The sequence below is a fragment of the Variovorax sp. GW821-FHT09B05 genome, from assembly GCF_059418265.1.
In genome coordinates this window covers 1-55,600 of the sequence record NZ_JBWKPN010000029.1, presented here as the reverse complement: position 1 = coordinate 55,600, position 55,600 = coordinate 1, and the positions used below count along the sequence as shown (strand labels likewise).

Here is a 55,600-nt window from a genome sequence, read left to right as displayed (position 1 = left end):
CAGCCCCTTGATCACCTGCTGGTAGTCGATGCCGATGCCGAGGATCGACATGCCGTTGTTCATCACGCCCATGATGAAGGCACCGATGACGGCACCCATCACCTTGCCCACGCCGCCCGAGGCCGAGGCACCGCCGATGAAGCAGGCCGCGATCACATCGAGCTCGAAGCCCAGGCCGGCCTTGGGCGTGGCCGTGTTGAGCCGGGCCGCGAACACCAGGCCCGCGAGCGCGGCCAGCGCGCCCATGTTCACGAAGGTCAGGAAGGCCAGGCGCTGCGTCTTCACGCCCGACAGCCGCGCCGCCTTCTCGTTGCCGCCCAGCGCATAGATGCGCCGGCCGATGGTGGTGCGGTTGGTGACGAAGTCGTAGGCCACGATCAGCACCGCCATCACGATCAGCACATTGGGCAGGCCCTTGTAGGTGGCCAGCAGGTAGCTGAAGAACAGGATGATGGCCGCGAAGAACAAGTTCTTCACGAGGAAGAAGGCATAGGGCTCCTGCGCCATGCCGTGCGCCGCGAGCTTCGCGCGGCCGCGCAGCTTGAAGAACACCAGCGCCGCGGCGGCCAGCGCGCCGACGACCAGCGAGGTGGTGCGCAGCGCCGTGCCGCCGAGCGGGTCGGGGATGAAGCCCGAACTCAGGCGCTGGAAGGCCTCGGGAAACGGCCCCACCGACTGGCCCGCGAGCAGCGCCAGCGTGAGCCCCTTGAACACCAGCATGCCCGCGAGCGTGACGATGAACGAGGGGATCTTGCGGAAGGCCACGAACCAGCCCTGCGCCGCGCCGATGAGCGCACCCGCGAGGATGCTCACGATCGCGGTCGGCACGAAATGCCATTCGTACTCCACCATCAGCACCGCCGCCAGCGCGCCAATGAAGCCGCAGACCGAGCCCACCGACAGGTCGATGTGGCCGGCCACGATCACCAGCAGCATGCCCAGCGCCATGATCACCACGTAGCTGTTCTGCAGCAGCAGGTTCGTGAGGTTCAGCGGCCGCAGCAGGGTGCCGTCGGTCAGCACCTGGAACAGCACCATGATCGCGACCAGCGAGATCAGCATGCCGTACTCACGCAGGTTGTTCTTGAGGAAGCCCGCGTGCAGGCCCCTGGGCTCGGCGGCCACGGCGGCGGTCGCCGCCTGCGCTTCAGGCTGCGACATGGACCGTGCTCCCCGCGCGCACGATGGCGTGCATGATGCGTTCCTGCGTGGCCTCGGCGGCCGTGAATTCGGCGACGAAGCGCCCCTCGTTCATCACGTGGATGCGGTCGCACATGCCGAGCAGCTCCGGCAGTTCGGAAGAGATCATGAGAATGCCTTTGCCCTCGCGCGCGAGCCGGTCGATGATGGTGTAGATCTCGTACTTGGCGCCCACGTCGATGCCGCGCGTGGGCTCGTCGAGGATCAGCAGCTCGGGCTGCGTGAACAGCCACTTGCTCAGCACCACCTTCTGCTGGTTGCCGCCCGAGAGGTTGACCACCGGTTGCTCGATGCCCGCGCAGCGAATGTTGAGCGCCTTGCGGTACTCGTTCGCCACCTGGAACTCGCGGCCCGGGTCGATCACCAGGCCGTCGGCCACGGCGTCGAGGTTCGCGAGGCTCACGTTCTTGCGGATCTCCTCCTCGAGCACCAGGCCCAGGCCCTTGCGGTCCTCGGTCACGTAGGCGATGCCGTGGTCGATGGCCTTGCGCACCGTGCTCACGTCCACCGTCTTGCCGTGCATCAGCACCTCGCCGCTGATGCGCTGGCCGTAGGAGCGGCCGAACACGCTCATCGCGAGCTCGGTGCGGCCCGCGCCCATCAGGCCCGCGATGCCGACGATCTCGCCCTGGCGCACGCGCAGGCTCACGCCGTGGATCTGCTCGCGGTCGGCATGCTGCGCGTGGTGCACGCGCCAGTCGCGCAGCTCGAACACCGTCTCGCCGATCCTCGGCTCGCGCGGCGGATAGCGGTGCGCCATGTCGCGCCCCACCATGCCGCGCACGATGCGGTCCTCGCTGATGGCCTGGGCGCGGCAGTCCATGGTCTCGACCGTGGCGCCGTCGCGCAGCACGGTGATCGCATCGGCCACCTTGGCGATCTCGTTGAGCTTGTGCGAGATCAGGATCGAGGCGATGCCCTGGCGCTTGAGTTCGAGCAGCAGGCGCAGCAGCGCGTCGCTGTCGGTCTCGTTGAGGCTCGCGGTGGGCTCGTCGAGGATCAGCAGGCGCACCTCCTTCGCGAGCGCCTTGGCGATTTCCACCAGCTGCTGCTTGCCCACGCCGAGGTCGGTCACCAGCGTGGTCGGGGCCTCCTTCAGGCCCACCTTGGCGAGCAGCTCGCGCGTCCTCGCATAGGCCGCGAACCAGTCGATCACGCCGCCGCGCGCGATCTCGTTGCCGAGGAAGATGTTCTCGGCGATCGACAGCAGCGGCACCAGCGCGAGCTCCTGGTGGATGATGATGATGCCGAGCTTCTCGCTGTCGGCGATGCCCCTGAAGCGGCGCGGCTCGCCCTCGAACAGGATCTCGCCGTCGTACGAGTCGCAGGGGTAGACGCCGCTGAGCACCTTCATCAGCGTGGACTTGCCGGCGCCGTTCTCGCCCACCACCGCGTGGATCTCGCCCGCGCGCACCGCGAGGTTGACGTTGCTCAGCGCCTTCACGCCCGGGAAGGTCTTGGTGATCCCGCGCATCTCGAGGATCGTGCCGCCGCCGGGGGCGTCGCGCTCGTTCACTTGACCTGGCTTTCCTTGTAGTAGCCGCTGTCGACCAGCACCTGCTTCCAGTTGCTGCCGTCGACGCTGACCGGCTTGAGCAGGTACGAGGGCACGACCTTGACGCCGTTGTTGTAGGTCTTGGTGTCGTTGACCTCGGGCGTCTTGCCCGAGAGCATGGCGTCGACCATCGCCACCGTGACCTTGGCGAGTTCGCGCGTGTCCTTGAACACGGTCGAGCTCTGCTCCTTGCGCAGGATCGACTTCACCGAGGGGATCTCGGCGTCCTGGCCCGACACCACCGGCATGGCCTGCGAGCCCGAGCCGTAGCCCACGCCCTTGAGCGAGGACAGGATGCCGATCGACAGCCCGTCGTAGGGCGAGAGCACCGCGTCGAGGCGCTCCTTGGTGTAGAAGGCCGACAGCAGGTTGTCCATGCGCGCCTGCGCCACCGCGCCGTCCCAGCGCAGGGTGCCGACCTTGTCCATGCCCATCTGCTTGCTGCGCACCACCAGCTTGCCGCTCTTGATGTAAGGCTCGAGCACCGACATCGCACCGTTGTAGAAGAAGAAGGCGTTGTTGTCGTCGGGCGAGCCGCCGAACAGCTCGATGTTGAACGGTCCCTTGCCGGCCTTGAGGTCGAGCGCCTTCTCGATCGACTGCGCCTGCAGCACGCCGACCTGGAAGTTGTCGAAGGTGGCGTAGTAGTCGACGTTCTTCGAGCCCTTGATGAGCCGGTCGTAGGCGATCACCTTCACGCCCTTGTCAGCCGCCTTTTGCAGCACGTCGGACAGCGTGGTGCCGTCGATGGCCGCGATCACCAGCACCTTCGATCCCTTGGTCACCATGTTCTCCACTTGGGCGAGCTGGTTCGGGATGTCGTCGTCCGCATATTGCAGATCGGTCTTGTAGCCCTTCTCCTTGAAGTACTTGACCATGTTGGCGCCGTCGGCGATCCAGCGCGCCGAGGACTTGGTGGGCATCGAGATCGCGATCAGGCCCTTGTCCTGCGCCCGGGCCAGCGGCGCGATGCCGGCGGCGGCGAGCGCGAGGCCCGCCACGGCGGCCTTGAGGAAGTTGCGCTTCATGGTCGTCCTCAGTACTTGCGGCTCGGGAATTCCTTGGCGGCCACTTCCATCGGGAAGATGCCCTCCTCGGTCACGATGCGCTTGGGCAGCGTCTTGCCGGCCTTGATGTCCTTCACCGCCTGCATCAGCTGCGGGCCCAGCAGCGGGCTGCACTCGACCGAGACGTTGAGCTTGCCGGCGATCATGGCCTCGAAGGCGCCCTTCACGCCGTCGATGGAGATGATCACGATGTCCTTCGCGGGCTTGAGGCCGGCCTCCTCGATGGCCTGGATGGCACCGATCGCCATGTCGTCGTTGTGCGCGTAGAGCACGTTGATCTTCTTGCCCTCGGCCTTGAGGAAGGCTTCCATCACCTCCTTGCCCTTGGCGCGCGTGAAGTCGCCGGTCTGCGAGCGCACGATCTTGAACTTCGGGTCGGCCTTGATGATTTCCTCGAAGCCCTTCTTGCGGTCGATGGCCGGCGCCGAGCCCACCGTGCCCTGCAGCTCGACGATGTTGACCTCGCCCTTCTGGTCCTTCATCTTCTCGACCAGCCAGCGGCCGGCCTTGCGGCCCTCCTCGACGAAGTCCGAGCCCATGAAGGTCACGTAGAGCGTGTCGTCCTTGCTGTTGACGGAGCGGTCGGTCAGCACCACCGGGATCTTGGCGGCCTTGGCCTCGCGCAGCACCGTGTCCCAGCCCGACTCGACCACGGGCGAGAAGGCGATCACGTCGACCTTCTGCGCGATGTACGAGCGGATCGCCTTGATCTGGTTCTCCTGCTTCTGCTGCGCGTCGGAGAACTTGAGCTCGATGCCGGCCTCCTTGGCCGAGGCCTTGATCGACTCGGTGTTGGCGGTGCGCCATTCGCTCTCGGCGCCGACCTGCGCGAAGCCCAGCACGAGCTTCTTCTGCGCGAGGACGGAAGCCGGCAGCAGACCGCCGAGGGCGGCGGCGGCGAGCGCGGCGTTGAGGGTGCGGCGGTTCATGGTCATGGGTCGTCTCCTGTTGTGGATGGGGGCTGCTGGTCGGAAACCGGGGGACCTGGGTGCGGGTCAGGCCAGCATGTAGCCGGTCTTGACCTGCGTGTAGAACTCGGCGGCATGGCGTCCCTGCTCGCGCGGGCCGTAGCCCGAGCCCTTGCGGCCGCCGAAGGGCACGTGGAAGTCCACGCCCGCGGTCGGCAGGTTGACCATGGTCATGCCGACCTCGGCATGGCGCCTGAAATGCATCGCGTGCTTCAGCGAGTTGGTGCAGATGCCGGCGCACAGGCCGAAGGGCGTGTCGTTGCACAGCGCGAGCGCATGCTCGTAGTCGGTGGCGCGCAGCACGCAGGCCAGCGGGCCGAAGATCTCCTCGCGCGCGATGCGGTGGCCGGGCTCGGCCAGGAACAGCGCCGGGCTCATGTAGTGGCCGGTGGTGGCGCGCTCCAGCGCTTCGCCGCCCCAGACGTGCTCGGCGCCCTCGGCGCGCGCGATGTCGACCCAGGCGAGATGCCCCGCGAGCCGTTCGGCGTCGGCCACCGGGCCGATCTCCACGCCGCGCTCGAGCGCATGGCCCACGCGCAGCGCCTTGAGCCGCTCGCGCAGCCGCGCCACGAAGGCGTCGTGCACCGCGGCCTCGACGATCAGCCGGCTCGAGGCCGTGCAGCGCTGGCCGGCCGAGAAGTAGGCCCCCTGCACCGCGCAGTCGACCGCGCGCTCGAGGTCGGCATCGGCCAGCACCACCAGCGCGTTCTTGCCGCCCATCTCGAGCTGCACCCGGGCCCGGCGCGCGGTGGCGCCGCGCAGCACGCGCTCGCCGACGGCGGCCGAGCCGGTGAAGCTCAGCGCGTCGACGTGCGGGCTGTCGACCAGCGCCTGGCCGACCTCGCGGCCGCTGCCCATCACGAGGTTGAACACGCCCGCGGGCAGCGCGGCGCGGCTGATGATCTCGGCCAGCGCCCAGCCGCAGGCCGGCACCCGCTCGGCCGGCTTGAACACCACGCTGTTGCCGTGCGCGAGCGCGGGCGCGATCTTCCAGGCCGGCACCGCGAAGGGCGTGTTCCAGGGCGCGATCAGGCCGACCACGCCGAGCGGCTCGCGCGTGACGTCGACCTGCACCCCCGCGCGCGCCGAGGCGAGGCTCTCGCCGCCGCCGGCGCCCGCGCCGCCACGGAAGGCCTCGCCCGCGAAGAACTTGAACACCTGCCCCGCGCGCGCCACCTCGGCCACGGCCTCGGGCAGCACCTTGCCCTCCTCACGCGCCAGCAGCAGGCCCAGCTCGTCCTTGCGCGCCAGCAGCTCGGCGCCGATGCGGTCGAGCACGTCGGCACGGCGCTGCGGCGTGCTGTGGCTCCAGTGGGGGAAGGCGTCGGAGGCGGCGCGGATCGCCGCGTCGGTCTGGCGGCGGTCGGCCCGTGCGTACTCGGCCACCACTTCGCTGGTGTCCGAGGGATTGGTGCTCACACCGGTGGTCGCGCTGGTTTCCCAGCGGCCGTTGATGTACTGCCGCACGTTCTGATGGATCTCGCCGTGGAACACCGTGGCGCCGACCTTGTCTCTGTTGTTGTAGGGGGTGGGCGGCAGTCTAGGAATGAAACGGATATCGATCCAATCATTTTTTCGACAAAATGAATATCGATCGAGACATTCTGGAAAACCCGGGCGAACCGAGGTTCTCACCCTTCATGACGAACTACACCCATTGGTTTATCCGCGCGCGGCTCAAGACGCGCCAGCTGCTGCTGCTGGTGGCGCTGGCCGAGGAAGGCAACATCCACCGCGCCGCGCAGGTGCTCAACATGACGCAGCCGGCAGCCTCCAAGCTGCTCAAGGACCTGGAGGACGTGCTCGAGGTGCCGCTGTTCGAACGGCTGCCGCGCGGCATGCGGCCCACCTGGTACGGCGAGACCATGATCCGCCACGCGCGGGTGGCGCTCGCGAGCCTGAACCAGGCGCATGACGAGCTCACCGCGCTCAAGGCCGGCCGCTTCGGCCAGGTGAGCGTGGGCGCGATCACCGCGCCGGGCCTCACGCTGCTGCCGCCCGCGGTGGCGATGGTCAAGCGCGAGCAGCCCCACCTGCGGATCTCGCTCGAGATCGAGACCAGCCCGGTGCTGATCGAGCGGCTCGAGCAGGGCAAGCTCGACATCCTGGTGGCGCGGCTGTTCGCCGAGCACGACAAGTCGCAGCTGCGCTACGAGGCGCTGACCGAGGAGCCGGTGTGCGCGCTGGTGCGTCCCGGCCATCCGCTGCTGGGCGTGAGCGGCCTCACGCTGCGCGACGTGGTCGGCGAAGGCTGGATCGTGCCGCCGGCCGGCAGCGTGCTGCGGCACCGCTTCGAGCTGATGTTCCAGGAGGAGGGGCTGCAGCCGCCGATCAACACCATCGAGAGCTCGGCGCTGCTGTTCATCACGCGCATGCTGCAGCAGAGCGACATGGTGGCGGTGCTGGCGACCGACGTGGCGCGCTACTACGCCTCGCACGGCATCGTGTCGCTGCTGCCGCTGGACATGCCCTGCCACATGGACGCCTTCGGCATCATCACGCGCACCGACCGGCTGCTGTCGCCGGCGGCCAAGGTGATGATGAAGGCGCTGAAGACGGCGAGCCTGAGCGTCTACGGGCGCAAGCTCGAGATCGACTGACGGGCCGCCGGCCCGGCTTCAGGTCCAGCCGGCGTCAACGGTGAACTCCTGCGCCGTGCACATCCGCGCATCGTCCGAAGCCAGGAACAGCACCATGCGCGCGATGTCCTCGGGCATCAGCTTGTCGGGCAGGCACTGGTTGCGCTTCAGGGCCTGCTCGCCCTCGGCGTCGAGCCACAGCGCGACCTGGCGCTCGGTCATCACCCAGCCGGGCGAGACGGTGTTGATGCGGATGCGGTCGCGGCCCAGCTCCACCGCGAGCCCGCGCGTGAGGCCGTTGACCGAGGACTTGGCGATCGCGTAGCAGGGATAGCCCGAACCCTTGGTCTGCCAGCCGGTGGAGCCGAGGTTGACGATCGAGCCCGCGCCCAGGCGCTTCATGCCCGGCACCACCGACTGGATCGCGAACAGCGCGGGGCGCTCGTTGATCGCCATGCGGTTGTCGTAGTAGTCGGGCGTGACCGACTCGAGCGTGTGGCGGTCGTCGCTCGCGACGTTGTTGACCAGCACGGCGAAGTCGCCGAGCTCGGTGGCCGCGTCGGCGATGGCGGCCTGCAGCGCGCCGATGTCGCGCACGTCGCAGGCACGCCACCAGGGCGCCGCGTGGCCGGCCTGCGCGATGCGTTGCGCGAGTTCGGCGCTGGCGGCTTCGGCGATGTCGACGAAGGCCACCCTGGCGCCCTGCGCGGCGAAGGCCGACACGATGGCCGCGCCGATGCCGCTGCCGCCGCCCGTGACGAACACGGTGCGGCCCGAGAGGCTGGGGTGGATGGCGAGGGAGGAGGAAGCGGTCAAGGAGGTCTCCGGACGGGGTGGTCTTGATGCATTGCAAATTGCATATCAATGCATACAGTTATTTTTGATTTCCGTTATCAATATGCCTTGATACGATCCGCGGCGTCAAGAAGACCTCGCCATCCGGCACACAAGAAAGAAGGCACGCGCCATGACCGCCGCAGAGACAAGCCCCCTCCCCGCGCCGACGATCCTCGGCACGCCCGAATGCATCTGGGATGCCGGCGCCAACCTCGGCGAAGGCACGCTGTGGTCGCCGCGCGAGCAGGCGATCTACTGGATCGACATCCTCACGCCACGGCTGTTCCGCTTCCACCCCGCGAGCGGCGAGCGCCGGACCTGGCGCTTCGCCGAGGAGATCACGGCCATCGCCGAGCGCGCCGCCGCCCCGGGCCTGGTGATCACGCTGCGCCGCGGCTTCGCCTTCTTCGATCCCGCGACGGCGCCCGAGGGCGAGACCGCCGCGCCCGCCTACCTGCACCAGCCCGAGCCCGAGCGCGCGGGCAACCGCTTCAACGACGGCAAGTGCGACGCGCGCGGCCGCTTCTGGGGCGGCAGCATGGACTTCGACTGCCAGGCACCCACCGGCGCGCTCTACCGCTACGACGGCGATGGCCGCTGCAGCCGGCACGACGACGGCTTCGAGGTCACGAACGGCCCGACCTGGTCGGCCGATGGCCACACCCTGTACCTCAACAACACGGTGCTCAACCACCTCTACGCCTACGACTTCGACATGGAGGCCGGCACGGTGGCGAACCGCCGCCTCTGGCACCGCTTCCCCGCCACCGACGGCCTGCCCGACGGCATGACCACCGACGCGGCCGGCCGGCTGTGGATCGCGCACTGGGACGGCGCCTGCGTGAGCTGCCACGACCCGGTGAGCGCGCGGGAACTCGCGCGCATCGCGCTGCCCGCGGGCAATGTCACCGACTGCGCCTTCGGCGGGCCCGACCTGCGCACGCTCTACATCTCGACCGCGCGCAACGGCCGCACCGAAGCGCAGCTCGCGTCGGAACCGCTGGCCGGCGGCCTGTTCGCGGTGCGCATCGACGGCCCGGGTGTACCGGCGAGCCTGTTCGCAGGCTGACCCGACCCTGCTGGCCCCACGGGCACGGGGGATTGCGATGCCGGCGCCGCCGAGTCGCCGGACAATCCCCCGCTTCGCTCCGACGGCCATGCTGCACTTCACGACCGACGACCTCCGCCCGCAGGACCGCTTCGACCACTGGTGCGAGGTGCGCGGCCGGCACCTGTTCGGCGTCACGATCGAGCTGCCGCGCGAGCGGCGCACGGCCTTCGAAGGGCACTTCCTCTCCACGCCGGTCGGCGACGCGAACGCCTGCGCCAGCGTCTCCGAGCTGCGCGCCTCCTCCTACCGCGTGAGCCGCACGCGAGCCGACATCGCGCGCGTCGCGGGCCAGAGCCTGTGCATCGGCCTGCAGGTGCGCGGCCCGGGCTGGGTCAGCAGCGGCCGCGACGAAGGCCGGCTGGTGCGCGAGGGCGACCTCGTGGTCCACCATGCCGACCTGCCGTTCGAGGCCACGCCGATGCGCGGCGATGGCTTCGATTTCCGCTCGCTGCGCATACCGCTCGCGCCCGGCATGCTGCTGGGCGCGCGCGCCGACGACCTGTTCGCGGCGCCGCTCACGCGCACGGCCGCCTTCGCGCGGCCGCTGATGGCGCTGTTCCGCGCGCTGACCACGCGGCCGGGCGAACTCGCGAACGCCGGGGCCGAGGTGGTGCATGCCGTGCGGCTGACGCTGCTGGCGCGCGGCCGCCTCGCGCCGGGCCTGCCCGAGAGCCGCGCCGCGCTGCGCTCGGGCCTGCTGCACGCGGCGCGCGAGATCCTGCAGCGCGACCTGCGGCTGCCCGAGCTCTCGCCCTCGAGCGTCGCGCGCGAGCTGGGCATCTCGCTGCGCCAGGTGCACGTGCTGTTCGAGCCCACCGGCCGTTCGTTCGCGCGCACGCTCACGGCGCTGCGGCTCGCCGATGCCTCGCGGCTGCTGGGCGCGGCGCCGGGCCGCTCGATCACCGACATCGCCTACCTCTGCGGCTTCGACAGCCTCGCGACCTTCTACCGCGCCTTCCGCGCCGCCTATGCCATGACGCCGCGCGACGCGCGGGCGCTGGCCGACGGCCCCTGATCATTTCGCCGCGGGGCGCCTGCGCGCAATGAGAAGACGCGGCGGCCGCGCGCGCCAATCATCGCGGCCATGTACCTGCATCCCCTCACGGCCGGCCTTCCGATGGCGGAACGGGAATGGCTGACCCGCCACAGCGAGCTGCGCTACTTCCGGCGCAACGAGACCGTGCTCGAGGCCGGCGAAGACACCGACCGCGTCTACTGCGTGGCGAGCGGGCTGCTGCGCGTGGTGGCGCGCGGCCGCACGCCGGGCGCCGACTTCACGAGCGAGTTCATCCGCGCCGACGATTTCTTCCTCGACCTCGGGCTGCCGGAGGACCGCTACCGCTCGACGCAGGCGCTGGTCGCGGCGCTGCCCTCGTCGGTGCACCTGGTGTCGGTGGCCGCGCTGCGCGAGCTGTGCGCGCGCCGGCCCGAGATCGCGCTGCGCCTGCTGGGCCTGGTGGCGAAGCGGCTGGCCCTGCTGCGCGGACGGCTGCGGCGCGTCTCCACGCTGTCCTCGGGCGCGCTGGTGGGCCACGTGCTGCACCAGCTCACGCAGCTGGCGCCGGTGCACGCGGGCGGCTTCGACAAGCGCATCTCGCAATCGATGATCGCCTCGTACTCGGGGCTGTCGCGCGAGGTGGTCAACAAGACCATGCGCGCCATGGAGCAGCGCGGCCTGCTGCGGCGCGATGCGCAGGCCGTGCACGTGCCCGAGGATTTCGCGCTGACGGATTTCGGCACGGTGCCCGACGACCGCCTGTCGGCGGCCTGAGCCCGGCGCCGGGCTTCAGGCGATGCCGAAGCGGTGCTCGGTGACGCTGCGGAACACCTCGCCGGGCCGCAGCACCGTGGAGGGAAATTCCGGCCGGTTCGGCGAATCGGGAAAGTGCTGCGTCTCCAGGCACAGGCCGTCGCCCTGGCGGATCGCCGCGCCGCCGCTGCCCAGCAGGCTGCCGTCGAGGAAGTTGCCCGAATAGAATTGCACGCCGGGCTCGGTGGTGTGCACCTCCATCGTGCGGCCCGAGGCCTCGTGCGCCAGCCGCGCGGCCAGCGCGAGGCCGTCGCGCTCCTGCGCGCGGTCGAGCACCCAGTTGTGGTCGTAGCCGCGCGCGATCAGCATCTGCGCATGGCCGTCGCGGATGCGATCGCCGATGGCCAGCGGCTGCCGGAAATCGAAGGGCGTGCCCTCCACCTCGGCCAGCCCGGTGGGGATCAGCGTGGCATCGACCGGGCAGTAGCGGCTGGCCGGCAGCGTGAGCCGGTGCGCCATCACGCTGCCCTGGCCCGCGAGGTTGAAGTAGTCGTGGTGGCTCAGGTTCAGCACGGTCGGCCGGTCGGTCTCGGCGCGGTAGCCGATGCGCCAGGTGTTGGCCGTGGTGCTCAGTTCGTAGCGCACCGCGAGCCGCAGCTCGCCCGGATAGCCCTCGTCGCCATGCGCGCTGACATGGCGCAGCTCGATGCCGATGCGCCCGGGCTCGCCCGGCAGCGCGTAGATGCTCCAGAAGCGCTTCCCGAAGCCCTGCGTTCCGCCGTGCAGAGAGTTCGGCCCGTCGTTGAGCGCGAGCTGGTGCGCCTGGCCGTCGAGTTCGAAGCGCCCGGCGGCGATGCGGTTGGCGAAGCGCCCGACGATGGTGCCGAAGTGCGGATGCGGCCCGAGGTAGGCCGCGAGGTCGGGCAGGCCCAGCACCACGTTGGCGGCGCGGCCCTGGCGGTCGGGCACCAGCAGCGCGGTGACGATGCCGCCGAGGTTGATCGCCTGCAGCCGCAGGCCGAGGCCGTTGTCGAGCGTGTACTCGATGACGGGCCGGCCGTCGGGCATGCGGCCGTAGCTGCGCTGGGAGATCCTCGGTTCGCTCATGGACATGCCTTCGCCTTGCGTTCGATGGGCGTGAATGTACGCGGGCCGGCCGCCCCGGCTGCCCTTCAGCGCTCGGTGCCGCGCGGCTCCGGGTACATGGCTTCGCGCGCGCAGGCCGCGGCGGCGTTCGGCCCCGCGCGGTCCTTGAGGTCGTGGAAGTCGGGCGGTTCCGCGGCCGCGGTGCGGATCTCCACGCGATGGCCGGCGCGCTGCAGCGCCTCGGCGAAACGCTCCTGCAGCGCGAAGGGCGTGTTCTCGTCCTCGCGGTTGCCGATCAGCACGATGCGGCGCGCCGGATCGGGCACCACGCCGTCGACATGGTCGAGCGGGTCGTAGAAGCGCGTGCTGCCGGTGGTATCGGTGCGGCCGTCGCGCGAACGCCCGAGCAGGCGCGCGCGCTCGAGCAGGCCGTAGGCGCCCGAGGTCAGCACCGCGCAGGCCACGCGTGTGCGGCCCAGCGTGAGCAGCGCGGCACCCGCGGTGGCGCCACCGCTGTGGCCGAGGATGACCAGGCGCTGGATGCGGTGGCGCTGCATCAGCGCGTCGAGCGCGGCATCGAGCGCATGGAACTCCACCGGCTGGCGGCGCTGGCGGTGGTTGCCCGAGGAGCCGTAGGTGCCGGGCCGCGCGACGAAGATCCAGGGCACGCCGGCGCGGTCGCGGTTGCGCTGCGCGTCGGTGGTGCGCAGCGCCTCGGTGTTGCCCGAGATGCGCGCGGGCGGCTGGTCCATCACGGCGTCGCGGTCGCCCGAGAACTGCACGATGGCGACGCGCGCGCCCTCGATGTCGCTGCTCGCGAAATAGCGGATGCAGGCCGGTCCCTCGACCGGCTGCACCCAGAGGAAGCCGAAGCGGCCCTCGGGGCAGTTCTCGCGCACCGCGGGCTGGTTCCAGTGCAGCACCTCGTCGCCGATGGCGCGGATCGCGGGCGGGCGGATCTCGGCGCGCTGCGCGCAGGCCGCCTGCACCAGCGCCACGGCGAGCGCGCACAGCAGCACGGAGGTCGAGCGCAGGTTCATAGCTTCTGCAGCAGCTCGGGGATGTCGCCGAAGTCGGAGCGGTCGCGGTCGCCCTTCACCAGCAGCAGGTCGCCGTCGCGCAGGAAGGCGCCGAGGTAGCCGGCGGCCTCGGCCGCGCTCTCGAAGTGCGGGCCCAGCATCGAGGCCGGCATCTCCTCGCGCAGCCAGCGCATCTCCTGGCCGTGCGTCACCACGTGCTCGATGCCCGAGTCCAGCAGCGGCGCCGCGAGGCTGCGGTGCATGGCCTCGGCCGCATGGTCGAGGTTGACGATGCGGCCCAGCATGGCGATGCGGCGCGCCACCGGCGCGGCGCCATTGCCGCCACCGCCCGCGCGGCCGTAATCGCGCACGAACGCCATCGCATTGCGCATCGACATCACCTCGGCGTTCCAGCTGTCGTCGATCAGCGTGGCCTGCACGCCGCCTTCGGTGCGCAGCGCCTGCACGTGCATCACCGAGGCCGGCAGCCGCACGCCAGGCATGCGCGCGCAGGCGGCCTCGGGATCGAAGCCCATCGCGACCAGCGCCGCGAACGAGAGCGTGGAGTTGCGCACCAGCCCCTCGCTCGCGACCGGGAACAGGTAGGAATGGGTGCGACCGCGCAGCGCGATGTGCACGCGGCAGCCATGGCCCTCGGGCTCGATGGCGAGCACGCGCACGTCGGCCTGCGGCCCGCGCCCCACCACCCACACCGCGCCCGCGGTGCGCGCGGCGGCCTGCACCGTCTGCAGCAGGCAGGGGATGTGGTCGGGCACGATGGCCACGCCGCCGGGCTCCAGGCCGAGGAAGATGCGCGACTTGTACTCGGCCGTCTGCTCCACGCTCACGGCCTGCCGGGTCTGCGACAGGCCGATCTCGGTGACGATCGCCACGTGCGGGCGCGCCATCAGCGAGATCGGGCCGCGGTCCATCCACAGCGAGCTCTGCGCCATCTCGAGGATGCAGACGTCGACGTCGGGCCCGAGGCTGGCCAGCATCGCCGGCACGCCGACGCGCGAGTTGTAGTTGTCGATGGTGGTGTGCACGCGCGCCTGCGCGGGCAGCAGGTCGCGCAGGATCGCGATGGTGGAGGACTTGCCCACGGTGCCGGTCACGCCGACCAGCAGGCCGCGGTAGCGCTCGCGCGCGGCGGCACCCAGGCGCAGCATGGCGCGGATCGGGTCCTCGACCTGCAGCAGCGGGAAGTCCGGAGCCAGGCCCTCGACCGGGTGCTGCACGATCGCGCCCGCGAGCTGGTCCTGCAGGCCGGGCAGCAGCAGGTGGCGGTCCCAGTTGACCGTGCTGCGCGGCCGGCTGTAGCGCTCGTGCGCGGCCAGGGTCTGGTAGTCGGAGGCGACGAACAGCGCGGGCGCCGGCAGCAGCTCCATGTGCTTCGGGCCGCGCACCACCGAGCGCGCGAGCCAATCGGGCGGCGGCTCGACCAGCCACTGGCCGCGCGTGATGCGCTGCAGCGCCTCGGCGGTCCACACCGGCTCGGGCGTGGCCGAGGCGCCGGGGCGCAGCGCGAACAGCACGGGCGCGGGCCGCTCGGGCAGCGGCAGCGCCACCTGCGAAGCGCGCAGCCCGCACCACACGGGCAGGCGCTGCGCCGGCCATTCGGGCGCGGGCACGGTCTCCTCGGTTTCCTCGCCCAGGCGCGCGGGCCGGGCGCTGCCGACCACCCGCACCTCGATCTGCAGCACGTCGCTGCGCAGCAGGCTGCTCGCGGGCGGCCGCAGTCCGTAGCGGTCGCGGTGGATGCGCCCCGGCTGCCAGCGGCTGGTGGGCCACATCCAGTCGCAGGGGTCGTGGTCCATGCTCTCGCCCCAGGGCGGCATGTGGGTGCTGCGCATCGGCATGGCGCGGAACTGCACGCGCAGGTCGTCGGCCACCGGTTCGACCGCGCGCCAGAACGACTCGACCCACAGCATGCGGCGGCCCGAGATCTGCGTCGGCGCGCAGCGGATGCCGAGCAGCTCGAGCGGGCCGAAGCGGATCGGCGCGATGTGGCGCGAATCGGGCGGCAGCACGTCGACCAGCCATTCGGGCCGCGGCGCGAGCAGCGGCGCGACGCGCGCGAACGCCGGCTCGGGCAGCGCGGGGACGTCGGCGGCGAGCCGCGAGGCGCGCTCGGGCGGTGCCAGCGCCAGGGTGCAGCGGCCCTCGGGCAGCACCGCCATGCGGGTGCCGAGCGCCTCGCACTGGCGCGCGAAACGCGTGGCCGCGCCGCGCGCGCGCTCGTTCGCATACTGGCGCGAGCGGCCGAAGCCCACGCCGATCGGCGTGAAGCTCAACTGCTCGACGCCGCGCGGGCTCAGCGCGAGCGTGAACACGCCCGCGTCGACGAAATCGTCGCGCACCGCCTCGAACAGCAGGTCGCCCGCGTCGTGCACGATCGGCCGGCCGCGGTAGACCTCGATGCCCTGCAGCACGTGCGCCGAGGTGCCGAGCACCGCATCGGCGCCGGCATCGACGATCGCATGGCCGGCCGCGATCTCGGCCTCGGACGGCTCGGTCTCGAGGTTGTCGCCCCAGTGCACCGCCACCAGCACCACGTCGGCCGACTCGCGCGCCTTCTCGATGCGCGGCGCGAGCAGCGCGGTCCAGGCCGCGGGCTCGTCGAGCGGCAGGTAGGCGGCGCCGGGCCGGTCGGGGCCGGCCGCGAACTGGGGCTGGGTGGCGTCGAGCGAGAACAGCGCGACGCGCACGCCGCCGGCCATCGCGAAGGCCGGGCGCAGCGCGGCCTCGAGGTCGCGGCCGGTGCCGGCCCAGGCGATGCCCGCGGCCTGCAGGTGCCACTGCTGCTCCATCAGCGCGCCCGGGCCGTAGTCGCCGCTGTGGTTGTTGGCGGTGGCGACGATGCCGATGCGCGCGGTGGTCAGCACGTCGAGCATCTCGGGCCGCGCGCGGAAGTAGTAGGAACCGGCCTCGCCCTTCTCCACGCCCTGCTCGCCGGTGGTGGCGACCACGCATTCGAGGTTGACGATGCGCAGGTCGGCCTCGCGCAGCGCGGGGATGCCGCTGAGCATGCGGCGCGCGCCGCCGAGCTCGAGGCGCCGGTAGTGCAGGCGGCGGCCGAGGTTCACGTCGCCGCCGAAGGCGACGGTGCCGGTGCGCGCCGCGGGCGTGTCGGCCGGCACCGGCACGGCCGCGGCCTGCGGCGCGAACGACGGCGCGGGCACCTCGCCGCCCTCGCGCGCCTTCAGCAGCCGGTGGTAGGCGACATAGCCCGACAGGTAGTGCTCCACGTCGTCGATGCGCACGCGGAAGCTGTGGTGCTTGATGAAGAACGAGCCCGCGATGCGGTCGGGATGGCGGAAGAACATCGCGAGCTCGGGCCAGAAATGGCCGTTCGCGAGGTAGCGCGCGCGGTGCTCGAGCGCGCGCTCGAACTTGTCGCGGTCCAGGCCCTCGAGCAGGTGGCGCAGCTCGGGATCGGCCTCGATGCGCAGCACCATCTCGCGCGCGGCCATCATCAGCTCGAGCAGGGTCGGGAAGGTGGTGATGCGCTCGCGCACGAAGTCGAGGTAGTCGGCCACGTTGCGCAGCCCGAACTCGTAGTAGCGCAGCGCGGGCCGGTGGCGCGTGAGCTCGTTGACGCAGTAGCCGAGCCAGTGGTCGTGCGCGCGCCAGTGCTCGGCGGCGATGAAGTGGTCGAAGGCCTTCTCGACCATCGCGAGCCAGCGCGGATCGCGCGTGAGGCCGTACAGGCGCATCAGCCCGAACGCGGCCTCGCCGTCGTAATAGATGACGCGGAAGGCCTCCTTCACCGCGAGGCTGGGCCGGTGCAGCACGTGCACGAAGCGGCCGGTCTCGGGGTCCTGCATGTGGCGGATGCCGAGCGCGAGCAGCTCGAGCAGCGGCAGGAAGCGGCGGTCGCCGGTCAGTTCGGTGTACTTGACGAAGGCCAGCAGGCAGACCGCGTTGCCGCCGAGCTTGACCTCGTGCGCCACGTCGACCAGGAAGGCCGCGCGGCTGCCGTCGGGCAGCACCGCGGGCCGGATCAGCGAGCCCGCGAGAAAGGCCAGCGAGCGGTCGATGGCCTCCTTCTGCGCCGCGTCGCGCGTGAGCTCCCAGGCCTCGAGCAGCGCATAGGTCGAGCTCGCATGGCGCAGCGTGTTGTAGGTCGGGATGGCGCGGTCGAAGCAGGGGAACCAGCCGTAGTGGAACTCGCCCGTGGGCTTGACCTGCGCGGCCAGGTAGCGGCTCGCGTCCTCGACCATGCGGCGCACCGGCGCGGCGCTCCAGTCGTCGAGGCGGCGCAGGTGGGCCTCCTGGCCCTCGGGGACGATCGGCCAGGCGCCCTCGGCGTCGACGTAGACGGCGCGCGTGGTGAAGCACCACACGGGCACGGCGTCGTCGTCGGGAAAGTCGAGCTCCTTGCCGAAGCGGCGCCGGGTGTGCAGCCGCAGGTTGCCGGGGTTGGGTTGGCAGTGGTCCACGCTGCCGTCGTAGAAGACCGCGCTGCCGTTGGCCTCGGGCGCGAGCAGCGCGAACTCGAAGCGGCTGTCGAAGGACACGCCCTGCTGGAAGTAGTTGCGCCGCGTCTTCGCGAGCAGTTCCTTGAACTCGCCCCAGTTCATCGGCAGCACGTGCTCGACCAGTTCCGCGCGCAGCCGCTGCGGCGGGCGCTCGCCGCGCTGCGCGGCATCGGCCAGCGCCTCGGCCGCTTCCTCCCAGGCCTGCGCGGCATCGGCGCCGCGGCCCGAGACCACGCGGGCGCGGCTGCCGCCCTCGCCGATCGCGAGGAAGACCACGCTGCCGGTGACCGGCGTGGCCGGCGGCAGCGCGGGCAGCACGCCCTCGGGACCCGCCAGTGCCTGCCTGGCGCGGTTCAGGAGTTCGGCGAGAGAAAGGGTCGATTCGGGCATGCGAGAAAGGAGGAAGACCCCGCCAGCGGCAGGCCGCGCGCATCGTACCCGCGTGCCGGCGTTTCGCGCTGACCGGAGGCTGACAGGGGCCGCCTTGCCACAGGGGCGGAAGGCCTCAGACGCCCCAGGCCTCGAACACCGCCTGCCGCACCACCTCGACCGCCGGCGCCCGCGCACCCGCGGCCGATTCGATCCAGCACAGCCAGGTGTGGGCGCGCCAGCCGGGCCAGATCGCGAGCTCGCCGTGGCGCTCGCCCTGCTCGGCCTGGTCGAGCCGCATCAGCCCCGCGCCCATGCCGCTCGCGACCATGCTGCGCACCGCGCTCTCGCTGTCGGCGGTGCGGCCCTGGCGGTACTCGCGGCCGGCACCGGCGAACAGGCGGTCGAGGTGCGCGCGCAGCACGCAGGTGGGCGGCGTGCCGACCCAGGGCTGCTCGGTGAGCGCCTCGAGCGACAGGCCCGGATGGGCGTCGGCCATCGGCAGCGGCAGCACGACCACCAGGTCGACCGGCGCCAGCCGGTGCAGCGCCAGGCCTTCGCGCGAAGCCACGTCGCTCAGCGTGTAGGCACAGTCGAGCTCGCCGCGCTCGACCGCCGAGGCGGTCTCGTACGACAGGCCCTGGCGCAGTTGCAGCGTGACCTGCGGATGGCGCTCGGCCAGCTTCACGAGCACGTCGCCGAGCCGCAGCGAGACCGGGTCGACCACGGTGCCGAAGCGCACCACGCCCTGCGCGGCGCCGCGCAGCTGCTCGGCGGCCGAGCGCATGCGCAGCGCCGAGGCCAGCGTGCGCTCGGCCTCCTCGAGCAGGCTCTGGCCCGCGGGCGTGGGCGTCATGCCGCGCGGCGTGCGCTCGAACAGGCGCACGCCGAGCTCGTCCTCGAGCGCCTTGAGCTGCGCGCTCACGGCGGGCGCGCTGGTGAACACGCGCTCGGCGGCGCGCGTGAGGCTGCCCTCGCGGGCGATGGCGACGAAGGTCTTCAGCTGGTAGAGCTCCATGGCGGCCGATTGTGAGCGCGCGGCGGCGCGCGGTCCCTTCGTTTTTTCGGAGGGCCCGCTCCAAAGAAGCGAATGGCATTCGCGCGGCCCCGCCCCGATCCTCGGACACATCGACTCCTTCATCGTCCGAAAGCCCTCCATGTCCCGATCCCAACGCCTGTACGGCATCGCCGCCTTGCTCTTCGCCACCTCCGGCTGGGGCTCCCTGTTCCTCGTCAGCAAGGGCGTGCTCCACCACGTCGAACCCGTGTGGTTCACGCTGATCCGCTACAGCCTGTCGGCGCTGCTGTTCGCGCTGCTGGTGCTGCCGCGCGGCGCCGCGCCCTGGCGCAGGCTGCGCCGCCATGCGGGCGCGCTGGCGCTGCGCGGCGCGGCCGGCTTCGGCCTCTTCAGCGTGCTGCTGCTGATCGGTCTCGCGCACTCGGTGCCCTCGCACGGCGCGGTGATCATCGCCACCACGCCGATGACCACGCAGCTCGTGCGCTGGCTGCTCGACGGCGTGCGCCCCACGCGCGCCGCGCTGCTCGCCACCGCGCTGGCGCTCGCGGGCGTGGCGATCGTCTCGGGTCTCATCGGCGGTCAGGGCGGCCACGGCGGCGCGGGCAACGCCACGCTGTTCGGCGATGCCATCGCCTTCGTCGGCACCTTGGGCTGGGTCTGGTACACGCGCGGCGCGGCGCGCTTTCCCGAGCTCGACGCGGTCGAGTACAGCGCGCTCACGGTGCTGGCCGCGTGGCCGGTGCTGCTGGTCGCCGCGGTCGGTGCCGCGCTGCTCGGCTGGTCGGCGGCGCCGAGCCTGGAAGGGCTGCGGCTGTCGTGGCAGGCGCTGCTGTTCGTCGGCGTGGTGCCCTCGGCCGCCTCGGTGCTGGCCTTCAACCATGGCGTGCGCACGCTCGGCGCCGTCACCGGCACCGCCTTCCTCAACTTCGTGCCGGTGTCGGCGCTGCTGATGAGCGCTGCCCTCGGCACCCTGCCCACGGCGAACGAGGTGCTGGGCATGGCGATGGTGGTGGCGGCGCTCCTGATCCATACCGCCCTGAACCGCAAGGCCAACGCCCTGCCCGCGGCAAGGATCGCGCCGCCCCCGCAGAATCCCTGCACCTACCGCACCCCTGGAGCCACGACACCGTGAGCAGCGACACCCCCCGCCTCTTCGAGCCGATGCGGCTCGGCCCGCTTTCGCTCGACAACCGCATCCTGATCGCGCCGATGTGCCAGTACTCGGCGAGCGAGGGCACGCCGGGCGACTGGCACCTGATCCATCTCGGCCATCTCGCGCTGTCGGGCGCGGGCCTGCTGATCCTCGAGGCCACCGCGGTCGAGGCCGAGGGCCGCATCACGCCGGGCGACCTCGGACTCTATTCGGACGCCAACGAGGCGGGCCTGGCGCGCGTGCTCGCCGCCGTGCGCGCCCATTCGTCGATGCCCATCGCGATGCAGCTCGGCCACGCCGGGCGCAAGGCCTCGAGCCGCGCGCCCTGGGAAGGCGGCGCGCAGATCCGTCCCGGCGAGCCCGGCGGCTGGAAGGCCTTCGCGCCCTCGGCCGTGCCGCACGCGCCCGGCGAGGACGTGCCACTCGCGCTCGACGCCGAGGGCCTGGCGCGCGTGCGCGAGGCCTTCGTGGCCGCCGCCCGGCGTGCCGCGCGGCTCGGCATCGAGGGCATCGAGATCCATGCCGCGCACGGCTACCTGCTGCACCAGTTCCTGTCGCCGCTGGCCAACCACCGCGACGACGCCTACGGCGGCAGCCTCGAGAACCGGCTGCGCTTTCCGCTCGAGGTGTTCGACGCGGTGCGCGCCGTCTTCCCGGCCGAGCGGCCCGTGTGGGTGCGCGTGTCGGCGGTCGACTGGGTGGAAGGCGGCTGGGACCTCGAGGGCACCGTCGCCTTCGCCAAGGCACTCGAGGCGCGCGGCTGCGCGGCCATCCATGTCTCGAGCGGCGGCGTGTCGCCGAAGCAGGCGATCGCGCTGGGCGCGGGCTACCAGGTGCCGTTCGCCGAACGCGTGAAGGCCGAGGTCGGCATCCCGGTGATCGCGGTCGGCCTGATCACCGAGGCGCGGCAGGCCGAGGCCATCCTCGCCGAGGGCAGGGCCGATGCCATCTCGCTGGCGCGCGCGATCCTCTACGACCCGCGCTGGCCCTGGCACGCGGCCGCCGAGCTCGGCGCGCGGGTGAAGGCGCCGGTGCAGTACTGGCGCTCGCAGCCGCGCGAGTTCAAGGACCTGTTCGAGAACGCGAAGTTCGGGGCGCGCTGAAGGCCTTCAGCGCAGCGCCTCGATCCAGAACAAGGTCTGCCGCACCTCGATCGCCTCGCCCGCCTGCTGCCGGCGATGCAGCTGCGCGAGCGCATCGCGCGTGCCCTCGATCGTGAAGCCGGGGCAGACATAGGGCACGTTCTTCAGGTACCAGGCGAAGGCGCCGACGTCGGCGAAGCGCAGCAACTCGGCGCCCGCCTCGGCGCGCAGGATTTCGAAGCCCGCGCGCTCGAGCTGGCGCCGCGCGATGTCGAGTCGCCACTCGGGCGGCGGCTCGGCCGGTGCCAGGCCCGCGAGCCGGTAGTGGTCGGCATTGAAGTCCGAGGCCACCTGCTGCGTGAGGAAGTGGCCGCCGCGCGCGAGCACGCGCGCCACCTCGGCCGGCACGAAGGACTCGTGACGGTTGACCACCAGCTGGAACTCGCCGTCGGCGAAGGGCAGCGGTGCGTCATCCTGCGCATCGCCATCGTGCTGCGCGCCGTTGTCGGGCGCGCCCTCCACCGCCACCACCTCGATGCCCAGCGGCGCGAGCCGCTCGCGCGCCACCGCGACGTTGGGCGCCCAGCCCTCGGTGGCGACGGTGCGCGCGGGCCGCAGCGGCAGCCGGCTGAGCCACTCGCCGCCACCCGTGCCCATGTCGAGCAGGTCGGGCGACTGGCGCGCGCGGTGGACCACCGCCCGTTCGAAATCCCAGGGCACGGCGGTGGTCGCGATGCGGCCATCGCAGGACAGGTCCCAGCCGACCAGCGGCTTGCGCGCAGCCTCGGCCAGCAGTCGATCGAATTCGGTCATCGCGCCAGTCTGCCGCATGACGGCCTCAGGGCGCGAGCGTGCGATAGAAGTAGGTGGTGTCGCAGAAGCCGCCGCGCGGCAGCAACGCATAGCCGGGGATGGTGCCGCTGCGCTGCCAGCCCGAGCGTTCGTAGAGCCGCTCGGCCTCGGGACTCGAGGTGTCGAGCACCAGCAGCGTCTTGCCGCTGTCGCGCGCCGCCTGCTCGGCCGCCTGCATCAGCAGCGCGCCGAGCCCCTGGCGCCGAGCGCGCCGGTGCACCAGCATCTTCGCGAGGTCGGCGCGGTGCGGCTGGTTGTCGGGCTGGTCGAGCACGAGCTGCACCGTGCCGACGATGCCCTGCGCGTCCTCCACCACCATCAGCGCGCGCTCCCCGCGCGCCACGCCGTCGGCCACCTTGCGCCAGAAGGCCAGCGCCTGTTCGAGCGACAGCGGATGCATGAAGCTCACCGAGGCATCGCCGTCGACGCAGTCGATCAGCAGCTCGGCCAGCGATTGCAGTTGCGCCGCGTCCACCGCCCGCAGGCGGCGCACCGGGTGGAGGCTGGTGGGGTTCATGGCGTTCGTTCTCACTTCCAGACATCGGGATGGGGGCTCACGATCGCGACCGCATAGCGGGCGGTCTCGCGCGTGGGATTGAAGTAGGCGACGGGCCGGTCGAGCACCATCGCGAGGCAGTCGCCGGCGTCGAGCCGGTGGCGCTCCTCGCCCACCGTGATCTCGATCGTTCCCTCGAGCATCCAGACCTGCTGGTGCACCTGCGACTCGCGCGCGCCCGATTCGTAGGCCACGCGCGCCTTGGGCGGAAACAGCACCTCGACGATCTGCAGCGGCGAGGCGATGCCGCCGGGCGACACGTTGCGCCGCAGGTAGCCCGACGAGGGATCGCGCCATTGCGGCTGGTCGGCGCGGCGCGCCACCGGATCGGCGCGCTGGCGCGGCTCGTCGAACAGCGCGGCCAGCATGGTGCCGAGACCGGTCGCTAGCTTCTCGAGCACCACCGCCGTGGGGCTGCTCTCACCGCGCTCGATCAGCGAGATCATCGAGCGGCTGACCCCGCTCTGCGCGGCCAGCGCCTCGAGCGAGAGGCCGCGCGCGGCGCGCAGTTCGCGCACGCGGCGGGCGATGCGGTCGTTGAGGGGGGCGAGAGCTTCTTCTTTCATGTTGGATTTATTTTCCAACATGATGGAATGCCGGTCAAGCCGGCGATGCCGCCTCGCGCAGTGCCTTGTAGGCGGCCACGAGCTCATCGAGCGAGAACGCGCGATTGAGTCCGCTGGGATTGGGCAGGACCCAGGTCTCGATGCCGGCGAAGGGCTCGGGCTGGCGGCCCCATTCGATCTGCGGGCGCCCCGTCATGCCCGCATAGGCGGCCTTGCCGAGGAACGCGAGGCGGCGCGGGCCGCAGGCAGCGATCTTGCGGGTGAAGGCCTCGGTGGCGGCCGCGAATTCATGCGCCGCCAACTGGCTCGCGCGCGCCGTCGGCCGGTCGACCGCCGTGGTCAGGCCGTAGCCGCGTTGCAACAGCTGCGGCGCCTGGGCGGGCTGCATCTGCACCGGCGTGAAGCCGGCCAGGTGCAGCACGCGCCAGAAGCGGTTGCCCCGGCCTTCGAAGTGCAGGCCCGAGGCGGCCGCGCGCTGGCCCGGGTTGATGCCGCAGAAGACGATGGCGAGGCCGGGGGCGAGGAGGTCGGGCAGAGCTTGGGAAGCCATGCGGGTCGATTGTGTCGTCTCGCGACGAGAGGCGCCCGCGTGCCTGCGCGGCCTTCTTCTAGGCTTTCGACGCCCCCGCTTGCGCGCCGGGCCCGGCCTGATCGGCATGGGCCGGGTCTTCGGGCGGTTGCCCGCGAACGGCAGGCAGGGTGCCATGCCGCAGCCATGCATCGAGCTCACCCTGCGAGATGCCCATCCAGCCGGCCGTCGATGCACCCAGGCCGTCGACCGCCTGCTGGTACGCGAGCTTGAAGGCACCCTGCGCCTCGGCCTCGCTGCCGAAATGCCCGTCCCTGTGCCAGAGCCCGACAGGAACGACCTGACCGGGTTTCGCTCCCGCCTCGACGAGCCTGCGGTGATCCCTCTGCGTGAAGCCCTTCGATCGGCGACTTGCCGGAAGATCCTTGGGGGTGCTCAAAGCCATGGCGCTCTCTGGTGGGGGTTGAACCTGCCCCACGGCCAGGCAGCCCGCACCGCAGGAGTTGGTCTTCGACCAACGCCATCTACGCAGTGGAAACGGCTTCGGATTCAGCCTGGCGATGGCGCGTCCTTGCGTTGTCGCCCGCCCATCGACCGCTCATGCCAGGCGAGCCGAGGCTCGCCCTCCCCTCATCACTCCACCGTCACGCTCTTCGCCAGGTTGCGCGGCTTGTCCACGTCCGTGCCGCGCGCGCAGGCCGTGTGATAGGCCAGCAGCTGCAGCGGCACCACGTGCAGCAGCGGCGACAGCGCGCCGTAGTGCTCGGGCATGTGGATCACGTGCAGGCCTTCGCTGCTCTTGATCTTCGAGTCGCCGTCGGCCAGCACGTAGAGCACGCCGCCGCGCGCGCGCACTTCCTGCAGGTTGCTCTTGAGCTTCTCGAGCAGGGCGTCGTTGGGCGCCACGGCGACCACCGGCATCTCGCTGGTCACCAGCGCGAGCGGGCCGTGCTTGAGCTCGCCGGCGGCATAGGCCTCGGCGTGGATGTAGGTGATCTCCTTGAGCTTGAGCGCGCCCTCGAGCGCGATCGGGTAGTGCAGGCCGCGGCCCAGGAACAGCGCGTTGTCCTTGCGCGCGAAGTCCTCGGCCCAGTTGATGATCTGCGGCTCGAGCGCGAGCACCGACTGCAGCGCGACCGGCAGGTGGCGCATCTCCTTGAGGTAGCGCGCCTCGTCTTCCGCGCTCAGCAGGCCCTTCGACTGCGCGATCGCCAGCGTGAGCAGGAACAGGCCCGCGAGCTGGGTGGTGAAGGCCTTGGTCGAGGCCACGCCGATCTCGACGCCGGCGCGCGTGATGTAGGCCAGCTTGCATTCGCGCACCATGGCGCTGGTGGCGACGTTGCAGATGGTCAGGGTCTGCTCCATGCCGAGCGAGCGCGCATGCTTGAGCGCGGCCAGGGTGTCGGCGGTCTCGCCCGACTGGCTGATGGTGACGACCAGGGTGCGCGGATCGGGCACCGAGTCGCGGTAGCGGTACTCGCTCGCGATCTCGACCTGGGTCGAGATCTTCGCGATGCCCTCGAGCCAGTACTTGGCGGTGCAGCCGCTGTAGTAGCTGGTGCCGCAGGCCAGGATCAGGATGCGGTCGATCTCCTTGAACACGCGGTGCGCGCTGGCGCCGCTCTGCTTGCCGTCCTGGCCGATGCCGTCGAACAGCTCGGGCACGATGCCTTCCACGCCCTCGAGCGTGTCGCCGATGGCGCGCGGCTGCTCGAAGATCTCCTTCTGCATGTAGTGGCGGTAGGGGCCGAGCTCGGCCGCGCCGCTGTGGGCCTGCACGGTGCGCACCGGGCGCTGCACCGGCTTGTGGGCGCGGTCGACGATCCAGTACTTGCCGGGCTGCAGGTCGACCACGTCGCCTTCCTCGAGGTACACGATCTGGTCGGTGACGCCGGCCAGCGCCATCGCGTCGCTGGCCAGGAAGTTCTCGGCACCGTCCTTGCCGGCGCCCAGGATCAGCGGCGAACCGGCGCGCGCGCCGACCACGCGCTGCGGCTCGTCGCGGCTGATCACGGCGATGGCGTAGGCGCCCGTGAGCTGGCGCACGGCGCCCTTCACGGCCTCGAACAGGTCGCCGTCGTAGAGGCTGTCGACCAGGTGGGCGATGACCTCGGTGTCAGTCTGGCTCTCGAACACGTAGCCCTTGGCTTCGAGGCTGGCACGCAGCGCCTCGTGGTTCTCGATGATGCCGTTGTGCACCAGCGCGATGCGGCCGGGCCGCGCTTCCTGCGCGCCGGCGCCCGGGCCGTGGCTGAAGTGCGGGTGCGCGTTGTGCACCGCGGGCGCGCCGTGCGTGGCCCAGCGGGTGTGGGCGATGCCGGTCAGGCCCTCGAGCCTGTCCTCGGCCACCTGGGTCTGGAGGTCGGCCACGCGCGAGGTGGTGCGCGCGCGCGTCAGGCCGCCCGCGTGCACGGCCACGCCGCAGGAGTCATAGCCGCGGTACTCGAGCCGCTGCAGGCCCTGGACCAGGACCGGGACGATGTTTCGATGGGAAGCCGCGCCGACGATGCCGCACATGGTTGTCTTGCCTTTGGAAAGGAATGAAGGAGAACGAAAAGAATTGCTGCGAATGGTAGGGAGGGTGAAAAGAAATTTGCCGTCTAAATTTCTATCAATTTGGACTTTTCTTTCACACATTCAATTCAATGAATTTTTATTCCATAATTTCACGAATCATGGAATCCATCGCACTAGACGCCATCGACCTGAAGCTGCTCGACGCCCTGCAGCGCGACGCCTCGGCCACCAACCAGAAGCTGGCGGCGGCCGTGGGCATCTCGCCGCCGACCTGCCTGCGGCGGGTCCAGCGGCTGTGGCAGGAGGGATTGATCGAGCGCCAGGTGGCGCTGCTGTCGCCCGACCGGCTGGCCGCCGTGCTGGGCCACGGGCTGCAGGCGGTGGTGGAGATCTCGCTCGACCGGCAGGACGCCGAGTCGCTCGATGCCTTCGAGGCGCGCGTGATCGCGGACGACGCGGTGCAGCAGTGCTGGCGCGTATCGCCGGGACCGGATTTCGTGCTGGTGGTGGCCGCGCGCGACATGCCCGGCTACGGCGCGCTGGTGCAGCGGCTGTTCACCGCCGACGCCAACGTGCGCAACGTCAAGGCCTTCTTCAGCCTCAAGCGCGCGAAGTTCGAGCCGCGGGTGCCGCTGACACCTGCGGGCTGAGGCGCGTCAGGCCTTCGGCTTCTTCTGCGGCCGCTGCCAGTTCGGGATCGTGACCTGCTTGCCGCGCGCGACGATGAGCGCGCCCGGCGGCGTGGTCTTGCTGATGGTGGAGCCGCCGCCGATGGTGCCGCCCGCGCCGATGGTGACCGGCGCCACCAGCACGCAGTTGCTGCCGATGTGCACGTCGTCCTCGAGCACGGTGCGGTGCTTGTTGGCGCCGTCGTAGTTGGCCGTGATGCTGCCCGCGCCGTAGTTGACGCGCGCGCCCACGGTGGCGTCGCCCAGGTAGGCCAGGTGGTTGGCCTTGGCGCCGGCGGCCATGGTGGAGTTCTTGACCTCGACGAAGTTGCCGATGTGCACCTCGGTGCCGAGCTGGGCGCCGGGGCGCAGCCGCGCGAAGGGGCCGATCAGCGCGCGCTCGCCGACCGTCACGCCGGCCTTCTCGCCGTCGATGTGGGTGAAGGGATGGATCACGGCGCCGGCCTCGATGCGGGCATTGGCGATGACGCAGTTGGCGCCGATGCGCACGCCCTCGCCGAGCGAAACCTGGCCCTCGAACAGGCAGTTGACGTCGATCTCGACGTCGCCGCCGCATTCGAGCGTGCCGCGCAGGTCGAAGCGCGCCGGGTCGGCCAGCCGCACGCCCTGGGTCATCAGGGCCTCGGCCTGGCGGCGCTGGAAGGCGCGCTCGAGCTCGGCCAGCTGCACCGGGCTGTTGATGCCGGCCACCTGCAGGCCGTCGGTCGTGATGTGGGCCACCACCGGCACGCCGTCGGCCGCGGCGTGCTTGACGATGTCGGTCAGGTAGTACTCGGCCTGGGCGTTGCGGTTGTCCAGCCGCTCGAGCCAGCCCTTGAGCAGCTTCGCGGGCGCGGCCATCACGCCGCTGTTGATCTCGCGCACGGCGCGCTGCGCATCGCTGGCGTCCTTGTGCTCGACGATGGCGGTCACCTCGCCGCCCGCGGCGTTGCGGATGATGCGGCCGTAGCCGGTGGGGTCGTCCAGCTCGATGGTCAGCAGCGCCAGCCGCTCGCCGCCGCTGGCGGCGATCAGGGTGCGCAAGGTGTCCTCGGCGATCAGCGGCACGTCGCCCGAGAGGATCACCACCGTGCCGTCGTCGGGCAGCAGCGGCGTGGCCTGCTGCACCGCGTGGCCGGTGCCCAGCTGCGGCTCCTGGCGCGCGAAGCGCAGCGAGGCGGCCTCGGGCGAGGCGGCCATCGCGGCCTCGACCTGCTCGGCGCCGTGGCCGGTGACGATCACCACATGCCGGGCGCCGATGCGCGCGGCGGTGCCGGTCACGTGCGACAACAGTGCGCGGCCGGCCAAACGATGCAACACTTTGGGAAGCCTGCTCTTCATGCGCGTGCCCTTGCCGGCCGCCATGATCACGACGTCGACCGGTCCCTGGTTGCCCTGCTTCGGAATCTGATTCATGCCTTTTTCTACCCGGATGCGTTGTTTCAAGCTGGCGCGGATTATCGGCGTGATGGCGCTGGTGGCCGTCCTGGGGGCTTGCAGCGCCATCAAGCTGGCCTACAACAACCTGCCCGAGCTCAGCTACTGGTGGCTCGACGGCTACCTCGATTTCGACGGTTCGCAAACGCCCAAGGTGCGCGACGAGCTCGCGCAGCTGCTCGACTGGCACCGGCGCAACGAGCTGCCGAAGATCGCGGCGCTGCTGCAGGAGGCCGAGACGCTGGCCCCCGGCGAGGTGACGCCGGCCCAGGCCTGCGCCATGACCGACCGCATCCGCGACCGGCTGCTGGCGGTCAGCGAGCGCGCCGAGCCCGCGGGCACCGAGTTGCTGCTGAGCCTCAGCGAGGCCCAGCTGCAGCAGCTCGAGCGCAAGTACGCGAAGAACAACGCCGACTACCGCAAGGACTGGCTCGACCGCTCGCCGGCCCGGGTGCAGGAGAAGCGCTACGACCAGTTCCTCGACCGCTTCGAGGACTTCTACGGCCGGCTTTCGCCCGAGCAGCGCGAGCTGCTGCGCCAGCAGGTGGCGCAGTCGGTGTTCGACCCGAAGCTGCAGGACGTGGAGCGCCGCAAGCGCCAGCAGGAGGCGCTGGTGCTGCTGCGCGGCTTCGTCGCGAACCGCACGCCGCCCACAGAGGCGCGCGCCGCGCTGCATGCCTACCTGCAGCGCATCGCCGATCCGCCCCCGGGCCCCTGGCGCGAGCAGCAGCAGGCGCTGCTGCAGGAAGGCTGCCGCAACCTGGCCGCGCTGCACAACGGCACCAGCGCGGCGCAGCGCGCGCAGGCGGTCAAGCGGCTGCAGGCCTACCAGAACGACCTGCGGCAGCTGGTGGCCGGCGGCTGAGCCGGCGCCCCCCCCCGGGTCAGATCAGCGGCGTGGGCCGCAGCGGGCGCTCGAAGTAGTCGCCCAGCGCCTCGAGCGCGCGCGGCTCGAGGATGCGCAGCCAGCGGTCGTCGAGCTTGTAGAGCCCGAGCTGCGACAGCCGCCGCAAGGTCTTGTTGGTGTGGACCAGCGACAGCCCGAGCGCATCGGCGATGTGCTGCTGGTTGAGCGGGAACTCGACCCAGCCGTCGCGCACCATGCCCACGCGCTCGGCGCGGCGGTACAGGTGCATCAGCAGCATCGCCACGCGCTCGACGGCGCTGCGCCGGCCGGTGGTCACGAGGTTGTCGTCGATCATCTTTTCCTCGCGCGCGGCCAGCCAGGTGATGTCGTAGCCGAGCTTGGGCTCGGCATGGAACAGCTCCCAGAGCCTCTCGCGCGCGAACACGCACAGCGAGACCTCGGTCAGGGCCTCGACGCCGTGGGTCTGGCCGTCGGCGAACTCGTCCTGCAGCCCGACGAAATCGCCGGGCAACAGCACGTTGAGGATCTGCCGCCGGCCGTCGCTCAGGGTCTTGTAGCGGAAGGCCCAGCCCGAATAGAGCGTGAACAGCTGCGGGCTGCGCCGGTGTTCCTCGATGATCGAGCCGCCGGCCTCGACGCGGCGCGCGCCGATGCGGAACGATTCGATGGTGCGCAACTGGTCGGCGGACACCGGCAAAAAGGCCGGCAGCTGACGCAGCGCGCAACGGCTGCAGGGATGGGGCCCGTTCTCCGGGGCGGCGGGTGTGGGGTACTGGTCGGGCACCACCGACTATAGGCATCGAGGGGGGTGGGACCGGTATGTCTTTTTACATTTCGTGATGTCGGACGGCTGCCTACACTGCGCTCGCTTTTCCCATCCCGGCCCATGATTCCCGACGAACAGACGCAAGCTCCCGCGCCCGCCCCGGCGCTCTCCGAGATCCTCTACTGCAGCGAGCTTGCGCCGGACCTGCCGCCCGACACGGTGGCCAACATCGTCGCGCGCGCCCGCGCGCGCAACGGCGAACTCGGCATCACCGGGCTGCTGGTCTTCGACGGCCAGCGCTTCTGCCAGCACATCGAGGGACCGCCCGACGCCCTGCGCGCGCTGATGGACCGCATCGCGCGCGACCCGCGCCATGTCGACGTGCGCGTGGCCTGGCAGGGCGAACTGGCCGCACGCCGCTACAGCGGCTTCCGGCTCGGGCTGGCCGAGAGCGAGGGGCCCGACCTGATGGCCGGCGTGCATGCGCTCGACGGCGAGGTCGCGCTCAAGCATTTCCTGGCGCTGCGCCGCAGTTTCGACATCAACGGCTGAAAAGCCCCCAAAAAGAACAGGGGCCGGACCGCGCTCGACGCGCCGTCCGGCCCCTTGGTATGACGGGCGCGGCTCGCGCCGCCGCCCGATGGCCCAGGATCGATCAGTAAACCCGCGGGATCAAGCGGCGTCCCACGTGTACGTGGCGCCGTAGCCGTCCCAGGCTTCCATCACGATGCGCTGGCCGGCCGCCACGGTGAGCGATTCGCCGGGGGCGAGCACCAGGTCCTCGCTCGGGCTTTCGAGCGTGGCATCGGGCGTGATCCAGACCCGGCCCTGGCGTACGCGCAGCACGCTCTCGCCGCGCGCCTTCAGGCTCATCGCCTCGCCGGGCGCGATTTGCCAGGCACCGCGGCGCACGGCCGGCGGAATCGCGGCGGCGGTGTTGCGGTTGGGCAGCGACAGGGTGGACAGCGTAGAGGTGGTGCAGACGGCAGTGGACATGATGGGCTCCTAGGTGTTTGCCGAATCGCGAATCAATGGGTGCTTGGGAAAGGAGGCAGCAATGGCGCGGTTCGGGAATGAATGATCGTTTCCCGGCCGTTGGCAGTCCAATGAAAAGGAGGTAGCCTACTGATTCCGGTTTCGCATCAATCCCGAGGCAGGCGCCGGCCCCCGATCCATGCAGCATTCGCAAACCCACCTGCGCTCCCGCCCGATCTCCGCCGGCCACCTGCGCGCCTTCGAGGCGGTCGCGCGGCACCTGAACTTCCGTGCCGCGGCCGAGGAAATGGCCCTGACCCAGTCGGCCGTGAGCCGCCAGATCCAGTCGCTCGAGGAGGAAGTGGGCGTGCCGCTGTTCCTGCGCCACACGCGCGCGGTCGAGCTGACCAGCGCGGGCGCCCAGCTGCTTTTGGCGGTGCAGCAGGCGCTGCCGCGCGTCGACACCGCGGTGCGGCAGATCCGCCAGAGCGCCGGGCGCAAGAGCGTCTCGCTGACCACCTTCGCCTCGTTCGCCTCGATGTGGCTGATCCCGCGCCTGGAGGCCTTCCAGCGCGACAACCCCGAGATCGACATCCGGATCGACGCCAGCGACCTCGCGGTCGACCTCGAGGTGGCCGACGTCGACATCGCGCTGCGCTACGGCCCGCGCGAGGCCATGCCCCCGCAGGCCGTGCGGTTGTTCGGCGAAAACCTCACGCCGGTGGCGAGCCCCTGGCTCATCAAGAGCAGCCCGCCGATCAAGAAGCCCGAGGACATCGCGCGCTTCACGCTGATCGAGGCCGGCGACGCCCACCGCACCCATCTCGAGTGGCTGACCTGGCGGCGCTGGTTCGAGCTGCACGGCCTGGAACGCGCCCAGCCCAAGCGCTGGCTCTATTTCAACTACGCCTACCAGATGGTGCAGGCCGCGCTCACCGGCCAGGGCGTGGTGCTGGCGCGCAGTTCGTTGATCGCCGAGAGCCTGGCCAACGGCGACCTGATCGAGGTGCTGCCGCAGCACCGCATGGACTCGCCGATGTCCTATTGGCTGATCGCCGGCCCGCGCAGCGCGCTGCGGCCCGAGATCAAGGCCTTCTGGGACTGGCTGCTCGCGCAGGCCGGCACCACGCGCGAGACCATCGGCGAGGTGCCCGATCCGGACACCGTCGACGACCTCGACTGACGAGAAAAAGGGCGCCGCGGCTCGAAGCCGGGCGCCCGTATGCGCAGGAAGCAGCCGCTCAGCCGATCGGCCAGACCACCCCGTTGTCGTTGAGGATGGCGTCGAGCGGCAGGTCGTGCGCCTCGGGCTCGAAGTCCTCGAGGAAGCCGTTCGCGAAGCCCAGGCCGACCGTGAAGGGCCGCGGCTCGAGGGCGGCCAGCGTGCGGTCGTAGAAGCCGCCGCCGTAGCCGAGCCGGTAGCCGCCCGCGCTGTAGCCCACGCAGGGCACGAACAGCAGGGTCGGCACGATCAGCTCGGTGTCCTTGGGCTTGGGAATGCCGTAGGCGTCCTCTTCCATCTGGCAGCCCGGGTACCAGGCGTGGAAGGTCAGGGTCTTGTGGACCTTGTCGATCACGGGCAGGCCGATGCGGCGGCGCTGCGGCTCGTCGATCAGTTCGCCGTCCTCCTTCCACCGGTGCAGCGCGGGCAGCGGATCGAACTCGCCCTTGATCGGCCAGTAGGCGCCGATCACGGTGTCGGGCCGGCCGACCAGCCAGATGCGCATCACGCGCTGCAGCAGGTCCGCGCGTGTCAGCCGGTCCGGCATCCCCAGACGTTGTTCGATCAACGCCTTGCGCAGCTGATCCTTGAGAAAACTCGCCGTCGCCGACGTGGCGGCATCCTTTGACTTGTCCATAATCTCCCGATGCAGTTTCCAAGCATTTTGGCATCCATGTGCCGCCGCCCGCGCAGCGTCGCGCCGGCACTGGTTCTTTCGGCCCTCGCGGCCTGCGCGCTGACCCTCTTCGCGCCCGCCGCGGCGCTGGCGCAGAACAACAGCAACGACGAGGTTCTGCTGCAGATGAAGCAGGCCTTCCAGCGCGGCGACAAGGCCCGGCTGGCGGCGCTGCTGCCGCAGGCCCGCGGCCACGTCCTCGAACCCTGGGCCGCCTACTGGGAACTCAAGGCCCGGCTGCAGGAAGCCGGCGCGAACGAGGTGCAGGACTTCTTCGCGCGCTACCCCGGCACCTACCAGGAAGACCGGCTGCGCAACGACTGGCTGCTGCTCACGGGCCAGCGCCGCGACTGGGACAACTTCTCGGCCGCCATCGCGGGCTTCCGCATGGGCGACGACGCCCAGGTGCGCTGCTACGCGATCCTGGTCGACGCGCTGCGCAGCGGCAGCGCCACCCAGGCCCAGGCCGACGAGATCCGGCGCAACTGGTTCGCCCAGCGCGACAGCGACGACGGCTGCCTCACGGCCGCCGACCGCATGATCGCCGCGCGCCTGCTGTCGCCCAACGACGCCTGGAAGAAGGCGCGCCTGGCCATCGAGGCCAACCGGCCGCAGGCCGCGCGCGGCGCCGTCACGCTGGCCTCGCCCGATGCGCTGCCGCTGTTCGAGGAGGTCAACGCGAGCGCGGCCAAGTTCCTCGTCACGCGCGGGCCCGTGGCCGCCAAGTCGCGCCGCGAGCTGGTCACGCTGGCACTGATCAAGATCGCGATGGCCGATCCCGAGCAGGCCGCCTCGCAGCTCGACGCCAAGTGGAGCGCGATGCTCTCGGCCGAGGAGCGCAACTGGATCTGGGGCACCATCGGCCGCCAGTCGGCGATCAAGCTCTGGCCGCAGGCCGTGAGCTACTTCGGCAACGTCACGAAGAACGCCGACCTGTCGGACGACATGCTCGGCTGGCGCGTGCGCGCCGCGCTGCGCGCCGGCCAGTGGAAGGACGTGGCGCCCGCCATCAACGCCATGAGCGAGGCCAGCCAGCAGGACCCGACCTGGACCTACTGGAAGGCGCGCGCGCTGGTCAATGCTGGCGGCGACGAGCGCCGCGCCCAGGCGCGCGAGCTCTACCAGGGCATCGCCGGTACGCGCGGCTTCTACGAGATGCTGGCGCTCGAGGAACTGGGCCAGCGCGTGGTGGCCGCCACCCGGCCCGCGCCGCTCACGCCCGAGGAACGCAATGCCGCGCGCCTGAACCCATCGCTCAACCGCGGTCTCTACGCCATCGCGATCGGCCTGCGCCCCGAGGGCACGCGCGAATGGAACTACGCCACCAACCTGCACGACCGGGGCGGCATGGACGACCGCGCGCTGCTGGCCGCGGCCGACTTCGCCTGCCAGCGCGAGGTCTGGGACCGCTGCATCAACACCAGCGAGCGCACCAAGGGCGTGATCGACGTCGAGCAGCGCTTCCCGATGCCCTTCCACGACACCGTGCTGCGCAAGAGCCAGGACATCGGCCTCGATCCGGCCTACGTCTACGGCCTGATCCGCCAGGAGAGCCGCTTCATCATGGACGCGCGCTCGGGCGTCGGCGCCTCGGGCCTGATGCAGGTGATGCCCGCCACCGCGCGCTGGACCGCGCGCAAGATCGGCATGACCGACTTCACGCCGGGCCAGATCAACGACCGCGAGACCAACATCACCATCGGCACGAACTACCTGAAGCTCGCGCTCGACGACTTCGACGACTCGATGGCGCTGGCCGCCGCGGCCTACAACGCCGGCCCCGGCCGCCCGCGCAGCTGGCGCAACGGCCCGGTGCTCGATGCCGCGATCTGGGCCGAGAACGTGCCGTTCAACGAGACCCGCGACTACGTGAAGAAGGTGCTGGCCAACACCACCAACTACGCCGCGATCATCACCGGCCGGCCGCAGTCGCTGAAGGAACGCCTGGGCCGGGTCGGCCCGCGCGACGCCGCGATGCCCGAGCCCAACAAGGACCTGCCCTGAGATGAGCTGGAGCGACGAGGTCCTCGACACCATCGCCGCCGAGTTCTCGGACGTGGGCGACCTCGCCCAGCTCACGCGCATCCTGGTGCGGCTGCTGCTCGCGGCGCTGCTGGGCTTCGTGCTCGGCTTCGAGCGCGAGCAGCAGGGCAAGGCGGCCGGCGTGCGCACCCACATGCTGGTGGCCATCGGCTCGGCCCTGTTCGTGCTCGTGCCGCAGCAGACCGGCATCGTGCCGGCCGACATGAGCCGCGTGATCCAGGGCCTGGTGGCCGGCGTCGGCTTCCTCTGCGCGGGCACCATCCTCAAGCAGGGAAAGGACGAGCACCACGTGCAGGGCCTCACCACCGCCGCGGGGTTGTGGATGACGGCCGCGATCGGCATGGCCTGCGGCCTGGGCCGCGAGGCCACGGCGGTCATCAGCGCGCTGCTGGCGCTGGTGGTGCTGCAGTTCGTGCCGCGGCTCGTGAGCCTGATCGAGCGCACGATCGGGCCGCCCAAGGGCGAGGAGGCACCCGGCCGCGCCGCGCCGCGCGTCATCGCCTCGAGCAGCGAGCCCGCGCTGCGCACCGACGACAGCGACCGGCGATAGCCGGCGGTGCGCGGGCCACGCCCGTCATCAATGCGCGCCGCAAACGGTATCAATCGCGCGCTGCCGGCGCCCTAGCATCGAAGGCTTTGCCACGAAACCAACCGGAGGAATCCCATGCTCAAGCTCTACATCGGCAACAAGAACTACTCGTCGTGGTCCATGCGTCCCTGGGTGCTGCTCAAGCAGGCCGGCATTCCCTTCGAGGAGGTGATGGTGCGCTTCGACGCCTTCGAGGCCGGCTCCAACTTCAAGGCCGTGGTCGGCGCGGTCAACCCCACGGCGCGCGTGCCGGTGCTGATCGACGGCGACATCACGGTCTGGGATTCGCTCGCCATCGCCGAGTACCTGGCCGAGCAGTTCCCCGACAAGGCGCTGTGGCCGCGCGACAAGGCCGCGCGGGCCCGCGCGCGCAGCGTCAGCGCCGAGATGCACTCGGGCTTCGGCAACCTGCGCAACCACTTCCCGATGAACATCGAGGCCTCGCTGGCCGAGGTCGGCGCGCGCGTGCTGAAGGAACAGCCCGGCGTGGTCGAGGACCTGGAGCGCATCGCGGCCATGTGGAGCGAGCTGCTCGACACCCATGGCGGCCCGATGCTGTTCGGCGAGTTCGGCATCGCCGATGCCTTCTATGCGCCGGTGTGCATGCGCATCCGCAGCTACGGGCTGCCGGTGCCGCCCGCGGCGCAGGCCTACATCGAGCGCGTGGCGGCCCTGCCGGGCGTCGCCGCGTGGATCGAGCAGGCGCTCGCGGAGCAGGATTTCGTGGCCTTCGACGAGCCCTACCGGACCTCGCGCTGATCGTCGTTCGCTGTCGTCGATCGGCGCGAGCCGGCCAGGCCGCGTCGTGTCCGGTCAGAAGCGGTAGGTGGCCGCCACGTAGGTCACGATCGGATTGAGCTTCAGGCGCGCTTCGCTGGTCGCGATCGGCAGGCCCGTGATCGAGGTCGTCGTGAGCTTGGCCTTGGTCTTCAGCGGGATGTAGGAGACCGAGAAGGAAATGCCCCAGTGCTTGTCGAACTGGTAGGCCAGGCCGGCGTTGAGCACGGGCGCGAACGAGCTGTCGAGCTTGGCGGTGGTCACGGTCGACAGCGGCCGCTGGCGCAGCTGGCTGCCGAGCGCTTCCTGCAGGTTGCTGGTGATCTGCACGCCGCTGTACCAGACGTAGGTGGCGCCCAGGCCCACGAAGGGACGGAAGGCGGCATTGCCGTCGTTGAAGTAGTACTTGCCGAGGATGGTCGGGCTCCATTGGCGTGCCTTGCCCAGTTCGCCCACGCGCGCCAGCGTGCCGGTGCCTTCGAGCTTGAACTTCGGCGGGATGCCCAGCACGCCTTCCACGGCCCAGTGGTCGTCGAGGAAATAGGCCGCGTTGAGACCCAGCGTGTCGGAATCGCTCACGCTGGCGCCCGAGCCGGCGAGCACGCTCTGCACCGGCGAGGTCAGCATCAGCGGCTTGCTCTTGTCCTGCGGCGAAAGATGGAACCAGCCCGCGCCGACGACCCAGTCGCCGGCCTTCTGTGCAAAGGCGCTGCCGGACGTCAGTGCCCCGAGGGCTGCCAACGCCAACATGGTTTTTTTCATGATGTGAATACTCCTTTGGTTGAAATTCCCCCTCCAAACGCGGTGCCGGTCTGCCGCCGGTGAAGCGTTCGAGCGCATCGAGCGAGCGAACGATCGTTCGATTTGCCTCGAGATTATCGAACGACCGTTCTTTTTAAGCCCTGCGGGGTATCCCTACACTGCGCGCATGAAAACCTATCTCGTCGGCGGCGCGGTGCGCGACCGCCTGCTCGGACGCCCGGTGTCGGACCACGACTGGCTCGTGGTCGGCGCCACGCCCGAGGACATGGTGGCACAGGGCTTCCTGCCCGTGGGGCGCGACTTCCCGGTATTCCTGCATCCATCGACGCGCGAGGAATACGCGCTCGCGCGCACCGAGCGCAAGAGCGCGCCCGGCTACCGCGGCTTCGTGATCCACGCCGCGCCCGACGTGAGCCTCGAGCAGGACCTCGCGCGGCGCGACCTGACCATCAACGCGATCGCGCTGCCGGCCGAGCGCGTGGCCGCCGACGGCAGCTTCGACCCCGCCCCCGCCGACCTGGCCGATCCCTTCGACGGCCAGCGCGACCTGCGCGAGAAGCGGCTGCGCCACGTCACCGACGCCTTCCGCGAGGACCCGGTGCGCATCCTGCGCGTGGCGCGCTTCGCCGCACGCTTCGACGACTTCGAGGTCGCGCCCGACACGCTGGCACTGATGCGCGAGATGGTCGCGGCCGGCGAGGTCGATGCGCTGGTGCCCGAGCGCGTGTGGCAGGAGCTCTCGCGCGGGCTGATGGAGACGCGGCCCTCGCGCATGTTCGAGGTGCTGCGCGCCTGCGGCGCGCTCGCGGTGCTGCTGCCCGAGGTCGACCGGCTCTGGGGCGTGCCGCAGCCCGCGCAGCACCATCCCGAGATCGACACCGGCGTGCACCTGATGATGGTGCTCGACACCAGCGCGCGCCTGTCGGCGTCGCTGGGCGTGCGCTTCGCCTGCCTGATGCACGACCTCGGCAAGGGCACCACCGATCCGGAAATCCTGCCGCGCCACATCGGCCACGAGAAGCGCAGCGCCGAACTGCTGCAGGCGGTATGCGATCGCTGGCGCGTGCCGGTCGACCTCCGCGAGCTGGCCGAGGTGGTGGCGCGCGAGCACGGCAACATCCACCGCAGCGGCGAGCTCGACGCCGCCGCGCTGGTGCGGCTGCTCGAACGCTGCGATGCCTTCCGCAAGCCCGCGCGCTTCGCCGAGGCGCTGCTGGCCTGCGAATGCGACGCGCGCGGCCGGCTCGGCTTCGAGCAGCGCGACTATCCGCAGCGCGAGCGCCTGCTCGCGGTGCTGGCCGTGGCCGCGGCCGTGGCCACCGACGCGGTCGCGCGCCAGGCGCAGCAGGCCGGTGCCACCGGCCCGAAGATCGGCGAGGCGATCCACCGCGCGCGCATCGACGCCGTGAAGGCCGCGGCCGGCTGAACGGCTGAACGGCTGAACGGCCGACCGCCCCAGGCGCGCAAATACCACGCGCGCGGCGGCATGTCTTCACGCCTATGGCGGAGGTTCCATGACTTAGGGCACTTCCGACGCCGCACGCCCCGGCTAGCATGGGCCGGGTGATCGCCGCCCCGCCTCCCACCTCCTCGCCGGACCCGAGCGCCACGCACGCCGCGCCGGCGGTCGCGGCCGCGGTGCCGCGGGACCTGGCGCTGCGCGTGCTGCGCGAGCACCTGGCCTCGGTCTACGGCGCCTACGACGCCTCGATCGTGGTGCACTTCGGCCTCGGCGTCGCGCTCGGGGCCGCGATGTACATCGCCTCCCCGCGCACCTGGATCCTGGCCTGGATGGCGGCCCACCTGCTGCTCGGCCTGGCGCTGTACCTGATGCCGCGCTGGCATGCCGACCTGCCGCTGGACCAGACCCCGCTGTGGGCGCGCCGCCATGCGCGCACCGTCACCCTGGTGAGCCTGGCGACCGCCACCGCGCCCTGGCTGTTCATCTCGCGCGACGACCTGTCCGCGACCTCGGTGCTCACGGTGGTCGTCATCGGCAGCTGCGCGCGCGCCATGCAGCTGCTGTGGCCGCTCAAGCCCGCGCTCTACGGCTACACGCTGCCGATGATGCTGAGCCTGATCACGGCGCTGGCCTGGCAGGGCGACGGCATGCACCTGTTCCTGTCGATGTTCAGCCTGGCCTACCTGCTGTTCACGCTGCGCGTGGGCCAGCAGCAGCACCGGCTGCTCACCGACTCGCTGGTGCTGCGCTTCGAGAACGAGGCGCTGGCCGAGCGCCTGGGCGAGCAGATCGCCGCGGCCGAGCGCGCGAGCATCGAGAAGACCCGCTTCCTGGCCACCGCCAGCCACGACCTGCGCCAGCCGCTGCATGCCATTGCGCTGTTCGGCGCCGCGCTCGAGAACGAGCATCCCCAAAGCCGCAACGCACAGCGCCTGATGCGCGCGGTGAACGCGCTCGGCAGCTCGCTCGACACCATGCTCGACGTCTCGCGCCTCGATGCCGGCGTGGTCGAGCCGGCGCTCGAGCCGGTCTCGCTCGACGTGCTGTTCCGCGCGCTCAATCCCATGTTCGCGGCGCAGGCCGAGCAGCGCCAATTGCAGCTGCGGCTGCGCGCGAGCGGCCTGTGGGTGCGCAGCGATCCGCGGCTGCTGCACCGCATGCTGTCGAACCTGCTCGACAACGCGCTCAAGTACACGGCGCGCGGCGGCGTGTCGGTGCGCGCGCGCGTGCGGCGCAACGGCGACGGGCTCGGCGATTCGGTGTGGATCGAGGTGGTCGATTCGGGCATCGGCATCGCGCCGGGCCAGCTCGACCGCGTGTTCGAGGAGTTCTACCAGGTCGACAACCCCGGGCGCGAGCGCTCGCACGGGCTGGGCATCGGCCTGGCCATCGTGCGCCGCCTCTCGCGGCTGCTCGGCCATCCGGTGCAGCTGCGCTCGCGCGTGGGACGCGGCACGCGCTTTCGGCTCGTGCTGCCGCGCTGCGACGCGCAGGCCGCCGCCGGGCCCTGGGCCGTCCGCGCCGAAACCGCACCCGCCCCGGCGGCGCCGGTGCCGGGCCGCATCCTGCTGATCGACGACGACGCCGAGATCCGCGCGGCGATGACCGAGCTGCTGCAGGCCCACGGCATCGACCTGGAGGCCGTGGCCGGCGAGGCGGAAGCGGCCGCGCTGCTGGCATCGGGCCCGGCGCCCTTCCGCGCGCTGCTGTGCGACTACCGGCTCGCCAACGGCGACAACGGCCTCGACGTCGGCCAGCGCCTGCGCGCGCGCTTCGACCTCGCGGCGCCGCTGATGCTGGTGACCGGCGAGACCGCGCCCGAGCGGCTGCAGCGCGTGCGCGCCTCGGGCGTGCCGGTGCTGTTCAAGCCGGTGGAGGCCACGGCGCTGCTGCGCGCGCTGGCCGATCTCGCGCCCGGCGCCGCGCCCTGAGCCTGCGCGCAGGTCGCGGCCCCGGCCCCGGGGCACGTCCGGTTTTGGCCGACACGGCGCGCGCGGGGGCCGTGCTAAGGTCTTTCACGATGTCCAATCCCATCCGCAGCAACGATCCGCTGCCTCCTCCCCTGGGCCGGGACGCGGCCCTCTTCCTCGATTTCGACGGCACCCTGGTGGGCCTCGCGGCCACGCCCGAGGCGATCGAAGTCCCCCCTGCCCTGGTCGCGCTGCTCGGCGACCTCAAGGACCTGCTCGGCGGCGCCCTCGCCGTGGTGTCGGGCCGCCAGATCGACGTGCTCGACCGCTTCCTCGCGCCGCTGCGCCTGCCGGCCGCGGGCGAGCACGGCGTGCAGCGCCGCGATGCCAAGGGCGCGATGCAGGAACAGCATCCGCCCGACCTGGTGCCCGTGCTCGAGATCGCCAACGAGCTCGCGCGCGTGCACGAAGGCCTGCTGGTCGAGCGCAAGCATGCGGCCATCGCGCTGCACTACCGGCTCGCGCCGCAGCTCGAGGCCGTGTGCGGCGACGCCATGTCGCGCGCCATCGCCGAGCGGCCACAGCTCGAGCTGCTGCATGGCAAGTTCGTGTTCGAGGTCAAGCCCGCCGGCGTCAACAAGGGCATCGCCATCGACGCCTTCATGCACGAGGCGCCGTTCGCGGGCCGCGTGCCGGTGTTCGCGGGCGACGACACCACCGACGAGAGCGGCTTCGCCGTGGTGCAGCCGCGCGGCGGCGTCGGCATCAAGGTCGGCTCGGGTCCGAGCCTCGCGCAGCACCGGCTCGAATCGCCGCGCGCCGTCTACGAATGGCTGGTGCAGGCGCGCGACCAGCTCGCGAACGCGCCCTCCCCCGCTCCCGAAGAAGCTTCGCCAAGGAATCCCGCATGAGCGACACCCAGCAGGAAGAACAACAACAAGTCCCGGCCGGGCGGCACGACGATCCGCAAGCACGGCAGTTCCAGAAGGCGCCCGAGGACCGCGGCGGCGAAGCGGTGGCCGGCGCGGCCGGCCCCGACGACGATGCGCCGGTCGACGAACGCACGGCCGCCGCGCCCAAGCCGCGCGAGTTTCCGCGCCCGGCCGACTGCTCGCTCAACCTCGGCGTGATCGGCAACTGCGCCTTCAGCGCGCTGGTCGATGCGCGCGCACGCGTGGTCTGGTGCTGCCTGCCACGCTTCGACGGCGACCCGGTGTTCAACGCCCTGCTGCATCCGGGCGAAGGCGGCGCGGCCTGGGGCTTCGAGATCGAGGACTTCGCCGAGGCCAAGCAGTGGTACGAGCCGAACACCGCCGTGCTGCGCACCCAGCTGTTCGACAGCGCGGGCCAGGGCATCGAGATCACCGACTTCGCGCCGCGCTTCTACAGCCGCGCGCGCTACTTCCGCCCGCTGATGCTGGTGCGCCGCGTGCGCCCGATCGCCGGCGCGCCGCGCATGCGCGTGGCGCTCGACCCGCGCTTCCAGTGGGGCGCGACCGAGCCGGTCGAGGTCACGCGCGGCAGCAACCACATCCGCTACGTCGGCCCCGACGTCACGCTCAGGCTCAACACCGACGCCTCGATCTCGCACATCCTCGCGCGCCAGCCCTTCGTGGTCTCGCGCGAATACAACTTCATGTTCGGCGTCGACGAGACCCTGCTCGACGGCATCGCCGACACCGCGCGCCGCTTCGAGCAGGAGACCATCGCCTACTGGCGCGTCTGGTCGAAGCGGCTCGCGATCCCCTTCGAGTACCAGGACGCGGTGATCCGCGCGGCCATCACGCTGAAGATGTCGCTGTACGAGGACACCGGCGCCATCGTGGCCGCGATGACCACCAGCATCCCCGAGGCGCCCGACAGCCAGCGCAACTGGGACTACCGCTACTGCTGGCTGCGCGATGCCTTCTTCGTGGTGCGCGCGCTCAACTCGCTGAGCGAGGTCGGCACCATGGAGGACTACCTGCGCTGGCTCGGCAACGTGGTGATCGGCTCGCACGGCGAGCACATCCAGCCGCTGTACGGCATCGGCCTGGAGCGCGAGCTGCCCGAGTCCTTCGTCGAGACCCTGCCCGGCTACCGCGGCATGGGCCCGGTGCGCGTGGGCAACCAGGCGCAGGAGCACTTCCAGCACGACGTCTACGGCAACATCGTGCTGGGGGCCGCCCAGGCCTTCCACGACCACCGGCTGCTGCAGCGCGCGGGCGAGGCGGAGTTTCCGCACCTCGAGGCCGTGGGCGAGCGCGCGATCGCGGTCTACGGCACGCCCGACGCCGGCATGTGGGAGCTGCGCACCCGCGCGCGCGTGCACACCAGCTCGGCGCTGATGAGCTGGGCCGCCTGCGACCGGCTCGCGAAGATCGCGCGCGCGCTCGACAAGACCGCGCGCGCCGAGGCCGCCTCCTCGGGCAAGCCCGCGGAGAACCGCATCAACTTCGCCGAGCGCGCCGCCTACTGGCACGGCCATGCCTCGCGCATGCGCGAGGAGATCCTCGCCAAGTCGTGGAGCGAGGAGCGCCAGGCCTTCGCCGAGAGCTTCGGCGGCCGCGAGCTCGACGCCAGCATCCTGCTGATGGCCGAGGTGGGGCTGATCGACGCGCGCGATCCGCGCTTCGTCTCGACCGTCGACGCGATGGAGAAGTCGCTGTGCGACGGTCCCTACATGCGCCGCTACGAGGCGGCCGACGACTTCGGCAAGCCCGAGACCGCGTTCAACATCTGCACCTTCTGGCGCATCGACGCACTCGCCAAGATCGGCCGCAAGGCCGAGGCGCGCCAGATCTTCGAGACCATGCTGGCCGCGCGCAATCCGCTCGGGCTGCTGTCCGAGGACACGCATCCGGTCACGGGCGAGATGTGGGGCAACTTCCCGCAGACCTACTCGATGGTCGGCATCATCAACGCGGCGATGCGTCTGTCCGCCCCCTGGGACTCCGCCATATGAGCCGCCTCGTCGTCATCTCCAACCGCGTGGCCGACCCGCGCAAGCCCGCCGCCGGCGGCCTGGCCGTGGCGCTCGGCGAGAGCCTGCAGCAGTCGGGCGGCATGTGGTTCGGCTGGAGCGGCCAGATCGTCGAGGGCGGCCCGACCGGCGAGGGCGAGCTGCGGCGCCAGCAGGCCGGCAAGGTCACGCTGGCCACCATCGACCTGAGCCGCGAGGACCACGACAGCTACTACCTCGGCTACAGCAACGACGTGCTGTGGCCGGTGTTCCACGACCGGCTCGACCTGGCCCATTTCGACGCCAACTTCATCGGCGGCTACCGGCGCGTGAACCAGCTGTTCGCGCGCAAGCTGATGCCGCTGCTGAAGGACGACGACGTCATCTGGGTCCACGACTACCACCTGATCCCGCTGGCGGCCGAGCTGCGCGCCATGGGCTGCAAGCAGCGCATCGGCTTCTTCCTGCACATCCCGCTGCCGCCGCAGATCATCATGGCGGCGATCCCGCAGCACGAATGGCTGATGCGCTCGCTGTTCGCCTACGACCTGATCGGCTTCCAGGCCCAGCAGGACGTGCAGCACTTCGAGCACTACGTGCACAACGAGGCCAAGGGCGAGAGCCTGGGCGCAGAGATGTACCGCGCCTACGGCAACACGGTGCGCGCGGCGGCGTTCCCGATCGGCATCGACGTCGACGAGTTCGCGGCGCTCACCCATGCCAAGGAAGCGCGCGACATGTACGAGACCATGAAGCGCGAGTACTCGCAGCGCCGGCTGCTGCTGGGCATCGACCGGCTCGACTACTCCAAGGGCATCCCGAACCGGGTGCGCGCCTTCCGCGAGCTGCTGGCCCACTACCCCGAGAACCGGCGCAGCGCCACCTTGATCCAGATCGCCTCGCCCACGCGCGAGACGGTCGATGCCTATGCCGACATCCGGCGCGAGCTCGAGTCGCTGTGCGGCGCCATCAACGGCGACTACGGCGAGCTCGACTGGATGCCGGTGCGCTACATCCACCGCATGGTCGCGCGCAAGCGCGTGCCGGGCCTGTGCCGCGCCGCGGCCGTGGGCCTGGTGACGCCGCTGCGCGACGGCATGAACCTGGTCGCCAAGGAGTACGTGGCGGCGCAGGACCCGGCCGATCCCGGCGTGCTGGTGCTGTCGCGCTTCGCGGGCGCGGCCGAGCAGATGAAGGAAGCGCTGCTGGTCAATCCCTACGACACCCACGGCACGGCCGAGACGGTGCAGCAGGCGCTGCAGATGCCGCTGGAGGAACGGCGCGAGCGGCACCAGGCGCTGCTCTCGCGCATCCGCGAGCAGGACATCCACTGGTGGCGGCGCAGCTTCCTCGAGACGCTGCGCGAAGCGGCCAGCGTGCGCTGACGCGGCCGCTCACCAGCCGGTGAGCAGCTGCATCAGCCGCATCACCGGCCGCCGCGGCACGGCCCAGGCGGCCGACACCGGCTCGGCCGGCGGCTCGGCCCGCGCGGGCAACCGCCGCGCGACGGCGATCGGCGCATGGATGCGCAACTGCACCGGCGACAGCGCCGTCAGCTCGATCCAGCCGCCGTGCTCCACGCCATGCGTCTCGCCCTCGCCGAGCACCGTGTGCGCGGTCCACACGGCCTCGCCGATCCAGCGCGGCGGCGACGACACCCGCACGCGGCCCTCGGCCACCTGCAGCCAGGTGCCGGCGTCCACCGCCGTGCGGAAGGAATCGCCGGCTTCGAGGAAGACGGCATCGGGGGCTTGCGAGAGGGTGGTGATCATGGCGGTACCTCGGGTTCGGAAGTCGGTGAAGGAAGGGCTGGGCGCGCTTCGATCGTAGAAATTCCCCCGCCCGGAAAACAGGCACACGCCGACGCGATTCGCACCGGAACAGCCAGGGCCGGCGGCCATCTGTTATGGTCGTTTTCCCTCGCAACTGCATCTGTTTTCCAATGAACGATCGCGCGAGCATCGACGCCATGGACTCGCTACCGCTCTATCGGCAACTGGCGGCGCGCTACGTGGACGCGATCCACACCGGCTCGCTCAAGCAGGGCGACCGCCTGCCCTCCCTGCGCAGCCTGATGCGGCTGCACGCCATCAGCCTGTCGACCGCACTGCAACTGTGTCGCGCCATGGAGAGCGACGGCTGGGTCGAGGCGCGCGACCGCTCGGGCTACTTCGTGCGCCGGCCGCGCCGGCTCGCGATCGCGCCGATGGAGGAGCCGCTGACCGTGCTGCCGCCCGATCCGGCGCAGTACGTGGGCATCCATGCGCGCGTGTCCGACTTCGTGGTGCGCGGCCGCACGGCCGGCGACACGCTCAATTTCGCGATCGCGCGCGGCGCGCCGCAGCTCTATCCGGCCGAGGCGCTGCGCAACGCGATGACGCGCGCGCTGCGCCACAGGCCCGAGCTGCTGACCTCGGCCACGCCGCAGAAGGGCAATGCGCAGTTCCGCGCCGTGCTGGCCCAGCGCAGCCTGCGCATCGGCATGACGATCCCGCCCGACGAGGTGCTGGTCACCAACGGCTGCATCGAGGCACTGAACCTCGCGCTGCGCGCGGTCACGCAGCCCGGCGACACGGTGGCCGTGGAATCGCCCACCTTCTACGGCCTGCTGCAGGTGCTCGAGAGCCTGGGCCTGCGCGCGCTCGAGATCCCGACCAGCCCGCAGACCGGCATCTCGATCGAGGCGCTCGAGCTCGCGCTGCAGGCCTACGACAACGTGAAGGCCGTGGCCGTGGTGCCGCACCTGCAGAACCCGCTGGGCAGCGTGATGCCCGACGCGCACAAGCAGCGGCTCGCGCAGCTGTGCGAGCGCCACGGCATCCCGGTGATCGAGGACGACTCCTACAGCGAGTTGGTCGACAGCGAGACCCCGCTGCGCGCGCTCAAGTCCTGGGACCGCACGGGCAACGTCATCTACTGCGCCTCGCTGCACAAGATCCTGGCGCCCGGCCTGCGCCTGGGCTGGATCACGGCCGGGCGCTGGCATGCGCGCGTGGAGATGCTCAAGTACGCCCAGACCCGCAACAACGAGGACCTGGCCCAGCTCGCGGCCGGCGAATTCATGGGCACGGGCAGCTACGACCGCCACCTGCGCCGGCTGCGCGAGCACCTGGGCCGCCAGCGCGAGCAGACGGCCGAGGCGATCGCGAACTACTTCCCCGCCGGCACCCGGCTCAACCTGCCGCGCGGCGGGCTGCAGCTGTGGCTGGAGCTGCCCGAGCGCATCGGCGCCAACGCCCTGTTCGAGGCCGCGCTGGCCGAGCGCATCCAGATCGCGCCCGGCGCCATGTTCTCGAACTCGGGCCGCTTCGACCACTACCTGCGCATCAACTGCGGCTGGCCCTATTCGCCGGCCATCGATGCGGGGTTGAAGCGGCTCGGCGAGCTCGCGGCGCAGTGCTGCGCCGCGGCACGACGGGCCGCCTGAACAGCCCGGTGCTCAGGGCGCGATCGGCGTCAGCCCTGTCGCACCCTTCGCGGCATAGGCCGCGAACAGCGCGTTCGAGGCCGCGAGGTTCAGCCGCAGCTGCTGCTTGCCGACCGCCTTCGACTTGTAGCCGAACGACACCTCGCCGCCGCGTTCGATGAAGACGCGCTCGTAGTCGATGAACAGCGCGAAGTCGCCCACCGGGCTGAAGCTCAGCACGCGCGCATCGCCCAGGGTCTCGATCTTGTAGCTGCCCGTACCGACCGCGATGCAGTTGCGCGGCGAGCCGTTGATCACGCGCTGCTGGCATTGCAGGAAGGTCACGGCGTTGCTGCTGCCGCCCGCGAAGCTCGCGCGCATCAGGTAGTTGCCGGTGTAGTAGCCGGTGATGGTGGCCGCGGTGCCCAGCGGCGCGCCGCCGACCGTGCCCAGGTCGATCGAGGTGGCACCCCACCATTCGTTCTTCGGTCCGCTCTGGAAGCTGCCGTTGTCGCCGTCGAGGGTGCCCACGCCGAAGACGCAGGGCACGCCCGGGCTGCGCTGGATCAGCGTCTCGAGGGTCGCGACGCGCGCGGTGGCCGGCAGCGGGTTCGCCGCACAGGCCACGCTGCCCCGGGTGCTGTCGCCGCCTTGCGCGATGTCCGCCGGATAGAGCTGGACCTTCGCGTTGTCGCGCACGTCGTAGGCGATCGCGGTGGCGAGGTCCATGCTGCCTTGCAGGCGCAGCCGCGAGCCGGCCGGGAAGGTGGCGCTGCCGAGGTCGGCGCTGATCGCCGCCGCGCTGGCCTGCGGGCCCCAGTTGGCATAGCGCGATCCATAGGGACCGTTGCTGGTGTACGGGGAGGACTTGATGCGGTTCACCACGTCGGCCAGCTTCTGGCCCGAGATGTCGACATCGATGCGGCGCGAGCGGCTCACGCTCAGGCCGTCGCAGTAGTCCGAGATGTTGCGCCCGGCGGCGTCGCGCACGGTGGTCGTGTTCTTCGAGTCCGCGCACGCGAGCCAGCTGCGGCCGTTCCAGTGCAGGTCGCCGACCCGCGCCGGATCGCCGCCCGAGGCCCAGCGCGTGACCGTGCCGGCCACGCTGCGCTCGCGCTGGTCGCGAAAGTGCGTCAGCCCGTCCACCGGCGTGTTCTCCGCGACGGTCGAGACCAGCAGGCGGCGGCTCCAGTTGTTGCTGTCGGAGATGGTGAACCAGTCGAGGATGCCGGTCGCCGCGATGGCCTCGCCGGCGCCCACGGACGGTCCGGCGGCCAGCTTGGTGAGGCCCACGGCCACGCCGATGTTGGCCGGGCGCAGCTGGTTCTCCTGGGCGTTGGTCGCGTAGTAGGTCGACTGGCCCGCCATCAGGTCCTGGCACGGCTTGGTGCCGACGCCGCCCGCGCAACTGGCGCGCGAGAACTCCTGGTTCACGAGGTTGCGCACCGAGGTCAGCTTGTCGAGCAGCATGCGCTGCGTCTCGAGCGAGATGTCGCCCGCCGAGATGGTGCCGCCGCTGATGTCGGCGGTGCCGATGCTGTCGGCCAGCGTGCGGGAGATCGCCTGCGAGAAGGCGACCAGCGTCGCGGCCGTGGTGGCCGAGAGCAGGTCGCCGTTGGCGGTGTAGTCGTCGAACAGGCTGCCGCCCAGGCCGAGCTGCGCGCGCAGGTTGGCTTCGGCCTCGGCGGAGGTGGCGCCCGCGCCGGTGCCCAGGTAGTGCACGAGCGTGGTCAGCGGGCTCACGAGGCCCGGCTTGTCGGCCGGTGCCTTGAGCACGTAGGCGGTCTTCACCGGCCCGAGCTCGGCATCGACGGCGTCGGTGCCCACCAGCGCGACGACCGGGTACTTGCCGGCGTCCGCGGCATCGATCTCGAGCGTGACCTTGCCCGCCGTGTCGGTCCTGCCGCTGGGCTCGCCGCTGTCGAGCAGGCCGTTGTTGTTCTTGTCGAGGAAGACGTTGGCATTGCGCAGCACGCCATCGACCACCTTGACCTCGAGCTTCTGCGCGGCCGGCGGTGCGGGCGCCGGTGGCGGCGGCGCGACGCCGACGAAGGGAAAGCCACCACCGCCACCGCCGCCTCCACCCCCGCATGCCGCCAGCGCCAGCAACGCCGCGACGCTCGCCAGCGACATGCCCGAACGCGAGAACACCCTCTTGGAACCAGTCATGGGAACACTCCTTTTTTTGCGTCAACGAAGGTTCTCCATGAACCCCCTCGGCTCGAGTGTTCTGGCCCGCGCGCGGGCGCGCATCATCGAAATGAATGAGAGGCGGGTTGATGGCGCGAATTCATCGCGCGGGGCCGGTGCGGGTCCGGCCCGGTGCCGGCGGCGTTCAGTCGAGCAGCGCGAGCGCCGCGTAGTCGCCGATCTTGTCGCCCAGGCCCGCGCGCACCAGCTCGACGCCGCGCGTCAGCGGCAGCAGCCGGCCGTCGATCTGCGCCTGCAGCCGCGGCAGCAGGAAGTCGCTGTGGTGCAGGAACACGCTGCCGCCGAGGCTGATGCGCTGCAGGTCGAGCGTGGCGACCAGGTTGTAGAGCAGGCGGCCCATGACACGGCACAGCGCGTCGACCACCTCGAGCGCATGCCGCTCGCCGGCCGAGGCGGCGGCGAACAGGTCGGGCGCGGGCCGGCCGAAGCGGCGGTCGATGGAGTTGCCGGCCACCAGCGCCTCGACGTCGCCGATGTTGCCGCAGCCGCAGAGCGCGCCGCTGCCGTCGTCGGCCACGAAGCTGTGGCCCGCATGGCCCGCGTTGCCGTTCTTGCCGCGCAGCGCGCGGCCGTCCACGCACAGGCCCACGCCCACGCCGGTGCTCCAGGTGACGTAGGCGCAATGGTCGAAGCCCTGCAGCGCGCCCCAGTGGCGCTCGGCCTCGAGCGCGGCCACGGCGTCGTTCTCGACCCTCACCCAGCCGTAGCGCTGCGCGAGCGGCGCCTCGACCACCGCCGTCATCCAGTCGTTGGGCAGGCCGCGCGCCGGGCCGGCGATGCCGCCGCAGATGTTGGGCGTGGCGAGCTCGACCTTGCCGTCGCGCAGTTCGAAGGGGCCGGTCGATGACACGCCCACGCGCTCGATGCTCGCGGGGTCGACCTTCTGCTCGGCGCAGATGGCATCGATCATGCGGATGATCTGCAGCGCCACCGCGTCGTTGTCGCCGGTCTTCGCGGTGGGCTCGCTGCGCCGGCCGATCAGCGGTGCATCGCTCGACGCGGAAAGGCTCACGGCCACCTTGGTGCCACCGATATCGACGCAGGCTCTCATTGCGGTTGTCTTCTTTCGTGAAATCCGGCGTTGCCGGAGCTACAGCAGCCGCGCCACCAGCGCCGCGATCATGCTGAGCACCACCGTGCTCGCGATCGGCAGCTGCCATTCGCGGCCGAAGGCGCGGAACTCGAAATCGCCGGGCAGTCGTCCGAAGCCGAAGCGGCGCAGCCAGGCGGTCAGGCCGCTCATGAGCACCAGCGCCAGGACGACGACGATCAGCCAGCGAAGCATGAAACCAGTCTAGCCCTGGAGCACGGCCAGCGCTTGTCGGTGAAGTTCGGGTGTGGCCGCCGCGATCACGCGGCCGTCGGACTTCAGCCCCAGCGGCCGGCCTTCCCAGTCGGTGATCACGCCGCCCGCGGCCTCGATCAGCCCGGCCGGGCCGAGGTAGTCGTAGGGCTGCAGGCCGGTCTCGACCACCAGGTCGATGGTGCCGCCCGCGAGCTGGGCATAGCCGTAGCAGTCGCCGCCGAAGCGGCGCATCGCGCACTGGCGGCTCAGCCGGTCGAAGGCCTGCCAGTCGGCGGGCGCGAAGATGTCGGGCGAGGTGGTGACGATGCGCGCCTTGGCGACCTCGCCGCAGGCGCTCGCGTGCACCGGCTGGCCGTCGCGCGTGGCGCCCGCGCCGGCCTGGCCGATCCAGCGCTCCTTCAGCACCGGCATGTCGACCATGCCGAACACCACGCGCTCGCCCTGCAGCACGCCGATCAGCGTGCCCCACAGCGGCGAGCCGGTGATGAAGCTGCGGGTGCCGTCGATCGGGTCGAGCACCCAGACGCGCTCGGCCTCCAGGCGCTCGGCGCCGTGCTCCTCGCCGTAGATGCCGTCGGCCGGCGCGCGCTGCGCGAGCAGTTCGCGCATGGCGGTCTCGGCCGCGCGGTCGGCCAGCGTGACCGGGCTCTCGTCGGCCTTGGTGATGATGTCCAGCGGGGTGCGGAAATGGCGCATCGACTGGGCGGCGGCGGCGTCGGCCAGCGCCTGCGCGAGGCTCGGGAGATCGGCGTTGGAAGTGCTCATGGCAAAGGACTGCGGGCAAAGCGGCAGGGCGCCGCGAACCCCGGATTAGACCCGACCTTGCGCCGAGGTCCAGGCCGAACTTGGATCGGCCCGGGGTTTGACCGGCGCGACCCGCCGTCCTAGCATGGCCCGAAAATTGCCCAGCGGAGACGACATGACCAGCTTCCAGCCCCTGCGCCGCGCCCTGCTCGCGGCCCTGCTCGGCACCGCCGCCGCCCTCGCCCACGCCACCCCGTCGGAATCGGAGCACCGGCTGATCGACACGCTGATCCAGCGCGTGGCGAAGATGGGCTCGATGACCTTCCTGCGCAACGGCAGCGAGTACAACGCCACCGAGGCCGCCAAGCACATGCAGGCCAAGTACGAGCACTTCAAAAAGGAGATCGTGACCGCCGAGGACTTCATCGAGCGCTGCGCCACGCGCTCGGAGATGACCGGCCAGGCCTACCGCGTGAAGCTCGGCGGCGGCGCGATCAAGGAATCGGGCGAGTTCCTGCGCGCCGAGCTGCGCAGCCTGCGCGAGGAGGCGAAGAAGGGCGGCGCCAAGGCCGGCTGAGCGCGGCCGGTCAGCGCTGCTGGCCCCACTTGCGCACCGTCAGGCGCTCGAGCGTCTTGAAGCCCAGGCTCTCGACCAGCAGCCCGATCAGCACCACCATGACCAGGCCCGCGAACACACGGTCGGTGTAGAGCTCATTGCGGTTCTGGAAGATGTACCAGCCGAGCCCGCCCTTGCCCGAGGAAGCGCCGAACACCAGCTCGGCCGCGATCAGCGTGCGCCAGGCGAAGGCCCAGCCGATCTTGAGCCCCGAGAGGATCGACGGCAGCGCCGCCGGCACCAGGATCTGCAGCACGTAGCGCAGGCCCGTGAGGCCGTAGTTGCGCCCGGCCATGCGCAGGGTCTCGGGCACGCCCTGGAAGCCCGCATAGGTGTTGAGCGCCAGCGGCCACAGCACCGAATGGATCAGCACGAACACCAGGCTGCCGCGCCCCAGGCCGAACCACAGCAGCGCCAGCGGCAGCAGCGCGATCGCGGGCAGCGGGTTGAACATCGAGGTCAGCGTGTCCAGCAGGTCGCGGCCGATGCGCGTGGACACCGCGAGCGTGGTCAGCGCGAAGGCCAGCGCCACGCCCGCGAGGTAACCCTGCACCAGCACCGCGAGCGAGATGCGCACCTTCTCGAGCAGCTCGCCGCTGGCCAGGCCCTCGACCAGCGCGCGCGCGGTGGCGCTGAAGGTGGGCAGCAGCAGGTCGTTGTCCTGCCAGCGCGCCGCCAGTTCCCACAGCAGCGCGATCGCGACCAGGATCAGGCCCTTGCGCAGCCAGGCCTGCGAGGCCAGGCGCGCGCCCAGCGGCAGCCGGCGCTCGACCGGCAGCTCGGTGAAGGGCTCGAGCGTGCGCTCGTACTCGGGGCGCACGGGGGGAAGGATCGCGCTCATCGGCCGGCCTCGGTGTCGTGTTCTTCGTCGAACAGCATGTCGTGGATGCGTTTCGCGGTCTGCTGGAACTCGGTGCCGCCGAGGCTGTCGAGCGTGAAGCCGTGGCTGTTGATCTCGGCGCGCATGCGCCCGGGATGCGGCGACAGCAGCGCGATGCGGTTGCCCACCACCAGCGCCTCCTCGATCGAATGGGTAACGAACAGCAGCGTGAAGCGCACCTCGTCCCACAACGCCAGCAGCTCCTGCTGCATGCGCCGGCGCGTGAGCGCGTCGAGCGCGGCGAAGGGCTCGTCCATCAGCAGCACGCGCGGCTGCATCGCGAGCGCGCGCGCGATCGCCACGCGCTGCTTCATGCCGCCCGAGAGCTGGTGCGGATGCACGTCGGCGAATTTCGAGAGCCCCACCTTGTCGAGGTAGTGCAGCGCGCGCTCGGCCGCTTCCTTGCGGCCCAGCGTGCGCGAGGCCAGCAGCGGGAACATCACGTTCTGCCGGACGGTCTTCCACGGCGGCAGCTGGTCGAACTCCTGGAACACCACGATGCGGTCGGGCCCGGGCCGCAGCACGCGCTCGCCGGCCAGCCGGATCTCGCCCTCGACCGGCGCGATGAAGCCCGCGACCGATTTCAGCAGGGTCGACTTGCCGCAGCCCGAGGGGCCGAGCAGCACGAAGCGGTCGGCCTGGTGCACGTCGAAGCTCACGCGGTGCGTGGCGCGCACCACGCGCTCGGGCGTGCGGTACTCGAGACTGACACCGTCGACCTGCAGCAGCGCCGCCGCGGCCTCCTGCGCGCGCGCCTCGTCGCGTGCCAGCTCCGGGAAGGAGGACCCGGCCGCGGGCGCCACCCGCTGCCGGTGGGCCAGGGCATCGGCCCGCGAATCCAGCACCGCCGCCGTGCTCATCATCAGTTGCCCGAGGCGTTGTGCGCGTCGTCGAAGAAGTAGTCCTTCACCGAGGCCGGCTTGTTCTTGATCGCGCCCACGCGGTGCATGAAGTCGGCCAGCGCGTAGGTGTTCTGCGGCGTGGTCTTGAACTGCACCTCGGGGTTCCTGATGATCTTCAGCAGCAGCTCGCGGTCGAGCTTGGCGTTGCTGACCTTGAGGTAGATGTCGGCCGCCTTCTCGGGATTGGCGCTGACGAACTTCGCGGCCTCGTCGAGCGCATCGATGAAGGCCTTGTAGGTCTTGGGGTTCTCGTTGCGGAATTTCTCGGTGGCGTAGAGCACCGTGGCCGACGAGGGGCCGCCCAGCACCTGGTAGGAGTTCAGCACGATGTGCGCCGCGGGGTTGCCCGCGAGCTCCTGTTCCTGGAACGGCGGGTTGCCGAAGTGGGCCGTGATCTCGGTGCCGCCCTTGATGATGGCCGCGGCCGCGTCGGGATGCGGCAGCGCCACGCTGATCTTGTCGAGCTTGTTGAACTCCTTGTCGCCCCAGAGCTTGGCCGAGGCGAACTGCAGCACGCGCGACTGCACCGACACGCCGACCGCGGGCAGCGCGATGCGGTCCTTGTCCGTGAAGTCGGCGATGGTCTTCACGTTCGGGTTGTTGCTCACCAGGTAGTAGGGGAAGTTGCCCAGCGAGGCCACGCCCTTGACGTTCTGCTTGCCCTTGGTGCGGTCCCACAGCGTGAGGAGCGGGCCGACGCCGGCACCGGCGATCTCGATGTTGCCCGACAGCAGCGCGTCGTTGACCGCCGAGCCGCCCGAGAGCTTGACCCATTCGACCTTGGCGTCGACGCCCGCGGCCTTCGCGTGCTTCTCGATCAGCTTCTGTTCCTGCGCCACGTTGAGCAGCAGGTAGACGATGCCGAACTGCTCGGCGATGCGGATCTGGCCTTCGGCGTGCGCGGCGAGGCTGCCGGCCAGCAGGCCGAGGCCGGCGACGAGGGATGCGGCCTGGCGGGTGAAGCGGTTCATGGCGGGAAGGACTCCAAGGGAAGAAATTCGGGGTGCAGCGCTCCGCGCGGACCCGGCGTCGCCGGTCCGTCGAGGACGTTCGTCTGCGGAGGTGGTCGGTCTATCGGGGCTCGTCGCCCACGATGGTGGTGCGGTTGAGCCGGCGGCGCAGGTGGTCGGGCGTGCCCGCCGCCAGGTGCATCAGCGAGCGGTTGTCCCAGAACACGAGGTCATGGGGCGCCCACTGGTGGCGGTAGACGAATTCGGGCTTCACGCTGTGCGCGAACAGCTCGGACAGGAGTTCATCGCTTTCTTCCTTCGGCAGGCCGACGATGCGGGTGGTGAAGTGCTCGCTGACGAACAGCGCCTTGCGCCCGGTCTCGGGATGCGTGCGCACCACCGGCTGCACCGCGGGCGCGACCTGGTCGATCTGCGCCTGCGAGAGCTTGGGCCGCCACGGGTTCTTGGCGCGCAGTTCCTCGTACTTGGCGAGGTAGCTGTGCTCGGCCTTGAGCGGCAGGATGCGCTGCTGCAGGTCGCTCGGCAGCGCTTCCCAGGCCAGGTGCTGGTCGGCGAACAGCGTGTCGCCTCCTTCGCTCGGCAGTTCCTGCGCGTGCAGCAGGGAGCCGAGGCTGGGCTTGGGCTTGTAGGAGATGTCGGAATGCCAGTAGACGCCCGCGTCGCCGAGGCCGATGGGCTCGCCGTTCTCCTTGATGTTGGAGACGATGAGGATCTCGGGATGGTTCTTGAGCTGGAACTGGTGCAGGACGTGGATCTCGAGCGGGCCGAAGCGGCGGCTGAAGTCGATGTGCTGCTGGGGGGTGATCTGCTGGTTGCGGAAGACCAGGACGTGGTGGTCGAGGTGGGCGCGGTGGATGCGGGCGAAGTCTTCTTCCGGGATGGGGCGCGCGATGTCGAGGCCGATGACTTCGGCGCCTACGGGGGCGGGGAAGGGGCGGATCTCGAAGGATTGGGTGCGCTCGGGGACGAGGACTTGGCTCATGTGCCGCAATGTAGGCGGGGATGGGGGGTTGGGCAACGAACTCTTCGTTGAATGCTTATGACTGCTCTGGGTGGTTTTGGTTTTTCCTTCTCTGTTTTCTCTGCTTAGGCTGTCGGCCGGGTCTCGCCCCGGCGGGCGACCTACTTTCTTTTGCTTCGCCAAAAGAAAGTAGGCAAAGAAAAGGCGACCCC

Annotated in this window: 50 protein-coding genes (1 of these 50 cut by a window edge); 20 read left to right on the top strand and 30 right to left on the bottom strand. The window is 70.8% G+C overall.

All coding sequences use genetic code 11. The features are described 5' to 3' along the window. The 5 genes in view from mmsB to AC07RM_RS39970 are tightly spaced (at most 60 nt apart) and all read right to left on the bottom strand, a layout consistent with a single transcriptional unit that may run on beyond the window. Positions 1–1,161: the 5' portion of a multiple monosaccharide ABC transporter permease gene (gene mmsB, locus AC07RM_RS39990; protein ID WP_495338010.1), read on the bottom strand. Its footprint begins 48 nt before the window's first position; only the first 1,161 of its 1,209 coding nucleotides appear in the window; its start codon is at positions 1,159–1,161; the stop codon falls past the left edge of the window. Further along, positions 1,148–2,674, bottom strand: coding sequence for a multiple monosaccharide ABC transporter ATP-binding protein (gene mmsA, locus AC07RM_RS39985; RefSeq protein ID WP_495338014.1), 1,527 nt, complete (start codon positions 2,672–2,674; stop codon positions 1,148–1,150). Before mmsA ends, mmsB begins: the two co-directional genes overlap by 14 nt. Before the next feature lie 38 nt (positions 2,675–2,712). Continuing rightward, complete coding sequence (gene chvE / locus AC07RM_RS39980; RefSeq protein WP_495338009.1) at positions 2,713–3,783, bottom strand: multiple monosaccharide ABC transporter substrate-binding protein; 1,071 nt, start codon at positions 3,781–3,783, stop codon at positions 2,713–2,715. 8 nt (positions 3,784–3,791) lie between these two features. Then, positions 3,792–4,757, bottom strand: a complete 966-nt coding sequence (locus AC07RM_RS39975) for an ABC transporter substrate-binding protein (RefSeq protein WP_203204486.1) — start codon at positions 4,755–4,757, stop codon at positions 3,792–3,794. A gap of 60 nt (positions 4,758–4,817) precedes the next feature. Next, positions 4,818–6,284 carry an aldehyde dehydrogenase family protein gene (locus tag AC07RM_RS39970; protein ID WP_495338008.1) on the bottom strand — a complete coding sequence of 489 codons (1,467 nt, stop codon included), beginning with the start codon at positions 6,282–6,284 and terminating at the stop codon, positions 4,818–4,820. Between the two features lie 146 nt (positions 6,285–6,430). Here AC07RM_RS39970 and AC07RM_RS39965 point away from each other — a divergent pair, with 146 nt between their 5' ends. After that, on the top strand, positions 6,431–7,390 hold the full coding sequence (locus tag AC07RM_RS39965; protein WP_495338007.1) for a LysR family transcriptional regulator: 960 nt from the start codon (positions 6,431–6,433) through the stop codon (positions 7,388–7,390). Between the two features lie 18 nt (positions 7,391–7,408). On the opposite strand, the gene AC07RM_RS39960 is transcribed toward AC07RM_RS39965, so the two are convergent. After that, positions 7,409–8,185, bottom strand: a complete 777-nt coding sequence (locus AC07RM_RS39960; RefSeq protein WP_093353626.1) for an SDR family NAD(P)-dependent oxidoreductase — start codon at positions 8,183–8,185, stop codon at positions 7,409–7,411. Positions 8,186–8,336: 151 nt separating this feature from the next. Here AC07RM_RS39960 and AC07RM_RS39955 point away from each other — a divergent pair, with 151 nt between their 5' ends. The 3 genes from AC07RM_RS39955 (at position 8,337) to AC07RM_RS39945 (ending at position 11,088) form a co-directional block, all read left to right on the top strand. After that, the gene (locus AC07RM_RS39955; protein WP_495338006.1) at positions 8,337–9,275 is read left to right on the top strand and encodes an SMP-30/gluconolactonase/LRE family protein; all 939 of its coding nucleotides are present in this window, start codon (positions 8,337–8,339) and stop codon (positions 9,273–9,275) included. Between the two features lie 88 nt (positions 9,276–9,363). Further along, positions 9,364–10,332 carry a helix-turn-helix transcriptional regulator gene (locus AC07RM_RS39950; protein WP_208514071.1) on the top strand — a complete coding sequence of 323 codons (969 nt, stop codon included), beginning with the start codon at positions 9,364–9,366 and terminating at the stop codon, positions 10,330–10,332. A 69-nt stretch (positions 10,333–10,401) separates the two neighbouring features. After that, positions 10,402–11,088, top strand: coding sequence for a Crp/Fnr family transcriptional regulator (locus tag AC07RM_RS39945; RefSeq protein WP_208514072.1), 687 nt, complete (start codon positions 10,402–10,404; stop codon positions 11,086–11,088). A 15-nt stretch (positions 11,089–11,103) separates the two neighbouring features. Here the strand turns inward: AC07RM_RS39945 and AC07RM_RS39940 are convergent, their stop codons facing one another. The 4 genes from AC07RM_RS39940 to AC07RM_RS39925 all read right to left on the bottom strand — a co-directional run bounded on the left by AC07RM_RS39940 (position 11,104) and on the right by AC07RM_RS39925 (position 19,040). After that, positions 11,104–12,174: an aldose epimerase family protein gene (locus AC07RM_RS39940; RefSeq protein WP_431511610.1), complete on the bottom strand. Its 1,071-nt coding sequence runs from the start codon at positions 12,172–12,174 to the stop codon at positions 11,104–11,106. A gap of 65 nt (positions 12,175–12,239) precedes the next feature. Beyond that, a complete protein-coding gene (locus tag AC07RM_RS39935) occupies positions 12,240–13,193 on the bottom strand; it encodes an alpha/beta hydrolase family protein (RefSeq protein WP_093353614.1) in 954 nt (317 codons plus the stop codon). Beyond that, positions 13,190–18,043: a CapA family protein gene (locus tag AC07RM_RS39930; RefSeq protein ID WP_495338005.1), complete on the bottom strand. Its 4,854-nt coding sequence runs from the start codon at positions 18,041–18,043 to the stop codon at positions 13,190–13,192. Before AC07RM_RS39930 ends, AC07RM_RS39935 begins: the two co-directional genes overlap by 4 nt. Before the next feature lie 115 nt (positions 18,044–18,158). Next, positions 18,159–19,040, bottom strand: a complete 882-nt coding sequence (locus tag AC07RM_RS39925) for a LysR family transcriptional regulator (protein WP_495338004.1) — start codon at positions 19,038–19,040, stop codon at positions 18,159–18,161. Between the two features lie 139 nt (positions 19,041–19,179). Here AC07RM_RS39925 and AC07RM_RS39920 point away from each other — a divergent pair, with 139 nt between their 5' ends. Both AC07RM_RS39920 and AC07RM_RS39915 read left to right on the top strand, forming a co-directional pair. After that, positions 19,180–20,172: a DMT family transporter gene (locus AC07RM_RS39920; RefSeq protein WP_495338003.1), complete on the top strand. Its 993-nt coding sequence runs from the start codon at positions 19,180–19,182 to the stop codon at positions 20,170–20,172. Positions 20,173–20,201: 29 nt separating this feature from the next. Continuing rightward, positions 20,202–21,296 carry an NADH:flavin oxidoreductase/NADH oxidase gene (locus AC07RM_RS39915; protein WP_495338013.1) on the top strand — a complete coding sequence of 365 codons (1,095 nt, stop codon included), beginning with the start codon at positions 20,202–20,204 and terminating at the stop codon, positions 21,294–21,296. Positions 21,297–21,302: 6 nt separating this feature from the next. On the opposite strand, the gene AC07RM_RS39910 is transcribed toward AC07RM_RS39915, so the two are convergent. The 6 genes from AC07RM_RS39910 to glmS all read right to left on the bottom strand — a co-directional run bounded on the left by AC07RM_RS39910 (position 21,303) and on the right by glmS (position 26,295). After that, positions 21,303–22,088 carry a class I SAM-dependent methyltransferase gene (locus AC07RM_RS39910; protein ID WP_495338002.1) on the bottom strand — a complete coding sequence of 262 codons (786 nt, stop codon included), beginning with the start codon at positions 22,086–22,088 and terminating at the stop codon, positions 21,303–21,305. Positions 22,089–22,113: 25 nt separating this feature from the next. After that, entirely contained in the window at positions 22,114–22,644 is a 531-nt protein-coding gene (locus AC07RM_RS39905; RefSeq protein ID WP_209546308.1) for a GNAT family N-acetyltransferase, read from the bottom strand. Between the two features lie 11 nt (positions 22,645–22,655). After that, the gene (locus AC07RM_RS39900) at positions 22,656–23,249 is read right to left on the bottom strand and encodes a helix-turn-helix domain-containing protein (RefSeq protein WP_495338001.1); all 594 of its coding nucleotides are present in this window, start codon (positions 23,247–23,249) and stop codon (positions 22,656–22,658) included. Between the two features lie 34 nt (positions 23,250–23,283). Next, positions 23,284–23,799, bottom strand: a complete 516-nt coding sequence (mug, locus tag AC07RM_RS39895; protein ID WP_495338000.1) for a G/U mismatch-specific DNA glycosylase — start codon at positions 23,797–23,799, stop codon at positions 23,284–23,286. Positions 23,800–23,857: 58 nt separating this feature from the next. Then, complete coding sequence (locus AC07RM_RS39890) at positions 23,858–24,223, bottom strand: hypothetical protein (RefSeq protein ID WP_093353594.1); 366 nt, start codon at positions 24,221–24,223, stop codon at positions 23,858–23,860. 188 nt (positions 24,224–24,411) lie between these two features. Continuing rightward, positions 24,412–26,295 carry a glutamine--fructose-6-phosphate transaminase (isomerizing) gene (glmS, locus tag AC07RM_RS39885; RefSeq protein ID WP_495337999.1) on the bottom strand — a complete coding sequence of 628 codons (1,884 nt, stop codon included), beginning with the start codon at positions 26,293–26,295 and terminating at the stop codon, positions 24,412–24,414. 158 nt (positions 26,296–26,453) lie between these two features. On the opposite strand from glmS, the gene AC07RM_RS39880 reads away from it, so the two are divergent. After that, positions 26,454–26,945: an Lrp/AsnC family transcriptional regulator gene (locus AC07RM_RS39880; RefSeq protein WP_495337998.1), complete on the top strand. Its 492-nt coding sequence runs from the start codon at positions 26,454–26,456 to the stop codon at positions 26,943–26,945. Between the two features lie 6 nt (positions 26,946–26,951). Here AC07RM_RS39880 and glmU read toward each other — a convergent pair whose 3' ends face one another. Then, entirely contained in the window at positions 26,952–28,379 is a 1,428-nt protein-coding gene (glmU, locus tag AC07RM_RS39875) for a bifunctional UDP-N-acetylglucosamine diphosphorylase/glucosamine-1-phosphate N-acetyltransferase GlmU (protein ID WP_495337997.1), read from the bottom strand. Positions 28,380–28,395: 16 nt separating this feature from the next. On the opposite strand from glmU, the gene AC07RM_RS39870 reads away from it, so the two are divergent. Beyond that, positions 28,396–29,265, top strand: coding sequence for a DUF6279 family lipoprotein (locus tag AC07RM_RS39870; RefSeq protein WP_208507780.1), 870 nt, complete (start codon positions 28,396–28,398; stop codon positions 29,263–29,265). Between the two features lie 19 nt (positions 29,266–29,284). Here the strand turns inward: AC07RM_RS39870 and AC07RM_RS39865 are convergent, their stop codons facing one another. Continuing rightward, a complete protein-coding gene (locus AC07RM_RS39865) occupies positions 29,285–29,986 on the bottom strand; it encodes a Crp/Fnr family transcriptional regulator (RefSeq protein WP_371269245.1) in 702 nt (233 codons plus the stop codon). 168 nt (positions 29,987–30,154) lie between these two features. Here AC07RM_RS39865 and AC07RM_RS39860 point away from each other — a divergent pair, with 168 nt between their 5' ends. Further along, complete coding sequence (locus AC07RM_RS39860; protein ID WP_495337996.1) at positions 30,155–30,586, top strand: BLUF domain-containing protein; 432 nt, start codon at positions 30,155–30,157, stop codon at positions 30,584–30,586. 120 nt (positions 30,587–30,706) lie between these two features. Here the strand turns inward: AC07RM_RS39860 and AC07RM_RS39855 are convergent, their stop codons facing one another. Next, complete coding sequence (locus AC07RM_RS39855) at positions 30,707–31,030, bottom strand: DUF2917 domain-containing protein (protein WP_057596549.1); 324 nt, start codon at positions 31,028–31,030, stop codon at positions 30,707–30,709. 178 nt (positions 31,031–31,208) lie between these two features. Here AC07RM_RS39855 and AC07RM_RS39850 point away from each other — a divergent pair, with 178 nt between their 5' ends. Next, positions 31,209–32,192, top strand: a complete 984-nt coding sequence (locus AC07RM_RS39850) for a LysR substrate-binding domain-containing protein (RefSeq protein WP_208507774.1) — start codon at positions 31,209–31,211, stop codon at positions 32,190–32,192. 58 nt (positions 32,193–32,250) lie between these two features. Here the strand turns inward: AC07RM_RS39850 and AC07RM_RS39845 are convergent, their stop codons facing one another. Continuing rightward, positions 32,251–32,868, bottom strand: coding sequence for a 5-formyltetrahydrofolate cyclo-ligase (locus AC07RM_RS39845; protein ID WP_057596551.1), 618 nt, complete (start codon positions 32,866–32,868; stop codon positions 32,251–32,253). Positions 32,869–32,904: 36 nt separating this feature from the next. On the opposite strand from AC07RM_RS39845, the gene AC07RM_RS39840 reads away from it, so the two are divergent. From AC07RM_RS39840 to AC07RM_RS39830, 3 genes are all read left to right on the top strand, one after another. Then, positions 32,905–34,911 (top strand): lytic transglycosylase domain-containing protein, encoded by a 2,007-nt coding sequence (locus AC07RM_RS39840; RefSeq protein WP_495337995.1) that lies wholly within the window; start codon positions 32,905–32,907, stop codon positions 34,909–34,911. A gap of 1 nt (position 34,912) precedes the next feature. Continuing rightward, a complete protein-coding gene (locus AC07RM_RS39835; RefSeq protein ID WP_495337994.1) occupies positions 34,913–35,500 on the top strand; it encodes an MgtC/SapB family protein in 588 nt (195 codons plus the stop codon). A 114-nt stretch (positions 35,501–35,614) separates the two neighbouring features. Beyond that, positions 35,615–36,298 carry a glutathione S-transferase family protein gene (locus AC07RM_RS39830; protein WP_208507777.1) on the top strand — a complete coding sequence of 228 codons (684 nt, stop codon included), beginning with the start codon at positions 35,615–35,617 and terminating at the stop codon, positions 36,296–36,298. Positions 36,299–36,352: 54 nt separating this feature from the next. On the opposite strand, the gene AC07RM_RS39825 is transcribed toward AC07RM_RS39830, so the two are convergent. Beyond that, entirely contained in the window at positions 36,353–37,078 is a 726-nt protein-coding gene (locus AC07RM_RS39825) for an OmpW/AlkL family protein (RefSeq protein WP_093353568.1), read from the bottom strand. Between the two features lie 166 nt (positions 37,079–37,244). Between AC07RM_RS39825 and AC07RM_RS39820 the strand changes: the two genes are divergently transcribed. From AC07RM_RS39820 to otsA, 5 genes are all read left to right on the top strand, one after another. Continuing rightward, positions 37,245–38,504 (top strand): multifunctional CCA addition/repair protein, encoded by a 1,260-nt coding sequence (locus AC07RM_RS39820; RefSeq protein ID WP_495337993.1) that lies wholly within the window; start codon positions 37,245–37,247, stop codon positions 38,502–38,504. Between the two features lie 137 nt (positions 38,505–38,641). Beyond that, positions 38,642–40,471, top strand: coding sequence for an ATP-binding response regulator (locus AC07RM_RS39815; protein ID WP_495337992.1), 1,830 nt, complete (start codon positions 38,642–38,644; stop codon positions 40,469–40,471). Positions 40,472–40,560: 89 nt separating this feature from the next. Continuing rightward, complete coding sequence (gene otsB / locus AC07RM_RS39810; protein WP_495323520.1) at positions 40,561–41,361, top strand: trehalose-phosphatase; 801 nt, start codon at positions 40,561–40,563, stop codon at positions 41,359–41,361. Beyond that, the gene (locus AC07RM_RS39805) at positions 41,358–43,394 is read left to right on the top strand and encodes a glycoside hydrolase family 15 protein (RefSeq protein WP_495337991.1); all 2,037 of its coding nucleotides are present in this window, start codon (positions 41,358–41,360) and stop codon (positions 43,392–43,394) included. The genes otsB and AC07RM_RS39805 overlap by 4 nt, the downstream gene beginning before the upstream one ends. Next, on the top strand, positions 43,391–44,776 hold the full coding sequence (otsA, locus tag AC07RM_RS39800; protein WP_093353558.1) for an alpha,alpha-trehalose-phosphate synthase (UDP-forming): 1,386 nt from the start codon (positions 43,391–43,393) through the stop codon (positions 44,774–44,776). Before AC07RM_RS39805 ends, otsA begins: the two co-directional genes overlap by 4 nt. Positions 44,777–44,785: 9 nt before the next feature. Here the strand turns inward: otsA and AC07RM_RS39795 are convergent, their stop codons facing one another. After that, positions 44,786–45,163, bottom strand: coding sequence for a hypothetical protein (locus AC07RM_RS39795; RefSeq protein ID WP_093353555.1), 378 nt, complete (start codon positions 45,161–45,163; stop codon positions 44,786–44,788). 197 nt (positions 45,164–45,360) lie between these two features. Here AC07RM_RS39795 and AC07RM_RS39790 point away from each other — a divergent pair, with 197 nt between their 5' ends. Next, entirely contained in the window at positions 45,361–46,818 is a 1,458-nt protein-coding gene (locus tag AC07RM_RS39790; protein ID WP_495337990.1) for an aminotransferase-like domain-containing protein, read from the top strand. A gap of 12 nt (positions 46,819–46,830) precedes the next feature. On the opposite strand, the gene AC07RM_RS39785 is transcribed toward AC07RM_RS39790, so the two are convergent. The 4 genes from AC07RM_RS39785 to hisN all read right to left on the bottom strand — a co-directional run bounded on the left by AC07RM_RS39785 (position 46,831) and on the right by hisN (position 51,079). Further along, entirely contained in the window at positions 46,831–48,966 is a 2,136-nt protein-coding gene (locus AC07RM_RS39785; RefSeq protein WP_495323522.1) for a hypothetical protein, read from the bottom strand. Between the two features lie 166 nt (positions 48,967–49,132). Further along, positions 49,133–50,059: an ROK family protein gene (locus tag AC07RM_RS39780; RefSeq protein ID WP_296775529.1), complete on the bottom strand. Its 927-nt coding sequence runs from the start codon at positions 50,057–50,059 to the stop codon at positions 49,133–49,135. A 39-nt stretch (positions 50,060–50,098) separates the two neighbouring features. Continuing rightward, entirely contained in the window at positions 50,099–50,293 is a 195-nt protein-coding gene (locus tag AC07RM_RS39775) for a DUF2905 domain-containing protein (protein ID WP_019654592.1), read from the bottom strand. Between the two features lie 9 nt (positions 50,294–50,302). Further along, positions 50,303–51,079 carry a histidinol-phosphatase gene (hisN, locus tag AC07RM_RS39770; RefSeq protein WP_495337989.1) on the bottom strand — a complete coding sequence of 259 codons (777 nt, stop codon included), beginning with the start codon at positions 51,077–51,079 and terminating at the stop codon, positions 50,303–50,305. Positions 51,080–51,233: 154 nt separating this feature from the next. On the opposite strand from hisN, the gene AC07RM_RS39765 reads away from it, so the two are divergent. Continuing rightward, complete coding sequence (locus AC07RM_RS39765; protein ID WP_208509447.1) at positions 51,234–51,635, top strand: DUF5329 family protein; 402 nt, start codon at positions 51,234–51,236, stop codon at positions 51,633–51,635. A 10-nt stretch (positions 51,636–51,645) separates the two neighbouring features. Here AC07RM_RS39765 and AC07RM_RS39760 read toward each other — a convergent pair whose 3' ends face one another. The 4 genes from AC07RM_RS39760 to AC07RM_RS39745 all read right to left on the bottom strand — a co-directional run bounded on the left by AC07RM_RS39760 (position 51,646) and on the right by AC07RM_RS39745 (position 55,409). Continuing rightward, positions 51,646–52,515, bottom strand: a complete 870-nt coding sequence (locus AC07RM_RS39760; protein ID WP_203204453.1) for an ABC transporter permease — start codon at positions 52,513–52,515, stop codon at positions 51,646–51,648. Then, complete coding sequence (locus AC07RM_RS39755) at positions 52,512–53,414, bottom strand: ABC transporter ATP-binding protein (RefSeq protein WP_495338012.1); 903 nt, start codon at positions 53,412–53,414, stop codon at positions 52,512–52,514. Before AC07RM_RS39755 ends, AC07RM_RS39760 begins: the two co-directional genes overlap by 4 nt. A gap of 2 nt (positions 53,415–53,416) precedes the next feature. After that, positions 53,417–54,427, bottom strand: coding sequence for an ABC transporter substrate-binding protein (locus AC07RM_RS39750; protein ID WP_495337988.1), 1,011 nt, complete (start codon positions 54,425–54,427; stop codon positions 53,417–53,419). A 100-nt stretch (positions 54,428–54,527) separates the two neighbouring features. Next, positions 54,528–55,409 carry a TauD/TfdA dioxygenase family protein gene (locus tag AC07RM_RS39745; RefSeq protein ID WP_093353526.1) on the bottom strand — a complete coding sequence of 294 codons (882 nt, stop codon included), beginning with the start codon at positions 55,407–55,409 and terminating at the stop codon, positions 54,528–54,530. Positions 55,410–55,600: the final 191 nt, after the last annotated feature.

Bases quoted from the DNA above. Each gene is read 5' to 3' on its own strand.
- mmsA (WP_495338014.1), bottom strand. From the start codon at position 2,674: ATGCGCGGGATCACCAAGACCTTCCCGGGCGTGAAGGCGCTGAGCAAC.
- chvE (WP_495338009.1), bottom strand. From the start codon at position 3,783: ATGAAGCGCAACTTCCTCAAGGCCGCCGTGGCGGGCCTCGCGCTCGCC.
- AC07RM_RS39975 (WP_203204486.1), bottom strand. From the start codon at position 4,757: ATGACCATGAACCGCCGCACCCTCAACGCCGCGCTCGCCGCCGCCGCC.
- AC07RM_RS39965 (WP_495338007.1), top strand. From the start codon at position 6,431: ATGACGAACTACACCCATTGGTTTATCCGCGCGCGGCTCAAGACGCGC.
- AC07RM_RS39955 (WP_495338006.1), top strand. From the start codon at position 8,337: ATGACCGCCGCAGAGACAAGCCCCCTCCCCGCGCCGACGATCCTCGGC.
- AC07RM_RS39950 (WP_208514071.1), top strand. From the start codon at position 9,364: ATGCTGCACTTCACGACCGACGACCTCCGCCCGCAGGACCGCTTCGAC.
- AC07RM_RS39945 (WP_208514072.1), top strand. From the start codon at position 10,402: ATGTACCTGCATCCCCTCACGGCCGGCCTTCCGATGGCGGAACGGGAA.
- AC07RM_RS39940 (WP_431511610.1), bottom strand. From the start codon at position 12,174: ATGAGCGAACCGAGGATCTCCCAGCGCAGCTACGGCCGCATGCCCGAC.
- AC07RM_RS39935 (WP_093353614.1), bottom strand. From the start codon at position 13,193: ATGAACCTGCGCTCGACCTCCGTGCTGCTGTGCGCGCTCGCCGTGGCG.
- AC07RM_RS39930 (WP_495338005.1), bottom strand. From the start codon at position 18,043: ATGCCCGAATCGACCCTTTCTCTCGCCGAACTCCTGAACCGCGCCAGG.
- AC07RM_RS39925 (WP_495338004.1), bottom strand. From the start codon at position 19,040: ATGGAGCTCTACCAGCTGAAGACCTTCGTCGCCATCGCCCGCGAGGGC.
- AC07RM_RS39920 (WP_495338003.1), top strand. From the start codon at position 19,180: ATGTCCCGATCCCAACGCCTGTACGGCATCGCCGCCTTGCTCTTCGCC.
- AC07RM_RS39915 (WP_495338013.1), top strand. From the start codon at position 20,202: ATGCGGCTCGGCCCGCTTTCGCTCGACAACCGCATCCTGATCGCGCCG.
- AC07RM_RS39910 (WP_495338002.1), bottom strand. From the start codon at position 22,088: ATGACCGAATTCGATCGACTGCTGGCCGAGGCTGCGCGCAAGCCGCTG.
- AC07RM_RS39905 (WP_209546308.1), bottom strand. From the start codon at position 22,644: ATGAACCCCACCAGCCTCCACCCGGTGCGCCGCCTGCGGGCGGTGGAC.
- AC07RM_RS39900 (WP_495338001.1), bottom strand. From the start codon at position 23,249: ATGAAAGAAGAAGCTCTCGCCCCCCTCAACGACCGCATCGCCCGCCGC.
- mug (WP_495338000.1), bottom strand. From the start codon at position 23,799: ATGGCTTCCCAAGCTCTGCCCGACCTCCTCGCCCCCGGCCTCGCCATC.
- AC07RM_RS39890 (WP_093353594.1), bottom strand. From the start codon at position 24,223: ATGGCTTTGAGCACCCCCAAGGATCTTCCGGCAAGTCGCCGATCGAAG.
- glmS (WP_495337999.1), bottom strand. From the start codon at position 26,295: ATGTGCGGCATCGTCGGCGCGGCTTCCCATCGAAACATCGTCCCGGTC.
- AC07RM_RS39880 (WP_495337998.1), top strand. From the start codon at position 26,454: ATGGAATCCATCGCACTAGACGCCATCGACCTGAAGCTGCTCGACGCC.
- glmU (WP_495337997.1), bottom strand. From the start codon at position 28,379: ATGAATCAGATTCCGAAGCAGGGCAACCAGGGACCGGTCGACGTCGTG.
- AC07RM_RS39870 (WP_208507780.1), top strand. From the start codon at position 28,396: ATGCGTTGTTTCAAGCTGGCGCGGATTATCGGCGTGATGGCGCTGGTG.
- AC07RM_RS39860 (WP_495337996.1), top strand. From the start codon at position 30,155: ATGATTCCCGACGAACAGACGCAAGCTCCCGCGCCCGCCCCGGCGCTC.
- AC07RM_RS39855 (WP_057596549.1), bottom strand. From the start codon at position 31,030: ATGTCCACTGCCGTCTGCACCACCTCTACGCTGTCCACCCTGTCGCTG.
- AC07RM_RS39850 (WP_208507774.1), top strand. From the start codon at position 31,209: ATGCAGCATTCGCAAACCCACCTGCGCTCCCGCCCGATCTCCGCCGGC.
- AC07RM_RS39845 (WP_057596551.1), bottom strand. From the start codon at position 32,868: ATGGACAAGTCAAAGGATGCCGCCACGTCGGCGACGGCGAGTTTTCTC.
- AC07RM_RS39840 (WP_495337995.1), top strand. From the start codon at position 32,905: ATGTGCCGCCGCCCGCGCAGCGTCGCGCCGGCACTGGTTCTTTCGGCC.
- AC07RM_RS39835 (WP_495337994.1), top strand. From the start codon at position 34,913: ATGAGCTGGAGCGACGAGGTCCTCGACACCATCGCCGCCGAGTTCTCG.
- AC07RM_RS39830 (WP_208507777.1), top strand. From the start codon at position 35,615: ATGCTCAAGCTCTACATCGGCAACAAGAACTACTCGTCGTGGTCCATG.
- AC07RM_RS39825 (WP_093353568.1), bottom strand. From the start codon at position 37,078: ATGAAAAAAACCATGTTGGCGTTGGCAGCCCTCGGGGCACTGACGTCC.
- AC07RM_RS39820 (WP_495337993.1), top strand. From the start codon at position 37,245: ATGAAAACCTATCTCGTCGGCGGCGCGGTGCGCGACCGCCTGCTCGGA.
- otsB (WP_495323520.1), top strand. From the start codon at position 40,561: ATGTCCAATCCCATCCGCAGCAACGATCCGCTGCCTCCTCCCCTGGGC.
- AC07RM_RS39805 (WP_495337991.1), top strand. From the start codon at position 41,358: ATGAGCGACACCCAGCAGGAAGAACAACAACAAGTCCCGGCCGGGCGG.
- otsA (WP_093353558.1), top strand. From the start codon at position 43,391: ATGAGCCGCCTCGTCGTCATCTCCAACCGCGTGGCCGACCCGCGCAAG.
- AC07RM_RS39795 (WP_093353555.1), bottom strand. From the start codon at position 45,163: ATGATCACCACCCTCTCGCAAGCCCCCGATGCCGTCTTCCTCGAAGCC.
- AC07RM_RS39790 (WP_495337990.1), top strand. From the start codon at position 45,361: ATGGACTCGCTACCGCTCTATCGGCAACTGGCGGCGCGCTACGTGGAC.
- AC07RM_RS39785 (WP_495323522.1), bottom strand. From the start codon at position 48,966: ATGACTGGTTCCAAGAGGGTGTTCTCGCGTTCGGGCATGTCGCTGGCG.
- AC07RM_RS39780 (WP_296775529.1), bottom strand. From the start codon at position 50,059: ATGAGAGCCTGCGTCGATATCGGTGGCACCAAGGTGGCCGTGAGCCTT.
- AC07RM_RS39775 (WP_019654592.1), bottom strand. From the start codon at position 50,293: ATGCTTCGCTGGCTGATCGTCGTCGTCCTGGCGCTGGTGCTCATGAGC.
- hisN (WP_495337989.1), bottom strand. From the start codon at position 51,079: ATGAGCACTTCCAACGCCGATCTCCCGAGCCTCGCGCAGGCGCTGGCC.
- AC07RM_RS39765 (WP_208509447.1), top strand. From the start codon at position 51,234: ATGACCAGCTTCCAGCCCCTGCGCCGCGCCCTGCTCGCGGCCCTGCTC.
- AC07RM_RS39760 (WP_203204453.1), bottom strand. From the start codon at position 52,515: ATGAGCGCGATCCTTCCCCCCGTGCGCCCCGAGTACGAGCGCACGCTC.
- AC07RM_RS39755 (WP_495338012.1), bottom strand. From the start codon at position 53,414: ATGAGCACGGCGGCGGTGCTGGATTCGCGGGCCGATGCCCTGGCCCAC.
- AC07RM_RS39750 (WP_495337988.1), bottom strand. From the start codon at position 54,427: ATGAACCGCTTCACCCGCCAGGCCGCATCCCTCGTCGCCGGCCTCGGC.
- AC07RM_RS39745 (WP_093353526.1), bottom strand. From the start codon at position 55,409: ATGAGCCAAGTCCTCGTCCCCGAGCGCACCCAATCCTTCGAGATCCGC.